The sequence below is a fragment of the Virgibacillus halodenitrificans JCM 12304 genome, from assembly GCF_001310895.1.
Lineage (GTDB): Bacteria > Bacillota > Bacilli > Bacillales > Amphibacillaceae > Virgibacillus_Q > Virgibacillus_Q halodenitrificans.
Genome location: NZ_BAZS01000018.1, coordinates 1 through 57,671 on the forward strand (window position 1 = coordinate 1; position 57,671 = coordinate 57,671).

50 protein-coding genes, 1 tRNA gene, 1 other RNA gene, 3 pseudogenes and 2 riboswitches (1 of these 57 running past the window's edge) are annotated in these 57,671 nt (G+C 37.4%); of the genes and pseudogenes, 40 read left to right on the forward strand and 15 right to left on the reverse strand.

What is annotated here, in order from left to right; translation table 11 throughout:
• Positions 1–230 precede the first annotated feature (230 nt).
• The gene (locus tag JCM12304_RS10550) at positions 231–1,886 is read left to right on the forward strand and encodes a peptide ABC transporter substrate-binding protein (protein ID WP_060680269.1); all 1,656 of its coding nucleotides are present in this window, start codon (positions 231–233) and stop codon (positions 1,884–1,886) included.
• 317 nt (positions 1,887–2,203) lie between these two features.
• On the forward strand, positions 2,204–3,565 hold the full coding sequence (locus JCM12304_RS10555; protein WP_060680272.1) for an FAD-binding oxidoreductase: 1,362 nt from the start codon (positions 2,204–2,206) through the stop codon (positions 3,563–3,565).
• A gap of 66 nt (positions 3,566–3,631) precedes the next feature.
• On the opposite strand, the gene JCM12304_RS10560 is transcribed toward JCM12304_RS10555, so the two are convergent.
• The 3 genes and pseudogenes from JCM12304_RS10560 to JCM12304_RS10570 form a co-directional block, all read right to left on the reverse strand.
• The gene (locus tag JCM12304_RS10560; protein WP_060680274.1) at positions 3,632–4,231 is read right to left on the reverse strand and encodes a class I SAM-dependent methyltransferase; all 600 of its coding nucleotides are present in this window, start codon (positions 4,229–4,231) and stop codon (positions 3,632–3,634) included.
• A gap of 15 nt (positions 4,232–4,246) precedes the next feature.
• On the reverse strand, positions 4,247–5,014 hold the full coding sequence (locus JCM12304_RS10565; protein WP_060680276.1) for an NRDE family protein: 768 nt from the start codon (positions 5,012–5,014) through the stop codon (positions 4,247–4,249).
• Positions 5,015–5,183: 169 nt separating this feature from the next.
• Positions 5,184–6,280 (reverse strand): annotated as a pseudogene (locus JCM12304_RS10570) (branched-chain amino acid aminotransferase).
• A gap of 160 nt (positions 6,281–6,440) precedes the next feature.
• On the opposite strand from JCM12304_RS10570, the gene JCM12304_RS10575 reads away from it, so the two are divergent.
• On the forward strand, positions 6,441–7,217 hold the full coding sequence (locus JCM12304_RS10575) for an HAD family hydrolase (protein WP_060680278.1): 777 nt from the start codon (positions 6,441–6,443) through the stop codon (positions 7,215–7,217).
• Positions 7,218–7,349: 132 nt separating this feature from the next.
• Here JCM12304_RS10575 and serA read toward each other — a convergent pair whose 3' ends face one another.
• The 6 genes from serA to JCM12304_RS10605 form a co-directional block, all read right to left on the reverse strand.
• Entirely contained in the window at positions 7,350–8,936 is a 1,587-nt protein-coding gene (serA, locus tag JCM12304_RS10580; RefSeq protein WP_060680280.1) for a phosphoglycerate dehydrogenase, read from the reverse strand.
• A 20-nt stretch (positions 8,937–8,956) separates the two neighbouring features.
• Entirely contained in the window at positions 8,957–10,108 is a 1,152-nt protein-coding gene (locus JCM12304_RS10585) for a pyridoxal-phosphate-dependent aminotransferase family protein (protein ID WP_060680282.1), read from the reverse strand.
• 270 nt (positions 10,109–10,378) lie between these two features.
• The gene (locus tag JCM12304_RS10590; RefSeq protein ID WP_019377074.1) at positions 10,379–10,807 is read right to left on the reverse strand and encodes a general stress protein; all 429 of its coding nucleotides are present in this window, start codon (positions 10,805–10,807) and stop codon (positions 10,379–10,381) included.
• A 117-nt stretch (positions 10,808–10,924) separates the two neighbouring features.
• Positions 10,925–12,028, reverse strand: coding sequence for a 5-methyltetrahydropteroyltriglutamate--homocysteine S-methyltransferase (locus JCM12304_RS10595; RefSeq protein WP_019377075.1), 1,104 nt, complete (start codon positions 12,026–12,028; stop codon positions 10,925–10,927).
• 44 nt (positions 12,029–12,072) lie between these two features.
• The gene (locus JCM12304_RS10600) at positions 12,073–12,834 is read right to left on the reverse strand and encodes a cyclase family protein (RefSeq protein ID WP_060680284.1); all 762 of its coding nucleotides are present in this window, start codon (positions 12,832–12,834) and stop codon (positions 12,073–12,075) included.
• A 28-nt stretch (positions 12,835–12,862) separates the two neighbouring features.
• Positions 12,863–13,912 (reverse strand): homocysteine S-methyltransferase family protein, encoded by a 1,050-nt coding sequence (locus JCM12304_RS10605; RefSeq protein ID WP_060680286.1) that lies wholly within the window; start codon positions 13,910–13,912, stop codon positions 12,863–12,865.
• Positions 13,913–13,999: 87 nt separating this feature from the next.
• Positions 14,000–14,105, reverse strand: a riboswitch (SAM riboswitch).
• Positions 14,106–14,307: 202 nt separating this feature from the next.
• Between JCM12304_RS10605 and JCM12304_RS10610 the strand changes: the two genes are divergently transcribed.
• From JCM12304_RS10610 to JCM12304_RS10665, 13 genes are all read left to right on the forward strand, one after another.
• Positions 14,308–15,006 (forward strand): CBS domain-containing protein, encoded by a 699-nt coding sequence (locus JCM12304_RS10610; RefSeq protein WP_060680288.1) that lies wholly within the window; start codon positions 14,308–14,310, stop codon positions 15,004–15,006.
• Positions 15,007–15,087: 81 nt separating this feature from the next.
• Complete coding sequence (locus JCM12304_RS10615; protein ID WP_019377079.1) at positions 15,088–15,513, forward strand: RDD family protein; 426 nt, start codon at positions 15,088–15,090, stop codon at positions 15,511–15,513.
• Between the two features lie 44 nt (positions 15,514–15,557).
• A complete protein-coding gene (locus JCM12304_RS10620) occupies positions 15,558–16,169 on the forward strand; it encodes a 3'-5' exonuclease (protein ID WP_060680291.1) in 612 nt (203 codons plus the stop codon).
• A 14-nt stretch (positions 16,170–16,183) separates the two neighbouring features.
• On the forward strand, positions 16,184–17,179 hold the full coding sequence (sppA, locus tag JCM12304_RS10625; protein WP_060680293.1) for a signal peptide peptidase SppA: 996 nt from the start codon (positions 16,184–16,186) through the stop codon (positions 17,177–17,179).
• A gap of 15 nt (positions 17,180–17,194) precedes the next feature.
• Complete coding sequence (locus tag JCM12304_RS10630) at positions 17,195–17,650, forward strand: RDD family protein (protein WP_060680295.1); 456 nt, start codon at positions 17,195–17,197, stop codon at positions 17,648–17,650.
• A gap of 220 nt (positions 17,651–17,870) precedes the next feature.
• Complete coding sequence (locus JCM12304_RS10635) at positions 17,871–19,469, forward strand: acyl-CoA synthetase (protein ID WP_019377083.1); 1,599 nt, start codon at positions 17,871–17,873, stop codon at positions 19,467–19,469.
• A 128-nt stretch (positions 19,470–19,597) separates the two neighbouring features.
• Entirely contained in the window at positions 19,598–19,738 is a 141-nt protein-coding gene (gene sspL, locus JCM12304_RS19065; RefSeq protein WP_077357364.1) for a small, acid-soluble spore protein L, read from the forward strand.
• Positions 19,739–19,762: 24 nt separating this feature from the next.
• On the forward strand, positions 19,763–19,999 hold the full coding sequence (locus JCM12304_RS10640; RefSeq protein WP_202395756.1) for a sporulation protein: 237 nt from the start codon (positions 19,763–19,765) through the stop codon (positions 19,997–19,999).
• Between the two features lie 54 nt (positions 20,000–20,053).
• Positions 20,054–20,240: non-coding RNA, 6S RNA (gene ssrS / locus JCM12304_RS10645), on the forward strand.
• 276 nt (positions 20,241–20,516) lie between these two features.
• Entirely contained in the window at positions 20,517–20,900 is a 384-nt protein-coding gene (locus tag JCM12304_RS10650; RefSeq protein WP_060680297.1) for a VOC family protein, read from the forward strand.
• 64 nt (positions 20,901–20,964) lie between these two features.
• Positions 20,965–21,066, forward strand: a riboswitch (purine riboswitch).
• 233 nt (positions 21,067–21,299) lie between these two features.
• On the forward strand, positions 21,300–21,884 hold the full coding sequence (locus JCM12304_RS10655) for a xanthine phosphoribosyltransferase (protein WP_060680300.1): 585 nt from the start codon (positions 21,300–21,302) through the stop codon (positions 21,882–21,884).
• Positions 21,881–23,182, forward strand: coding sequence for a nucleobase:cation symporter-2 family protein (locus JCM12304_RS10660; protein WP_019377088.1), 1,302 nt, complete (start codon positions 21,881–21,883; stop codon positions 23,180–23,182). Before JCM12304_RS10655 ends, JCM12304_RS10660 begins: the two co-directional genes overlap by 4 nt.
• 516 nt (positions 23,183–23,698) lie before the next feature.
• Positions 23,699–25,135: a DHA2 family efflux MFS transporter permease subunit gene (locus tag JCM12304_RS10665; RefSeq protein ID WP_019377089.1), complete on the forward strand. Its 1,437-nt coding sequence runs from the start codon at positions 23,699–23,701 to the stop codon at positions 25,133–25,135.
• Between the two features lie 65 nt (positions 25,136–25,200).
• Here the strand turns inward: JCM12304_RS10665 and JCM12304_RS10670 are convergent.
• Positions 25,201–26,143 (reverse strand): annotated as a pseudogene (locus JCM12304_RS10670) (DMT family transporter).
• Between the two features lie 402 nt (positions 26,144–26,545).
• Here JCM12304_RS10670 and JCM12304_RS10675 point away from each other — a divergent pair.
• Together JCM12304_RS10675 and JCM12304_RS19070 are read left to right on the forward strand one after the other, a co-directional pair.
• Positions 26,546–26,905 (forward strand): hypothetical protein, encoded by a 360-nt coding sequence (locus tag JCM12304_RS10675; RefSeq protein ID WP_060680302.1) that lies wholly within the window; start codon positions 26,546–26,548, stop codon positions 26,903–26,905.
• Positions 26,906–26,996: 91 nt separating this feature from the next.
• Complete coding sequence (locus JCM12304_RS19070; RefSeq protein ID WP_019377092.1) at positions 26,997–27,137, forward strand: YpzI family protein; 141 nt, start codon at positions 26,997–26,999, stop codon at positions 27,135–27,137.
• Between the two features lie 39 nt (positions 27,138–27,176).
• Here JCM12304_RS19070 and JCM12304_RS10680 read toward each other — a convergent pair whose 3' ends face one another.
• A complete protein-coding gene (locus JCM12304_RS10680; RefSeq protein ID WP_019377093.1) occupies positions 27,177–28,112 on the reverse strand; it encodes an NADP-dependent oxidoreductase in 936 nt (311 codons plus the stop codon).
• 126 nt (positions 28,113–28,238) lie between these two features.
• On the opposite strand from JCM12304_RS10680, the gene JCM12304_RS10685 reads away from it, so the two are divergent.
• Entirely contained in the window at positions 28,239–28,748 is a 510-nt protein-coding gene (locus JCM12304_RS10685; RefSeq protein ID WP_060680349.1) for a DNA-deoxyinosine glycosylase, read from the forward strand.
• A 681-nt stretch (positions 28,749–29,429) separates the two neighbouring features.
• Here the strand turns inward: JCM12304_RS10685 and JCM12304_RS10690 are convergent.
• On the reverse strand, positions 29,430–30,530 hold the full coding sequence (locus tag JCM12304_RS10690; RefSeq protein ID WP_060680304.1) for an SDR family oxidoreductase: 1,101 nt from the start codon (positions 30,528–30,530) through the stop codon (positions 29,430–29,432).
• A gap of 193 nt (positions 30,531–30,723) precedes the next feature.
• On the opposite strand from JCM12304_RS10690, the gene JCM12304_RS10695 reads away from it, so the two are divergent.
• The 13 genes from JCM12304_RS10695 to carB all read left to right on the forward strand — a co-directional run bounded on the left by JCM12304_RS10695 (position 30,724) and on the right by carB (position 46,013).
• Positions 30,724–31,584: an SAM hydrolase/SAM-dependent halogenase family protein gene (locus JCM12304_RS10695; protein ID WP_060680306.1), complete on the forward strand. Its 861-nt coding sequence runs from the start codon at positions 30,724–30,726 to the stop codon at positions 31,582–31,584.
• Positions 31,581–32,879 carry a M20 family metallo-hydrolase gene (locus JCM12304_RS10700; RefSeq protein ID WP_060680308.1) on the forward strand — a complete coding sequence of 433 codons (1,299 nt, stop codon included), beginning with the start codon at positions 31,581–31,583 and terminating at the stop codon, positions 32,877–32,879. Before JCM12304_RS10695 ends, JCM12304_RS10700 begins: the two co-directional genes overlap by 4 nt.
• An 88-nt stretch (positions 32,880–32,967) precedes the next feature.
• Entirely contained in the window at positions 32,968–33,765 is a 798-nt protein-coding gene (locus tag JCM12304_RS10705; RefSeq protein WP_019377098.1) for a cytochrome c oxidase assembly protein, read from the forward strand.
• 127 nt (positions 33,766–33,892) lie between these two features.
• Entirely contained in the window at positions 33,893–34,861 is a 969-nt protein-coding gene (locus JCM12304_RS20345) for a YhgE/Pip domain-containing protein (RefSeq protein WP_369813156.1), read from the forward strand.
• A 212-nt stretch (positions 34,862–35,073) separates the two neighbouring features.
• Positions 35,074–36,114: a YhgE/Pip domain-containing protein gene (locus tag JCM12304_RS20350; protein WP_369813157.1), complete on the forward strand. Its 1,041-nt coding sequence runs from the start codon at positions 35,074–35,076 to the stop codon at positions 36,112–36,114.
• A 172-nt stretch (positions 36,115–36,286) separates the two neighbouring features.
• Positions 36,287–36,775, forward strand: coding sequence for a DinB family protein (locus JCM12304_RS10715; RefSeq protein ID WP_060680310.1), 489 nt, complete (start codon positions 36,287–36,289; stop codon positions 36,773–36,775).
• Between the two features lie 498 nt (positions 36,776–37,273).
• Positions 37,274–37,738 carry an alpha/beta hydrolase gene (locus JCM12304_RS20355; protein ID WP_369813158.1) on the forward strand — a complete coding sequence of 155 codons (465 nt, stop codon included), beginning with the start codon at positions 37,274–37,276 and terminating at the stop codon, positions 37,736–37,738.
• Between the two features lie 68 nt (positions 37,739–37,806).
• Positions 37,807–38,238, forward strand: coding sequence for an alpha/beta hydrolase (locus tag JCM12304_RS20360; RefSeq protein ID WP_369813159.1), 432 nt, complete (start codon positions 37,807–37,809; stop codon positions 38,236–38,238).
• Between the two features lie 229 nt (positions 38,239–38,467).
• Entirely contained in the window at positions 38,468–39,511 is a 1,044-nt protein-coding gene (gene argC / locus JCM12304_RS10725) for an N-acetyl-gamma-glutamyl-phosphate reductase (protein ID WP_082388030.1), read from the forward strand.
• Positions 39,512–39,526: 15 nt separating this feature from the next.
• Positions 39,527–40,753, forward strand: coding sequence for a bifunctional ornithine acetyltransferase/N-acetylglutamate synthase (gene argJ, locus JCM12304_RS10730; protein WP_060680311.1), 1,227 nt, complete (start codon positions 39,527–39,529; stop codon positions 40,751–40,753).
• A complete protein-coding gene (argB, locus tag JCM12304_RS10735; RefSeq protein ID WP_060680313.1) occupies positions 40,734–41,567 on the forward strand; it encodes an acetylglutamate kinase in 834 nt (277 codons plus the stop codon). The genes argJ and argB overlap by 20 nt, the downstream gene beginning before the upstream one ends.
• The gene (gene argD, locus JCM12304_RS10740) at positions 41,560–42,762 is read left to right on the forward strand and encodes an acetylornithine transaminase (protein ID WP_060680315.1); all 1,203 of its coding nucleotides are present in this window, start codon (positions 41,560–41,562) and stop codon (positions 42,760–42,762) included. The genes argB and argD overlap by 8 nt, the downstream gene beginning before the upstream one ends.
• Positions 42,759–46,013 carry a carbamoyl-phosphate synthase (glutamine-hydrolyzing) large subunit gene (carB, locus tag JCM12304_RS10745; protein ID WP_060680317.1) on the forward strand — a complete coding sequence of 1,085 codons (3,255 nt, stop codon included), beginning with the start codon at positions 42,759–42,761 and terminating at the stop codon, positions 46,011–46,013. The genes argD and carB overlap by 4 nt, the downstream gene beginning before the upstream one ends.
• A gap of 128 nt (positions 46,014–46,141) precedes the next feature.
• On the opposite strand, the pseudogene JCM12304_RS10750 reads toward carB, so the two are convergent.
• The 3 genes and pseudogenes from JCM12304_RS10750 to dat all read right to left on the reverse strand — a co-directional run bounded on the left by JCM12304_RS10750 (position 46,142) and on the right by dat (position 49,789).
• Positions 46,142–48,138, reverse strand: a pseudogene (locus tag JCM12304_RS10750) (S9 family peptidase).
• 124 nt (positions 48,139–48,262) lie between these two features.
• The gene (locus JCM12304_RS10755; protein WP_019377108.1) at positions 48,263–48,784 is read right to left on the reverse strand and encodes a DNA topology modulation protein; all 522 of its coding nucleotides are present in this window, start codon (positions 48,782–48,784) and stop codon (positions 48,263–48,265) included.
• Between the two features lie 126 nt (positions 48,785–48,910).
• Positions 48,911–49,789 carry a D-amino-acid transaminase gene (gene dat, locus JCM12304_RS10760; protein WP_019377109.1) on the reverse strand — a complete coding sequence of 293 codons (879 nt, stop codon included), beginning with the start codon at positions 49,787–49,789 and terminating at the stop codon, positions 48,911–48,913.
• A gap of 158 nt (positions 49,790–49,947) precedes the next feature.
• Here dat and JCM12304_RS10765 point away from each other — a divergent pair, with 158 nt between their 5' ends.
• The 8 genes from JCM12304_RS10765 to JCM12304_RS10800 all read left to right on the forward strand — a co-directional run.
• Positions 49,948–50,616: a Crp/Fnr family transcriptional regulator gene (locus tag JCM12304_RS10765; protein WP_256200816.1), complete on the forward strand. Its 669-nt coding sequence runs from the start codon at positions 49,948–49,950 to the stop codon at positions 50,614–50,616.
• A 164-nt stretch (positions 50,617–50,780) separates the two neighbouring features.
• Positions 50,781–50,853 (forward strand) — tRNA-Gly (locus JCM12304_RS10770).
• A 665-nt stretch (positions 50,854–51,518) separates the two neighbouring features.
• The gene (locus tag JCM12304_RS10775) at positions 51,519–53,216 is read left to right on the forward strand and encodes an ABC-ATPase domain-containing protein (protein ID WP_060680321.1); all 1,698 of its coding nucleotides are present in this window, start codon (positions 51,519–51,521) and stop codon (positions 53,214–53,216) included.
• 40 nt (positions 53,217–53,256) lie between these two features.
• Entirely contained in the window at positions 53,257–54,402 is a 1,146-nt protein-coding gene (queG, locus tag JCM12304_RS10780) for a tRNA epoxyqueuosine(34) reductase QueG (RefSeq protein ID WP_060680323.1), read from the forward strand.
• A 20-nt stretch (positions 54,403–54,422) separates the two neighbouring features.
• Positions 54,423–54,941 carry a methylated-DNA--[protein]-cysteine S-methyltransferase gene (locus JCM12304_RS10785; RefSeq protein WP_060680325.1) on the forward strand — a complete coding sequence of 173 codons (519 nt, stop codon included), beginning with the start codon at positions 54,423–54,425 and terminating at the stop codon, positions 54,939–54,941.
• Between the two features lie 56 nt (positions 54,942–54,997).
• Positions 54,998–55,846, forward strand: a complete 849-nt coding sequence (locus JCM12304_RS10790) for an amidase domain-containing protein (protein WP_019377114.1) — start codon at positions 54,998–55,000, stop codon at positions 55,844–55,846.
• Positions 55,847–55,890: 44 nt separating this feature from the next.
• Positions 55,891–56,361 carry a tRNA (cytidine(34)-2'-O)-methyltransferase gene (locus tag JCM12304_RS10795; protein ID WP_060680327.1) on the forward strand — a complete coding sequence of 157 codons (471 nt, stop codon included), beginning with the start codon at positions 55,891–55,893 and terminating at the stop codon, positions 56,359–56,361.
• A 515-nt stretch (positions 56,362–56,876) separates the two neighbouring features.
• A protein-coding gene (locus JCM12304_RS10800; RefSeq protein ID WP_060680329.1) for a 2-oxoglutarate dehydrogenase E1 component crosses the window boundary here: on the forward strand, positions 56,877–57,671 show its 5' portion. It continues 2,070 nt past the right edge of the window; only the first 795 of its 2,865 coding nucleotides appear in the window; its start codon is at positions 56,877–56,879; its stop codon lies off the right edge, out of view.

Sequence of the window (57,671 nt, forward strand, 5' to 3'; positions counted from 1 at the left end):
AATAAATGAAAATAGTCAGTTGACGAGGCTGGCTATTTTTTATGTCTTCAAAAAACATGTTCAAGCATTGTCTAAGAAATAAATAAGTCATTATCTATAAAAATAGTATGAATAATAAGTTACAGATTTCGACATATTTTTTGAAAACTAGTGCAAATTAATCAGGAAAAGAGTATAATGGTTTTTGTGACTTTTTCATCAGGGATTACATAAACAGGAGGGAATACAACATGAAATCATTCAGAAAATTATCACTGTTGTTAGTGGCAGCACTATTGCTTAGCATAATGGCTGCGTGTGGTGGCGATGATAATGAGGATAATGCAGGAGATTCTGCTGAAGGAAATAACGAGCAGGTCTTACACTTAACAAATGGAGATACAATTCCAACGATGGATGCATCGATGGCTACAGATGAGTATGCCTTTCAATTCTTAAGCAGTACCACAGATGGCTTATACCGTTTGGGGGAAAATGGAGAGATTAAAGAAGGAATTGCTACTAATCATGAAGTAAGTGAAGATGCGTTAACTTGGACATTTAATCTTCGTGAAGATGCTGTGTGGTCTAATGGTGACCCTGTTACAGCTAATGACTTTGTATATGCATGGCAACGTGCGGTTAACCCGGACACCGGTTCTGAATATGGACCATACATGATGAGTGGTGTAATTAAAAATGCTTCTGCGATAAGCAGTGGAGATAAAAAAGTAGATGATCTAGGTATTAAAGCACTAGATGACTATACTTTGGAAGTTACCTTGGAGAAACCTACGCCTTATTTTGAGTCTTTAACTACGTTTGGTACATTTTTACCTCTGAACCAGAAGTTTGTTGAAGAACAAGGGAAAGACTATGCAACTTCTACGGATACGTTATTATCAAATGGGCCATTTATCTTAAAAGATTGGGAAAGTACTGCTAATAAATGGAAGCTTGTAAAGAACCCTGATTATTGGGATGCAGATACAGTACAACTTGAGGAAATAACTTATGATGTAGTTAAGAACCCACAAACACTTGTTGATTTATATGAAAAAGGTGAAATTGATCGTGCAGATCTTTCTTCTGATCTTGTAGATCTTTATTCGACTAGAGACGATTTTAATACGATTACCGAATCTAGCATGACTTTTATTAAATTTAACCAGACTAAGTCAGAAGCACTTAAGAATGAGAATATCCGTAAAGCTTTGAGTCGTGCAGTTGACAAGCAAGCGTTAGTGGATGAAATTTTAAATAATGGCTCACTTGTCTCCAATGGAGCAGTGCCTCAGGATTTTGCTGCTCACCCTGAAACTGGAGAAGACTTCCGGGATATTAATGGTGATATGGTGACATTTAGCAAGGATGAAGCTAAGAAATATTGGGAAAAAGGTCTCGAAGAAATAGGTCAAGATAAAGTTGAGCTTGAATTTTTAAGTGGAGATAGTGAAACATCTAAAGTAATGAATGAATATATTGCAAACCAATTGCAAACGAATTTGCCAGGTCTCACTGTTACTTTAAAGCAAGTACCTTTCGAACAACGTCTTGATTTAACTACAAATATGGATTACGATATTGCGATTTCTGCATGGGGTGCAGATTATCTTGATCCTTACGGTTGGTTGAATCTATGGTTAACGGACGGCGGAAATAACGAAACTGGTTATTCAAGTGAAGAATATGACCAGCTCGTTCAGAGTACTGTAGGAGATTTAGCACAAAAACCAGTAGAACGATTTGAAGCTTCTCTTGAAGCTGAAAAGGTATTATTCGATGATGCAGTAATTGCACCATTATTCCAGAAAGCAAGAGCTCAATTAATTTCTCCTGAGCTGACGGGAGTAATTAATAATGCATTTGGAGCAAAGTATGAATATAAGTGGGCAAGCATGGAATAAATAGTATAAAGCAAGGTAAAAGATTATCAAAAGCAATGCTTTAGGGATAATCTTTTTTTTGTGAGAATGTGGTGGGGAGGATGACGGACATTGGGAGCAGGAAATCGAGAGTGAATGTCTATCATGGAGTAGATGACGGACATTGGGAGCAGGAAATCGAGAGTGAATGTCTATCATGGAGTAGATGACGTACATTGGGAGCGCGAAATCGAGAGTGAATGTCTATCATAGAGAAGTTGAGGTGTGCTCTTTCTTCAAAAATACGTAATTGTCTGATAAAATGACTTAGAGATTGCTTTTATGAAGGGGGAACGACAATGGAACTTCTTAATGCTTTAAAAGAATTTATACCAGCAGACAGAGTAACAATAAACGAGAACGTACTGGAACAGCATAGTTCCGATGAATCTTATCATACACCACAAACACCGGATGTCGTAGTATTTCCAAATAGTGCAGAGGAAGTAAGTAAGGTGATGCAAGTGGCTGCAGAGCTCAACATTCCAGTTGTACCTTATGGACTCGGTACAAGTTTAGAAGGAAATGTGATTCCGTATGAACGAGGAATAACAATAGATTTTTCATTAATGAATAAAATTTTAGAAGTAAGAGCAGATGATTTCTTAGTAAAAGTGCAACCAGGAGTTACACGGACACAGCTTGAAAAAGAACTAAAGAAATATGGCTTGTTTTTCACTGTTGACCCAGGAGCAGACGCAACTCTGGGAGGAATGGCTGCCACGAATGCGAGTGGAACGACCTCAGTAAAATATGGTATTATGCGTGATCAAGTTCGAGATTTAGAAGTTGTTCTAGCTGACGGAATGGTAATACATACTGGAAATATGGCTGCTAAGTCTTCTTCAGGCTATCATTTGAATAGCTTGTTTGTAGGTTCTGAAGGTACATTAGGATGTATAACAGAATTAACATTAAAAGTTCACGGAATTCCAGAAGAAATTATGGCTGGAAGAGCATCCTTTAAAACAGTTGCAGATGCAGTTAATGCTGTAATTGGAATTTTACAAGCTGGTGTACCAGTAGCCAGAGTAGAGTTAGTAGATGAGCAATCTATGAAACAAATTAATTCTTTTAGTGATACGAATTATAAAGAAGTACCAACACTTTTTCTTGAGTTTCATGGAAATGAGGCAGGCTTAAACCAAGATGTCTCGTTTACCAAAGAGATACTTACTGATTTCAACTGTGAAGAGATGGCTTTTGAAGCAGATACCGCAGCCAGAAATCAATTATGGGAAGCAAGACATAATGCCGCTTATGCATATTTGCACGGGAATCCAGGTAAAAAGCAAATGGTGACAGATGTCTGTTTACCAATTTCTGAACTTGCTGGAGCGGTAAAGGATGCAAGACAAGCAGTTGAAGCGTCCGGACTTATTGGCGGAATCGTTGGTCATGTTGGCGATGGAAATTATCATATCCTCCTCATGGTAGATGTAAATAACCCAAAGGATATAGAGAAGGCAAATCAGGTTAATGAACATATCGTTTCCTATGCACTTGCAAGGGGAGGAACATGTACAGGTGAACACGGCGTTGGAGTTGGTAAGCAAAAGTATCAGGAAAAGGAACATGGAGATGCATTATTAGTTATGCGTAAAATTAAAGCTGCCCTTGATCCGGAAAATATATTAAATCCAGGTAAGGTATTAGGTTAAAGTATATAAAAGAGTCTGTCTCAAAAAACAATTTTAGTGACAGACTCTTTTTTGAATATACATTTTTTACTTTTGAACAATTCCTTGAATAACATGGCATAATCCCGTATGTTTACTTCCTTCGTTTCTAACTGCTTCTCCGTAGTAGAAATGTAAACATTTATATTCCTTTATCCAATTTAAAATAGAGGCCGGATCATAAAGGTTTTCAATTGTTGGTGGCCCGCCAGTCTTATATTGGAATTGATCTTCTGAATAAACCTCAAACAAAATATAACCACCAGGTTTAACAGAATTAAATATATTAGTGAAAAAGTTCTCTTGGCCATTTTTTGGTACATGTCCAAAAACAAGAATGGCTGCATCATATTGGTTTTGAGCTACTTTTTCCTGTACCAAGTCTATTGCTTTTGTTTCTATAGTGACATTATTTCTATCGGCAAGCCGTCTCGCTTTATTTAATCCTTCTTCTGCCTGGTCGTATACAGTGACTTCGTGTCCTAACCCGGCAAGGTATACTGCATTCCTTCCCTCGCCCTCCGCAAAACACCCAATGCTAGAATGAGAGGGGATTCGATTGCTGTTTTCTTTTATGAACGCATTTGGATCTTCACCATAAATATAATAAGCCTCTGAAAATTGATCATTCCAATGTTTCTTTGACATTTTTTCTTCCCCTCTTTATGAGTTGATTTTGAAATGGTAACTTACTTCGTTTTTTGCTATTCCACCTTCATACGTACGCTCCGTAAAATGTACCATTTTATTTATATCTATTGTTAATATTGTAGAAGCTCGAGTACCGTAGCCATCGGCCTTAATAAATAAAGGCGATAAGTAACGTTCTAATTTAAGTCCTACACCAGTATCAGGCAATGCATGATCTTCTGCCATTTCGGCATCTGCCACAAGCTGAAGCAGGTCATCGTGAATCATTTCTGGATGTGTTTGTACATATTCTTTTAATTTACCTCTGCCTTTCGTAACTTTTGGCCATGGGCTATTGAGCAAATGATTACTCAAACTATGTGTGCCATCATTTATGGGTCTGATTTTATTTTCTTGGTTGCTATAGTAATAGAGAGAATCACTACTGCCTAGAATGACATTAAATCCAGCAAAGTTATCTTTGTCTTTTTGTAAGGAAGAAAGATATTCTATTGGTTTGACATTACCAGATAGAAAATTTGTAACAATGCTTCCACGGGATCGTTTTCCGGTTTCAGCTTGACTTGGATCTCGGTAATTGGTTAATGCGGCAAAACGTCCATTTTTTGTAATTCCCATCCAGGTCCCCATTTGTCGAAGATCCCTTCCTGCCAATATAAAAGGTTTGTCATCCCAAAAATGTGCTTGTTTTGTCGGTCTGTCATAAAATTCATCTCTGTTTGCAGCTACGATTAATTTATAATTTGCGTGTTGCTGAAAGTGCAAATTAATTAGGCACATAGAGGCCCACCTCTACTTACAGTATATTTCTTCATGGTATGCCCCAGGAAGTTTGCTTAGTAAAAGTATATCATCAAACAAATTACAATGAGAAAGTTTTTGCTCTAATCTATTTGTTCTTATAAACACAAAAGGACGATCGCAAAATACGATCGTCCTATATAACAAACTATTTCACTGGTATTGTTTCTGTTTCAGTAACTTTTTCGATCCAGTTAAATGGATCCTTTTCTTTTCCATATTGAATGCCGGTTAATGTTTCATAAAGGGCCTTAGCTACTTTGCCTGTTTTACCGTTGTTAATATGCAAATCCTTACCTTCCCAGCTTAATTGTCCAATAGGAGAGATAACAGCTGCCGTACCTGTGCCGAATGCTTCCTCTAAAGTACCATCCATGTGAGCTTGATATAATTCTTCCATGGAGATTCTTTTTTCCGTTACAGGTAATTGCCAATGCTTTAATAGTTGGATGACAGAATTTCGTGTAACACCTTCCAATATACTTCCGTTTAACGAAGGGGTTACAATCTCGCCATCGATTTTAAAGAAAACGTTCATACTGCCAACTTCTTCAATATATTTTTTTTCTACTCCATCCAACCATAAAACCTGGGTGAAGCCCTGTTTTGCACATAATTCTTGAGCTTTTAAGCTGGAGGCGTAATTCCCACCGGTCTTTGCTTCTCCGGTGCCCCCTTTAACTGCGCGGACAAAGGTGTTTTCGACTGCAATTTTTACAGGATTTATTCCTTCCTTGTAGTAGGCGCCTACAGGTGATAAGATGACGATTAGTTTATAATGGTGTGCCGGTGCTACGCCAATAAAAGGTTCTGTTGATATAATGAATGGACGAATGTAAAGAGAAGTTCCTTCAGCAGTTGGTACCCAGTCTTTTTCCATATGAACAAGCTGCTTAATTGCTTTCAACACGTGCGACTCATCAATTTGTGGAATACAAAGACGATCATTCGAACGATTCATACGTTCCAGGTTTTTTTCCGGGCGAAATAATTGGATATCGCCATCCGGTGTATAATAAGCTTTTAAACCTTCAAATACCGACTGGCATAGTGAAATACCATGGCAGATGGATCGATGGTCAATGGCTGATAAGGTATAATGCGGGCATCATGCCATCCTACCGGTTCCGTGTAATCGATCACTAGCATATGATCTGTGAAAATCCTCCCAAACTCCAATTCCTCGGTTTTCGGCTTTTCTTTTGGTGATTTACAATGCTCTACTTCTACTGTCCATTCTTCCATGTCACTGTCCCCTTGTTGTTAAAAATTTTAATACTAATAATAAGCTATATTCAATATAAACGCAACCCTAAATTTTCAGTTTTTTAGAATTAATTAAAATGTCTACTGAATTGTAGTATAATTTGACGTAATTATGAATTGAAAAGGGGGAATACAGATAATGAAAAAAGCTATTATATTTGATTTGGATGACACTCTATTGTGGGATGCAAAGAGTGTAAAAGAAGCATTTAAAGCTACCTGTGAGGTGGTTCGTGAAAGATATGGTGTTGACCCTGAGCTGTTAGAGGAAAAAGTGAGGGAGCGAGCCAGACAATTATATGCAGGTTATGACACGTATGCATTTACTAAAGAGATAGGAATTAACCCATTTGAAGGACTTTGGGGGAATTTTAATGATGAAGGCAAGGACTTCAAAAGATTAAGAGAAATAGTGCCTCAATATAAAAAGGATGCTTGGACGTTGGGTCTAAAGGACATCGGTGTAAATGATGTTGCATTTGGTAAAGAACTGGCTAACACATTCCCCGAAATGAGAAAAAGACATCCGTATGTTTATGAGGAAACGTTTGAAGTGCTTGATGAGTTAAAAAATAATTATCCTCTTGTATTACTAACCAACGGTTCTCCAGAACTACAATTTACAAAATTGGATATTACACCTGAACTGCAATCGTATTTTGAACATATTGTTATTTCTGGTGCTTTTGGAAGGGGGAAACCAGATGTAAGTATATTTAATCACGTACTGGACCTTCTCAAGTTAAGTAAGGAGGAAGTCATGATGGTTGGAGATAATTTACATACAGATATATTAGGGGCATCAAAGGCCGGGATCGACTCTGTATGGGTTAATCGTAATGGGAAGGAAAAGAATAATGAGATTGTTCCTACATATGAAATAAGTAGCTTACGGGAAATTCATAAGTTGCTATAGAACCCCACTAAGATTCAAAGTCTAAAAGTTATTGAATAAAGTAAAAGCCGGACGCACTCGAAAGATAGTACTAATTTTCGGGTTCGTCCGGCTTTATTGTTTGCAACACTGAAATCCAGCAGTCCTTCGTATCTATAAATCTACTGCCATTACTTCCTTTATTTCTTCAAGGTTTTTTAGGGCATTGATCTCTGCATCCTCCAAATGTTTATCAACCGTTAACATCATAATGGCATCGCCACCCATATCAGAACGATCCACTTGCATTGTAGCGATATTAATCTGATGTTCTGCCAACAAGCTTCCCATTCTACCAATAACGCCTGGTTGATCTTGGTGATGAATTACGACAATATGGCCCTGTGGAGTGACATCAACACTATAATTATCAACCTTAACAATACGTGGCCCTAAGCCGTTTAATAGTGTGCCAGAAACCCTTCGTACTCCTGACTTCGTTTTCACTTCTAAAGTCAGAAGGTTAGCAAAGCCTCTCGCTTTTGATGTTTTACTTTCATTTACATTAATTCCTTTTTTATCAGCAAGGAACATTGCATTTACATCATTTACATGGTCACCAAGGTGGCGTTTTAGTATTCCTTTAATTGCATTTCTTGTGATTGGAGCTATTTCTCCTGCTGACACTTCCCCGGAATAGGTAACATTAATTTCCTCAGGCACTTCATCAGTTAAATAGATAAGGAAGGTGCCAAGCTTTTCCGCCAGCTCAAAATAAGGCCTGATTTTACTTAATATGTCGCTTGGGACGGATGGAAGATTTACAGGATTGTTTACAGCGCCAGATACAAGAAAATGCATGACATCTGCACATACATCAATGGCAACATTCTCCTGTGCCTCTACCGTGCTCGCACCAAGGTGTGGTGTAGCAATAACTTCTGGTAAATCGAGAAGTTTGTTATCATAAAAAGGCTCTTCTTCAAAAACATCTAGTGCTGCGCCTGCCACTTTTCCTGAAAGAACTGCATCATACAAGGCTTCCTCATCTATAATCCCACCACGAGCACAATTCACGATTTGAACACCATCTTTCATTATTTCGAAAGCTTCTTTATTAAGTAAATGCCTGGTTTCTTTTAACAATGGTGTGTGAATAGTAATGAAATCTGCAGCTTTAAGAACATCTTGAACAGATCCATAGTCCAGCCCCATAGCTTCTGCTTTCTCCTCTGTTAAAAATGGATCATATGCCATTACATTCATTCGCTGGCCTTTGGCTCGATAAGCAACCTCAGCGCCAATTCTACCTAGACCAATGACACCTAACGTTTTATTTTTTAATTCGGTCCCAACATACTTTTTACGATCCCATTGTTGGTTTTTGAGAGATAAATAGGCTTGTGGAATATTTCTCGCCAATGCCATCAGCATCGCCATTGTATGCTCAGCAGCCGAATTCGTATTACCATTTGGTGCATTTACTACGATTATCCCATTTTCCGTAGCTGCCTCCAGATCAATATTGTCAACGCCGACTCCAGCACGCCCAATGATTTTTAAATTTACTGCTTTCTCAATTAAATCGCGAGTGACCTGTGTTTGGCTCCTTACCAATAATGCATCATAACCAGTAATTCGGATTTTCAACTCTTCAGGTGTCAGGTCTGTAGCAATGTCTGCTGTAAAATCCTCTGACTGGAGGAGTGGATGGATACCTTCTTCGCTAAGTGGATCGGTGATCAAGACTTTATGTGCCATTTATAAATAACCTCCTGAATTTATAGTTGTTGAATGTACACTTCTTGTGCGGCCTGAATTCCTCGACCTAATGTAATATCTTTTCCTATCTTTTTAATGCCGATTTCTATTAAACTAATGGATTGAAGCACGTCTGCAGGTGAGCAGTAACCCATATGACCAACGCGAAAAATTTCTCCTTTTAGATGCTGCTGGCCACCGGCTACAGTCATTTTGAAATCCTGCTTAATTATATTTCTAAGATCCTCTGGATTGAAATCCTCTGGTTTTATGGCCGTAACTGTAGGGGAGGCGGCTGGGTCGCTTGTTAAAAGCGGAATATTCATTGCTTTAAATGCTGCTCTTGTCATATTCATCATTACTTGATGTCTCTGATATACCTTTTCTAACGTTTCACTCTCCAATAGTTGCAGCACTTGCTCTAAACCGAATAATAGAGACACTGCTGGAGTAAATGGTGTAGAATTATTCTCTAGATTATCCCGGTATTTTTGCAGGTTAAAATAAAAACGGGGTTGTTTATTCTTTTCTATTACTTTCCACGCCCTGTTACTTGCAGCAATAAATGTAAGCCCGGGTGGCAGCATCATTGCTTTTTGAGATCCTGTTACGAGAACGTCAATGCCCCATTCGTCCATTTTGGTTTCCACTGCACCAACACATGATACACCATCCACAATAAACAACGCATCTGAATTAGTATGTACTGTTTCGGCTATATCTTTAACCGGATTTAATACTCCCGTGGAGGTTTCACAATATGTTGCGAACACTGCTTTGATGGAAGGATGTTTTTTTAGTAATTCAGAAACTGCTTGAGCTTCTGCCGCATTACCCCAACGGACATCGTGTAGATGAGTAGTAATATTATACTCTTGACAGATTTTGGCAAACCTCTCCCCAAATGCTCCAGTAATAATAACTAATACCTCATCCCCGGGCTGTACGGTATTTACTACAGCTGTTTCTAAACCTGCAGTTCCACTTCCTGCAAGTACCATTATTTCTTGCTTCGTACCAAATATTGGCTTTAATCTATGCTTGATGCTTTCTAAGAGAGATTTGGTTTCCTGATCCCTGTGCCCAATCATTGGTTGGTTCATTGCCCGATTCACAGAGGGGGGAATAGGTGTGGGTCCTGGTATTCTTAAAATTGTTTGTTCTGCAAGCATACTTATTATCGACTCCTTTTTGAAATCCGAACATTATTAGACTTTTAACCTTAAAAAGTTTGTTAATCATTATGTTGTGTAAATATTTAAAATCATAGCAGAAATAAATATAATGTCAATAAAATATATGAAATTTAGAATTTGTTTTTAAGATAGGGAGATTTTTAAAAGCTGTAGGAAAGGCAAATCAGTAGTAGGAGAAGGGGTTTTACACTTTAAGTACTTTTTTGAACAATAAAAAAGGTGAACAATTTTATGTTCACCATTTCATTAATAGTCTCTTTTAATAGCAGATTCACTCATATTTGTATTATTTACCATTGGTTCATTCGTGGCATCATGCCCCATTTTTAAATCATTATTTGCAATTACAAGTACGCCACCATCTTCAATTGCATCCACATATTCCTTGGCTTGTTTATCTGTTACAGCCGAATTTAACAGGCGGTCGTGTAAGTGCGGATGTGTTCCCGCATCATTTGAGAAGACACGTTTTACTTTGTCCATGAAAGTAGGTTCTTCCTCATCAGTCACACTACTTTCAACAGATACATCTGTTCTTTTGTCTAGCTCTTCGAAGTCATCAGAGTTGGCGAATACAGTAATGTTTTCAGATTTATAGCCTTTTAATTCTAAGTTGCTTACAAGTCTGATTACTTCATCATTTGCTTGGAAAGGACCAAAGACTTCCTTACCCATATGCAACCTCCTTTTATAAGAAAAACTACCTATATAAGTAACTTCCCAGCACTAAGAGGTTTAAAACATGGGAGATCATAAAAATAGAATCTATTTTTGGAAAAGAATAAAAATTTACTAGTTCCAAATTTCTTTAGCAACCTCAACGATAAGTTTTAATTTTTCCCATTGCTGTTCTTCCGTTAGTTTATTACCGTGATGGGTGGAAGCAAATCCACATTGTGGACTTAAGCAAATCTGTTCTAAGGGAACGTATTTAGCAGCATCCGTTATTCTTGCCTTGATTGCTTCTTTTTCCTCTAGATTTCCAAACTTGGAGGTGACTGCACCAATTACAACCTGTGCTCCCCCATTGGGAATATGTGCTAATGGCTGAAAGTTGCCAGATCGATCATCATCGTATTCAAGAAAGAAGCCATTTACTTCTTCTTTTGCAAATAAAGTAGGAGCTATCTGTGCATAACTACCTTCAAATGCCCATGTCGATTTATAGTTACCCCGACAAAGGTGGGTGGTAATGGCAAGATCAGCAGGTTTTGCTTCCAATACACTATTGACAACGCGTAGTGCCAATTCTATTAATTGTTCTCTTGAATAATCTGGCTCATATGCGAAGAGGTCATCCACGTTTAGTCCAGCAATATAAACATCATCGAATTGAAGATACCGTACTCCAGCTTTATAGAATGCTGCCACGGCATCTTGATATGCTTTAATAATGTCATCAGCATATGTTTCTACATCAGGATAAACCTCAGGGTTACGAATACCAGCGTGGAATAGTTGGTTTGGACTTGGAATGGTCTGTTTTGCTGTCGCACGCCCGTCTACAATGTTGTTAAATTCAATAAAATCCTGAATAAACGGATGATCTGGGTTGAAAGCTATTTTGCCTGTATTTCGTATATTGTATCGTTCTGTTTCTTCCCCCTGAAAATGGTAGCCTGACTCCGGTACAAATCCTTCTATTCCATCTAAATGCTCCAAGAAATCCAAGTGCCACCAGGAACGTCTGAATTCTCCATCCGTTACTACTTCAAGACCTATTTCAATCTGTTTATCTACTATTCTTTTAATTTCAGCTGTTTCTATTTCTCGGAGCTGACTAGCGGTAATAGTACTTTCTTTGAAATCATTTCTTGCTTTGTGCAATGTATCTGGCCGCAATAAACTTCCAACATGGTCGGCTTTAAATGGTGCTTTCGTCAATGTAACAGTCATCATCTAATCCTTCTTTCTTCATTTGTCTTTTTTGTAACCTATTTCTAAGGCAGAATCGCAAAAGATCGTACTGGGAATCCAGAAGCTCCTTCTACTTTCGGTACAAAATTTAAAATTGCTGCTCCAGTGGGAGGGAGTTGGTCGAGATTCGTTAATAATTCTACTTGGAACGTGTCTTGATCAAGTACGTAATATTCACCAGCCAGTTTTCCTCGTTTTTTAAAATCGATAGCAGAATCAGTATCGAATGTCTCATGTCCAATGGCTTTTATCTTTCTTTCCGTAAATAAAAATTTTAGAGCATCTAGTCCCCATCCAGGTGTGCGGTTATTACCATCTTCTCCTTTATTGTCAAAAGCTAGTTGATCTGGCCAACGTTTACTCCAATCTGTTCGTAAAGCTACAAATACATCGGATTCTATTTCCCCATGCTCCGCTTCAAAGTCGAGAATATCTTGAACACATAAAGTGAAATTAGGATCTAGTTGGGCTTCTTTTGATTTATTAATTACGATTAATGGTAGGACAAGTTCCTTTAAATCCAATTCATCAACATAACGCGAATTAGGTACGAAGTGGATTGGAGCATCTATATGTGTTCCATACTGACCTGCAAAGCTAAATTGTTGAGCAAAAAATCCGTCGCTGTGATCAAATAATGTTTTAAATTCCGCACCATCAAACCCAGCGAAATGAGGGGAATTCGGTCCGAAAGTGTGAGTTAAGTCTATCCATTGCTTTTGTTTCAATAAATCAATTGCTTGCAATAATTCGTTTTTTTCTTGGTGTACTAACTCATTTGTCATTACAATCACCTCTTTAATTGAAAGTTTATTAAGCTTTTAAACGATAACTTAAATTATGCTGCTTTAATGTTTTGTCTTTGCCAAACAAAAAGTGCTTTTCCATATCAGGTGAGTATTTGGAGTTAATGGTTTCAACACCGACTGCTTCTGCAACAGCTCGAAGCATTGCCGGAGATGCACCACAACATAAGCCAATATAATTAACGCCCAGATCGTTTGCTTCCTTCGCCCATTCTGCCAACTCATAACGGTTATGATAAAGTGGATCTAAAGCTGTTGGGAATGTGGTCTCTAAAGGCAAATGACAGCTACAGCCCCCATCTGGCAAGTTAAAAAAGGTTGGATGTTCTTCTGAAGTACGGTATGGAATTGGCAATGCTCCAACATAGCCATCTACATTTTTTCTGATATCAACTATATATGGTTGCATAGTGTGTGGCCCACGGAAACAGTTCATTCCTACAACCAATGCCCCTTTTTCGGAAAGAAGTCGGCATGCTTCTTCTACGGTATACCCATCACGGAGAATGTTTTCGCCCATTAAACCGAATGTAATAACAGCAGGCAAGCCTTGCTTTTTAATTTCCTCTAAAGCAATCAGAGCTTCTTCATAATAGTAGAAAGTTTCCCCGTTAACGAAATCTACACCTTCTTCTTTGCACCATTGAACCATTTCTGCAAATATTTCCCGAACCTTTTCTTTTGATTCAAGGTCATTCTGGTCAAATAAGTTTGTATTGGAGATATTTCCTCCTACCAGCGCTTCTTCGATTGGATGCTCCTTGGCTACTTCTTTAGCAAGACGGATTGCATTTCTGTTTAATGGTTCCAGTAAATCTTCCTTACCGATAATTCGCATCTTTTCTCGGTGGGCATTGTATGTAAATGCCAAGACAATGTCAGAACCTGCATTCATATAGTCGCGATAAGCCTGTTTTAAAGCTTCTGGGTGGTCCAAGGCGACTTCCGGAACAAAAGAGCCAGCCTGTAAATACCCTCTTCTTTCCAGTTCAAATAAGTAACCTTCACCAGCAATGACTGTCCCATCTTGTAGACGTTGTTCTAAACTTCTTTTCATTTTGTTTCCTCCTCTTTTTATTATGTGAACAGAAAAAGCCCCTTCTAAAAATAAGAAGAGGCTGTTGTCACCAAAATATTGTTTCTCCTCTTATCTTCAAGCATGTAATATGCTTCTGGAATTGGCACAGTACTTTGCTAAGTCTGTTGCCGAGGCTTCAAAGGGCCAGTCCCTCCACCTCTCTGGATAAGAATTCTAACTATTCAATTTGATATTAAGTAATAACATACAGGAGCAAGAATGGATTGTCAAGTGGATAATTGAAAATTCATATCTTTCACTAAACGATATTCAATTAACAAAAATCTATTATATATAGTAGTTTCTTTCATGCACCCGCATAATAGTTTAAAATAATACTAGGAATACTAAATTAATAAGCAGGAGATTATCGAATGTTCAAAAACTCAGAGAAATTTTTAACAGCATTTAATCGAATTGAAAAAGAGTTAAGGTCCATGATGATTAACAAAAAAGATTTAGGATTTTCTAAAATGGTTAAAATACTGAGGAATTCCAATTCTTTGGTAAAACGTTACAGCGAGGACCTATTGGAATTTGCTGAACTGCGAAACGCAATTGTACATAATAAAGTGGAGCTTACCCATGCAATAGCAGAACCACATGATTCGATCGTTGATAAAATAGAAACAATCCAAGAAGAGCTTGCACATCCAAAAAAAGTTATTCCCTTATTCAACAAGAAAGTACATTATTTTGATGAACAGGATTCTTTAGCAGATATGCTACACATCATTCATGAGAAAGGGCATACCAAATTTCCAGTATACGCTAATCAAACGTTTATGGGTTTACTTACACAGAAAGGAATTACAAATTGGCTTGCAGAAAATAATGGAGAGGGTAGTTTCTCTTTCAACGATATTTTATTGAAGGATGTGCTCCCATTCGAAGAAAAAGATAATGTGCTATTTATTTCAGCTTCAACCTCCATCTATGCAGCAGTTGAACTCTACAAGGAATATGCATCAAAGGGAAAACGGCTTGAAGCTTTGTTAATAACTAGAAATGGATCGCAGGAAGAAAAACTAGCAGGGATTATCACTACCTCTGATATTCTTGAAATTCCATAAATCTGAAGTGGAAGAAAAATGGAAACCTTTTTCTTCTCTTATCGTATAGAAAAGTAAATGAAAAATGCAAGGAGGCACAACATGGACAATTATAAACCAGCAGGATTTTGGATACGGTTTTTAGCAAATTTTGTTGATGGAATTATTATTTCCTTAATGGCACTAATTATCGCGGTCATTATAGGTGATCAGACATTCTTCCAAGGAGGAAGCTCGGAGGACTCCATATCGGAAGGGATATCAAGTCTATTATACTCCGTAGTATTCATTATAATATTTACGGCAAGCAAGTTTCGTGGTTCTCCTGGAAAGATGGTTTGTAAAATACAAGTCTTAAATAAAGATATGACACAAATTAGTATATTGAAATCTGTTGGAAGATATTTTTCTTATATTCTCTCGGCTATTCCGTTTATGCTTGGCTTTATTGTTGCAGGTTTTACGGAAAATAAAAAAGCTCTACATGATGTCATTTGTGGCACGAGGGTAGTGTACAGAAATAAATAATTCAGATACCAGTGTAAATATTTATAATGGGGGACAGCTATTATATGAATTTCGTATCCATAGATTTTGAAACAGCTAATGAGAAGCGACACAGTCCTTGCGCAGTAGGTCTAGTAGTTGCTAATGAACACAAAATAATTGATGAATTTTATAGTTTGATTAATCCTATGATGTCTTTTAGCGGATTTAATATTGGTATTCATGGGATAACTGAAAATGATGTTCAAGAAGCACCGACATTTGCTGAATTGTGGCCACAATTAAATAATTACTTATCCAACAATTTGGTTATTGCACATAATGCAAGTTTTGATATGAGTGTAATTCGAAATACATTAGATTATTTTCAACTGCCATATCCAGAAATGGAATACCTTTGTACAGTGAATATTTCTAAAAAAATCTGGCCACACTTACAAAATCATAAACTGAATACACTAGCTAGCCATCATAAGATTAACTTTGAACATCACCACGCACTAGAAGACGCTCGTGTAGCTGCCAAAGTTTTTATGAAGGCACTTGATGAACGAAAAGCTGATTCGTTTGATAGTTTCTTAAAAATATGCCAAATGAGAAAAGGGAAGATTTACGAAAGAGGATATGTTGCACCTAAATCTATTTCATCAAAGAAAAAAAGAAGGCTATATTTATAAAAGGAGGTTTATAAATGAATAACAAAAGATGGTTTGCACTTGTTATTGCGATAGGATTGTTTGTTATATCCATTGTCGTGCAGTTATCTACAAGTGTTGCGACAGCCAATTTTGATCAAATGTTTAATTTTGAAGATAATCAACTATCTGAAACAGTAATAGAAGAAGGAGCAGTAGATAAGAAAATAGCTGTCCTGCATTTAGAAGGTGTGATTCAGGATGCTTCCGGAGGTTCTCTAATAAATGCGAACGTATATAATCACAAGCGCTTTCTGGATACGCTAGACCAAGCAGGAGAGGATTCGTCCGTAAAAGGAATCATTATCCGGGTTAATTCCCCTGGCGGTGGTGTTGTAGAAAGTGCTGAAATCCACGATAAAATCGTAGATATTCAAAATACATATCAAAAGCCTGTGTATGTATCAATGGGAAATACAGCTGCTTCTGGGGGCTATTATATCTCGGCTCCTGCTGATAAGATTGTCGCTCATCCTGCTACATTAACCGGTTCTATCGGTGTTATTATGGAAAGTTTTAACTTTGCTGAATTTGCGGAAGAACATGGGATTAATTTCAATACAATTAAAAGTGGGAAATACAAGGACATCATGTCTTCCAGTAGAAAAATGACAGACGATGAGCGTGACATTCTTCAAACTATGATCGATGACTTATATGGTGACTTTGTTGACGTTATAGTGGAAGGTAGAGAAATGAAAGAACAGAGGGTAAGGGAAATTGGAGACGGTCGTGTTTATACAGGATCCCAAGCGAAAGAGATTAATCTCGTGGATGATTTGGGGACATTGGACGACACGATTGCTTTGATGAAAAAAGACAATCAACTTGGTAAAGCGTCTGTTATTGAATATGAAAAAGGTTTACCTTTTAACCAACTCTTAAGTGGAACAATGCAAAATATGCTTGGTACAGAAAAAGATCTTTTCGGAATACAGGAATTCCTAAGACAATCCAATGGGCCAAGAGCAATGTATTTATATTCGGAATAAGGAGGTGCAGTCGTAATGGAAGAGGCAAACGAATTCTCTTTGACTGATCAACCAGTTGTTAGATATGCTGGTTTTTGGATGCGTTTCTGGGCATATCTGGCAGATCTTCTCATTATTTTTAGTGTGACTGGCATCCTGCTTAGTCCATTCAAGTTTTTTGAAGGAGCTCCCTTTGATATTGGATTTTGGACAGTGACAGGTATTTTAGGTTCGCTGATTTTTTATCTTTATTTCTTGTTGATGACCAAATTTTATAACCAAACATTGGGAAAAATGATCTTTGGTCTCAAAGTCGTACGAGAGGATCAAAAACAGCTCTTATGGAGTGATCTTTTATTTAGAGAGGTAGTCGGAAGGTTTCTGCATCGTGTATTCTTTTTCACGTTTTTGCTTTATATTGTCGTAGCATTTTCTCCTGAAAAGCAGGGAGTGCATGACAGAATTGGAAATACAAGAGTAATTATTGAATAATAAATAAGACCAAATAAAGGTAGTCTGCGAAGACTGCCTTTTGTTTTGAATATTAACAATAATATATGGGCGCCTGAGACAAATCGAGTTTTATATTTTTGTGTTAACTTTCATTTGTAGAAATTTGTATAGATACTTGATTTTATCTAATAACTGAAATATTATAAAAATTAGAATATTGCGCCTGTGTGAGCATCAAAAATAATGAGGAGTGGATGTATTGAAGAATACAACGATTCACAATGAACTTGATCAGCTGCTGCAACGGGTTAGAAGGAACACGTTAGGGGATCTGCTTGCAAGGACAAGAGAACGTACTCCAGATAAATTTGCAATCGCTTACAACAATCTCCGATTAACATATAAAGATTTAGATAACCGTGTTAATCAAACGGCAAGAGCTTTTATAGAAGCAGGAATGAAAAAAGGGGACATGATTACGGTTATGTCCAGAAATAGTCTTGATTTTGTAATTAGTATTTTTGCTTTAGCAAGAATTGGTGCTGTAATGATACCTATTAATTACATGCTGACAAAAGAAGATATTACGTACATTCTCGAACATGCAGAGGTTACAGGATTAATTGCTTCGGAAGAGTATGCTTCAGTACTTGATCAATCTGCAGAAGGGCTGAATATAGCCCATCGTTATTTGATGGATATGAAGGAACCGGATAATAATAATTTATCTGCATGGACACCGTTATCTGTAATAAGTACTCAACAGTCTTCAGACTTTGTAGATGTTGTGATTGAGGATGATGATTTAGCGCAGGTTCTTTACACAAGTGGAACAGAGTCTCGGCCTAAGGGAGTTATGCTTACTCATAAAAGTATAATAAGCGAATATGTAAGTTGTATTTTTGATGGAAAGATGGAGGCGAGGGATATCGCAATCCATGCACTACCCTTATATCATAGTGCCCAGCTTCATGTGTTTTTAGGGCCGAGCGTTTATATTGGCTCAAGTGGAATAATTCTAGGCGCGGCAACGCCAGAAGTTATTTTAAAAACTATTGAAGAAGAGGGAGCTACACAGCTGTTTTGTCCGCCAACTGTATGGATTGCTTTGCTGCGACATCCCGATTTTGATAAAAGGAATCTATCTACATTGGAAAAATGTTATTATGGTGCAGCTATAATGCCGAGAGAGATTTTGAAGGAGCTTGCAGAAAGACTTCCAAACGCAAAATTTTGGAATTTTTATGGGCAGACAGAAGTAGCCCCTCTTGCTACTGCATTGCAACCAGAAGACCAGCTTCGTAAACTCGGTTCAGCGGGTGTGGCGACGTTACATGTGCAAACCAAAATTGTGGATGAAAAGGGAATAGAAGTTGCTAGAGGAGATGTAGGAGAAATTGTGCATCGTACACCTCACGCCATGAAGGGCTACTTACATGACCCTGAAAAAACAGCTGAAGCGTTTCGTAACGGATGGTTTCATAGTGGTGACCTTGGAACAATGGATGAAGAAGGGTATATTACCATCGTTGACCGTAAAAAAGATATGATTAACACAGGTGGAGTCAATGTTTCGAGCAGAGAAGTCGAGGAAACGATATATCAATTGGAGGGTGTTTCTGAGGTTGCGGTCATCAGTATACCTGACGCATATTGGGTTGAAGCGGTGACGGCAATTATTGTACCTAAAAAAGATGCGAAGCTAACGAAGCAAGCAGTTATTACATTTTGTCGTGAGAAATTATCGTCATTTAAAGTTCCTAAAAATGTAGAATTCGCTGATGAATTACCAAAAAACCCAAGTGGAAAAGTATTGAAAAGATCGTTAAGAGATCGATACGAAAACTCGGGAAATTAATTTATTTAACTGGGAGTATTTCTAATAAAATTCACTGTTCAAGGTCTACTAATCAAAATTTTGAGCCACCCCATTTGCTTGAATAGTTTCTTGGGAATTTTCAAAGACTATTGATGGAGGTGGTTTGATTGAGTAAGAAAAGAAATAATTATAGTAATAAGCAGGTGCAATCCAGTGTTAACCCACAGGGCCTAACAGAAGATGATGCAGATCAACGGCCAAAATCTCAACTGGAACAGCGAGCAAAAAAGAAAAATACAAAGATTTAAGAGGTGGGAATAATCGACTACACATTGAACTATTTAAGAGAATCTTTGGCAAATTACTCAGAAAATGAAATGTGTCAACAGATCTTCCAAAAACTCGATGAAAAGATTTATTCCAATGAAGTAATGTTTGTAAAAGCACTGGATGAAGAAGAAATGACTTACCTAAATGATGTCCTTGAGAATGAACTTTATTACGCAAAAAGCGTTGAACATGATCAGCGTGTAAAAGAATTAACTGAAGTGTATGAGTTACTTTTTTAGTAGCAAGTATATAATTTCCATTGAATTTTTTTGTGTATAGGTGTATTATAAATTTACAAGCTGCAATGTACGTATTCAATTAAGTTTTAACCTCTAATTAGATAATAGGGAGTTTTACATTGAAGCACTAATGTCGCGCCGTCATTATGTAACGGAAGACAGGAAGGTTTCTGCAAACACCCACTTGGTGAAGTGGTGGTTTAAAACTTTTTATTTAAGATACGGCAATAGTGGCTTGTATACTTATACAAATAATCAAAGCCAGTTTCCTTATTGGGAGCTGGCTTTTTCATATTTTGGAAATTGTTTTTTTGTGAAAGTGATACTGAAATAAATATGGCACCCATTGATTAGAAAATAATATAAAATCCCGACCTAATTTGATGAAACTTATAAAAGGATTAGTTACAAATATCAACTTCCTGATTTAAATAAGTAAATATTTATAAAATTGATTTGTTTTCAGTATTAGATTTTCCTCACAAGTCACGATATATTTAAGGGAGGGGGGATGGTAATGGATTTTCAGTACAATAAAATTGACCATGTTCAATTAGCTGCTCCAAAGGGTGGAGAAGAAAAAGCAAAGGAATTTTATATTAAAAAACTAGGGTTTACCGAGCTTGAAAAGCCACCGTTATTAAAGAAAAATGGGGGTGTTTGGTTTCAAGCAGGTGATGTTCATATCCACATTGGAATTGAGGACCCATTTAGACCAGCAACAAAAGCTCATCCTGCTATTCAAGTGCATCAATTAGAAAGTTTGAAAAAACATTTAACTGATCAAGGCATAGAAGTTATTACTGATGATCGTTTGCCTGGAGCTTCGCGTTTCTATGTAAATGACCCCTTTGGGAACAGAATTGAGTTTTTGGAATGGGTAAGTAGTGAACAAGGATAAAAGTTAGAAAATTATTAAATTTTTATGAGGGGTTGTAACTGACACCTCACATGCTATACTAGTTACATTAATTGAATATTAACATCATATAATCGCGGGGATATGGCCTGCAAGTTTCTACCGGTTTACCGTAAATGAACCGACTATGAGAAATAATCCAGTGTTGGTATATACTATATTTAGTATATTCCTTCATTTCTTTCAGCATTTTTTATAAAGCTTGAAGGATATTGTTCTGCTCATAGTTGGAATGCAGTCAGTATCTCTTCAAGCTTTTTTTGTTTTGAAGGAAAATATTGGTGTCAATTTTTCTAAGCTTCATGATTTTGCTACCACTATAATTCACTAAACAGCATTTCGAATATAAACACTTTATCTGTAATCTTGGAGGAAAATAAAATGGAACTTTTAAAGCAAAAGATAGTAAACGAAGGTAAGGCGTTATCAGATACCGTCTTAAAGGTGGACCGATTTTTAAATCATCAGATTGATCCTCAATTAATGCAAGAAATTGGTAAAGAGTTTGCAACGCTATTTCAAGATGCTGGTATTACTAAAATATTAACACTTGAATCTTCTGGTATAGCACCTTCAGTTATGACAGGATTACAATTGGATGTGCCAGTGATATTTGCGAGAAAACGAAAATCGCTTACCCTAGTTGAAAACCTCTATTCCGCGAGCGTTTACTCATTTACAAAACAGGAAACAAGTGAAATCTCTATCTCATCAGATTTTATTACAAGTGAGGATATCGTACTGGTTATTGACGATTTTCTTGCAAATGGACAAGCTGCGCTCGGCTTAATTGATTTAGTAAAGCAAGCAGGCGCAAAAATTGCGGGAGTAGGCATCGTTATTGAAAAAGCTTTTCAAGAAGGTGGCAGTCTTATAGAAGAGCAAGGAATTCGTCTGGAATCTTTAGCAAAAATTGCTTCATTAAGCAAAGGTAATGTTACTTTTGAGGAGGAAGAAACAATATGAAAACCACAGCATTAGGATTACAACATGTACTCGCAATGTACGCAGGAGCTATTTTAGTTCCCCTGATCGTTGGGGGAGGAATTGGCTTAAATCCTGAGCAACTAACATATTTAGTTGCTGTAGATATTTTAATGTGTGGTGTTGCTACATTACTTCAAGTAATTAAGAATCGCTTTTTTGGTATAGGCCTCCCCGTCGTTCTCGGTTGTACCTTTACAGCAGTTGGACCGATGATTGCAATCGGTGGTGAATACGGAATATCAGCAATCTATGGCTCCATTTTAGTTTCAGGACTATTTGTTGTTTTAATCAGCAAATATTTTGGCAAACTTGTACGTTTCTTCCCTCCGGTTGTTACTGGTTCAGTTGTCACTATAATTGGAATCACTCTTATCCCTGTAGCAATTAATAATATGGGAGGAGGGCAAGGAGCAAGTGATTTTGGTTCTCTCTCCAATATTGCTTTGTCATTTGGGACATTACTATTTATTATTCTTATGTATCGTTTTTCTACAGGATTTATCCGTTCTATTTCTATTTTAATTGGTTTGCTTGCAGGTACCATTATTGCTGCTGTTATGGGTAAAGTTGATTTTCAAGCAGTAACAGACGCATCTTATTTCCATATGGTCCAACCATTTTACTTTGGAATGCCTACGTTTGAATGGTCGGCCATTATTACCATGTGTCTTGTAGCAATGGTTTCCCTAGTTGAATCTACTGGTGTCTATTTTGCACTCAGTGATATTACAGAAAAAAAACTAACGGAAAAAGATCTGTCTAATGGATACCGTGCAGAAGGTTTAGCAATTTTGCTTGGTGGTATATTTAATGCATTTCAATATACAGCTTTCTCGCAAAACGTGGGGTTAATTCAGCTAACTGGTGTAAAATCCCGTAAAGTAGTAGGTGTAGCTGGGGTAATTCTAATTCTTCTTGGTTTTATTCCTAAAATCGCTGCATTTACCACGATCATACCTACTGCGGTTCTCGGTGGTGCTATGATTGCTATGTTCGGTATGGTAGTCTCTCAAGGAATTAAAATGCTAAGCAGTGTCATTGCAAACTCATCAGAGAATTCTATGATAATTGCCTGTTCGGTGGGAATGGGTCTTGGTGTAACTGTAGTTCCTGAGTTATTCTCTCACTTTCCAAATAGTGTTCAAATACTGACAAGCAATGGAATTGTTGCAGGAAGTGTTACAGCCATTACTTTAAATATATTATTTAATATGAAACCAAAGAAAAAAGAAGCAAACAAAACTGTACCACAAGCATTAACAGAACAAGAAGCATAATTAAGTGAAAAAATACAGTGCGATCACTGTATTTTTTTGCGTATAAAGATGAAAAACAATCCGTAGTTCAGATAAAATGCGAGGTAACTTGATAGTACTGTAAACGGCCGTTACGGAAAATAACTTATGGTGAACACACTATAACTAGTTTGGGAATGTCTCCGGCGGATATTTTTGCTCTGCAGCCGATTAATTCGCTCTTCGGCGGATAGTTTCGCTCTGCAGCCGATTAATTTTCTCTCCGGCGGATTATCTCGCTCTGCAGCTGATTAATTTTCTCTCCGGCGGATTATCTCGCTCTACTGCTGATTAATTTGCTTTCCGGCGGATTATCTAGCTCTGCTGCTGATTAATTCGCTCTGCAGCTGATTTTTCCTATTCCATTGCTTTGTGCAATCTATAAAGCTATAGTATGATAGGTGAATAGCGAAAAAAATTTAGAAGAATCGGTTGTGACGTGTGCTGGTTGTCTTTTATTGAAGATGCTAGCGCGGTTTAAACTTAGGGGTTGATAGATTGAGAAATGAAGAAGTAACAGATATTCAAAATATAAACAAACTGCCAATTGTTGCAGTTCTAATAACAGGTGCTTTTCTTGCCATTCTAAATCAGACTTTGCTGGCAACAGCGATACCACATATTATGGATGATTTACATTTAACAGAAAATACGGCCCAGTGGGTCACTACTATTTTCATGCTAGTTAACGGTATCATGATACCAATAACAGCTTTTTTGATAGAAACCTTTACTACTAGAAGGCTATTTTTAACCGCAATGTCTATTTTTGCATTTGGAACACTTATTTGTGCTGTGTCTCCAAATTTTGGAATACTTATGACTGGTAGAATTGTTCAAGCAGCTGGAGCAGGAATTATGATGCCATTAATGATGACTATCTTTTTATTAATTTTTCCTGTTGAAAAAAGAGGCTCTGCGATGGGGACAGTTGGTTTGGTTATCTCCTTTGCACCAGCTCTAGGACCAGTGATTTCTGGCTGGCTTGTTGAACATTACCCTTGGAGATCTTTATTTCTAATTGTTCTTCCGCTTGCAATTATCGATGTTATTGTAGCATTTTTTATTATGAAGAATATTACTACCCGTACTTTCCCAAAGGTAGATTATATTTCCATCGTATTATCGACACTTGGATTTGGCGGACTTCTCTATGGGTTTAGTAGTGCAGGAAATAGTGGGTGGTCTAATACGATTGTTCTCCTGTCATTAGCTATAGGTGCTATTTGTTTAACTATCTTTATCCTCAGGCAATTTAAGCTTGCGCAACCTATATTAGAATTTCGTGTATTTAAAAATAAAATTTTCACAATAACAACAGTAATTGGGATGATTGCGTTTATTGGGTTGATTGCTGCAGAAACGATTTTGCCTATTTACATGCAGAATATGGCAGGCTATTCCGCATTGGATTCCGGCATGATGATTTTGCCAGGGGCGTTGATTATGGGAATCATGTCACCAATTAATGGACGAATCTTTGATAGATTTGGCGCTAGATACCTTGTGATTGTTGGGTTGCTGATTTTAACAATAACATCATTTTTATATACAAATCTCACCCCTGATACGTCATTATCTTATATCACGGTGGTGTTTGCTGTAAGGATGTTTGGCATTTCCATGATTATGATGCCTTCAACTACTGCGGGGTTAAATCAGCTTTCAAATAAATTAATCCCACATGGTTCGGCCATGGTGAATACAATGCGACAGGTAGCAGCTTCAATTGGTACAGCTCTCCTCATCACAATTATGACAGCTACAGCATTGAATACAGGTAAAAACGCCACTCCGAGTGAGCTGATTCATGGCGTGAATGTGGCGTTCTATGTTGCGACAGGTCTCTCGTTTGTTGGACTTATCTTAGCTCTTTACATTAAAGGAACGACACCACATGAAGATCGTGCTAGAGTAGAACAAGAAGAAGGTTAGAGACAATAACGCAGAACGGTAGAAGAAAGTTCATTTTCTTCTACCGTTTTTTCTTGAAAATTAATCTAAATGCTTTGCTGTTTTTTTATAATCAGCCGTTTCTTTCGATTTCCAAGAACAGAAACAACACTATGTAAAAGCATTCCAAAAATTACTAGTCCTATTCCGATAAATGATAAAGCACTTGGTAATGGTGCACTTAACAACAGTAGCTCGCCAAATAACGCGAAAATAACCTCTCCGGATTGAGTAGCCTCCACGCCGGCAAGCTTATGATTATCATCTTGCACAAGCTCTGCAGCATAAAAAAATAAAGCAGTAGCGATAATGCCTGAGGACACTGCAACAATAAATGTTTGCCCCACCTGGGCTCCGGAAGGTAAACCATCTACGAAGATTCCGTACACAGCCAAAACGATCCAAAAAGGCATGGAGGCAATTGTCATACCAAGGAGACGTTGAAAAGTGGTTAGCTCACCTTGAACTAAAAGCATCATTTTGCGATTTCCAAGTGGGTAAGCAAACGCAGAAATAACGAGTGGAATAACACATAGTAATACATTCGTCATTGGAACTGTGGTAGCATGTTCCATTTGCATAATGAATATTCCTGCAAGGATAATCAGTGAAATGAAAACACTTTGAATGGGGATGCGTTGTTTCACTTTTTGACTTAAAAAAGGAACAAGTAAAGACCCTGCAATAATGGTTAATTGAAATGTAGCAGCGACTAGCCAGCCAGGCCCATATATTGTCGCGAAAGTAAGTGGAGCATAACTCTATTGTACTCCATAAGAACCAGGGTATAGGGTGCCTCTTTATATGGTTAATTACTGGTTTTATTTTCCGGGTTGTTCCCAAGATAATTCCCAAAATAGGTAACATAAACATAAAGCGCAGGGAAGCACTCCAAACCCAGTGTCCACCTTCCAATTCCATTAAGCGATTTAATACAAATGTTACCGAAAAAAATAATGCTGCCAAAAGGCCAATTAAGATTGCTTTCATGATGTATTCACCTCAATAAAAATAGATGAGCAGGGGGAGATTAATCCCGCCTGCTCTACCTTATAAAACTAAACATACTTTGCTTCTGTGAAACTGAAACATCAAATCCGTTAGTTTAAAATTTTGTGCAATAAATACAATATATCGAATATTAATAAATTGGTCAATAGAAAATAATAAATTTTCAGTTATTTTACAGGGCGCAAATGTAAATAGCATAGAGATGCTGTTTAATTCATACTATGTTAGCATATCGCTATTTAAAGGGAGAATAAAATTGTAAAATAACGAATGCTTATTCAATGGTTTTTTTAAGAGAAGCAGGATGATGGAAATATGTGGCGAATTATATAAATAGGATACGATGAGCAGCGTTACAACAACGAAGAAGGAAGTGATCTTGTGGAAACTTTGCCGATATGGTTCTGGATTGTTTATTCTACCTTTATCCTGCTCACTCTAGGGACTGCTATATTTAGTAATTTCAAAGAGGATAGAATACCACTTGCTTATATAACCATTATTCTCTCTTTTGCTTTACCTTTGGTGAGTTTTTTATTCAGCATTGGTAGAGGGGATAATGACAACGAATTTTCTTATATGATGAAAGAGGTGGCAGATGGCAGCCTGACTGCTATTATGCTTATTTTAGGGTATATTTATTTAACAACTTGGTTGGTGCTTTTTATAAAGGATAACTTTGGACAATACATTTCTAAATTATCTGGGTGGATAACCACAAAAATTAAAAATTCACCATAACTGCACAGAAAACAGGACGGTGCATAAAACATTAAATCCTATGAATAAAACCCCTTCACAATACTCAAATTAAAGTGAGGAGGTGCTATGAATGGGAAGAGATCGACAAGAAAAAAAGTTAAAACAAAGCGGCCGTGTAGAATCTGATCGTGATGTAGGATTACGTTATAAGGGTGCTACAAAAATGTCTGGCCCAGAGGAAGCTAGAAGGTTGAATGACGGTAATAAGTAAAAAATGGAAAAAAGCGATCATAATTGATCGCTTTTTATTCTATTTAATTTTAATAATGATTTTCCCCTTAGCATGATGGGTTTCACTAAGCTCGTGTGCTTTTCTTAAGCCTTCTTCACTCAATGGAAATGTATTCCCAATCACTGGCTTAATTACTCCTTTTTCCATTAACTCAGCAATTTCACTTAATTGCTTACCATTTTCTTTTAACCAAATTGAGTCTGCTTTAATATCTTTTTCAGTAGCTAATTCTTTATTTGGTGCTTGTACAATGGAGACTAGCTTACCACCATTTTTTAAAACCTTAAAGCTTTTCTCCTGGATTTCTCCACCCATTGTATCTACTACAATATCATAATCAGATAGCTTGTCTGAAAAATCTTCTTCTTTATAATTAATAAATTCATCTACACCTAGTTCTTTTAATAAAGCTTTATTTTTTTCGCTTGCTGTAGAAGCAACATATGCGCCGAAGTGTTTGGCAATTTGAATAGCAAAACTTCCAACACCGCCTGCTCCCGCATGTATTAATACTTTGTCACCTTCTTTCACTTCGGAGAAATCGACAAGGCACTGCCATGCAGTGAGACCAGCTAGTGGAACTGCAGCAGCTTCATCGAATGTAATATTTTCAGGGAGCTTTGCAAGTAAATCCTCTTCTACAGGAACGTATTCGGCATAGGTACCGTTGGCGGTCGTAGCAGGACGTGCAAAGACTCGGTCTCCAACAGTAAATTCAGTTACATTACTACCAATCTCCTTTATTATGCCTGCTGCATCCCAGCCAAGGATGATAGGGAATTCAAAAGGAATATTATCCTTTAAATAACCTGCTCTGATCTTCCAATCAATAGGGTTAATTGATGTCGCGTGCAATTCAACTAAAACTTGATTATCCTTTATAGTAGGTACTGCTACATTGCTTTCAGTTAATTTGTCAGCAGGACCATATTCATCTATAATAATTGCTTTCATTCTAAAACCTTCTCTCCTATGAATTACAGTAGTTTGGCAACTTTTTCTGCTTATTTGCCAAAACATATGTTTAATATAGTAGTTTCCCGGATATGAGAAAAATTAATCATGAAAGAAGGGATGAATATGAGTGAAAAAATATATTCCTTTGCTCCAGTTTTACCAGAGCGACCAAAGGTTCTAATACTCGGATCAATGCCTGGGGGGATGTCTTTAAAGAAGCAACAATATTATGGGAACCCCAGAAATCATTTTTGGCCTATTATGTTTGAATTATTCCATCAAGAGACCTTAGAAGACTATGAAGCAAAGTTAGCCTTTATAAAAAAACAAGGGATTGCACTTTGGGATACCATCGGCAGTTGTTATCGAGAGGGTAGCTTGGACACGAATATAGTAAATGAGGAACCGAATGCTATTACAGAATTGGTGAGTAAATATCCATCTCTAGGTTTGATTGTTTGTAATGGAGGGAAGTCGTATCAAACATTTAAAAAGCATTTTTCCAAAGAATTATTTGGCAAAGTAGATGTTCGAAAGCTACCTTCTACAAGCCCAATACCTGGTAGATATACAAAAACTTTTGCTGGTAAAGTAGAGGAATGGAAAGTCATTTTGGATCACCTGGATAATTAGAAATTGTTTTAGAAGGCAAATAAAAAGGGTAGTGAAAGATAAGTTAGTTTAATTGTCGAAAAAATGGTACAATGGAAGCAGAAGAGGTTATTTATGAGTAATCTTAATAAATAGTAAGTATTTTGAACTATATTTCCTATTTGCTGAAATGATGAATAAATTGCTCAGCGAATTAATAAACTTACATTGGTTGTAAAAAATCGCTCCATAAACGAGTCGCAAGCGGCATCTTGCGACTCGGACTGCTATCCACAAGGTGTGGCGACTGGTTCAGGGGTTAAATCAATCCAGATTCTCCTGTTCCTGTCGGCAGGGCGCTTACTTTTTTTCTCGGCTGTTTACGATCAGTAATACCAATGTGGCAAACATGAACATCAACTGAAGAGTTGTGTCAAACGGTATCATATTTGTCCCCCCTTTCTTAGGGTTTTTTCGCCAAGTAAAAGATATGCTTAACTGAAACCGAAGCCTCACCCTGCATAGCATGTCATTATCATTATACTACAAACAAGTCAATAATAGGTTTAATTTACAGAAAATGGTACATTATTCACAAATTCAGAAAATATAGGTAGTTTTACCTTGATGCTATGAAGTGTACATAATCAATTAACAAGCCACGAAGGATATAATCCATCCTTCGTGGCTTGTTAATTATTTAGGTTAGCAGGTTTGCTTTTATTATTTAATATTTATATGCTTTTCCGCATCATCTTTATATTTTCTATAATAGGTAATCATAGATTCGAGTGACATTTTGAAATCAGGGCAACGAATAGGAGTCGATGTTAGATCCGCAAGTATTTGTGAACAATCATATGAGGAATAAGTTGTGAAGTAGTCCATTGCTTCTTTTTCAACTTGTAGCCATTTGCGTATCATCGTAAATGAAAGGCCAAATCTTGCTAGCTGTAGTGGTAGTACACCACGTGGAATCTTTGTCAGGTAAGTCTCTGATAACATTTTTTGTAGTTCTCTCATTGTATACGGTTTTGGATCAGTAAGATGATAGGTTTTACCTGTTCCTACAGTGGCTAAAGAAAGGTAGCTTGTAGCTTTTAATACATAATCAACTGGAACAAAGTTGCCTTCCGCATTTCCATGGCCAATGTAGGGTATTGTTGGCGAAAAACGAAGGTGATCGAGTAAGTTCAACATGAAGTAAATTCCATCAAATTTAGTTGTTTTCCCTGTTTCTGAATGCCCTCGAACAATTCCAGGTCGGATAATGGTTATAGGGAGTACTTCTTTTTCATTTTCTACCACTACTTCTGCTTCGTATTTTGTTTGTTCATAATAATTTTTAAAAGCTTGACCTTTCATTAACTCTTTCTCATAAATCCTACCCTCTCTCTTACCGGAAACATAGGCAGTACTAAAGTAAACATATCGCTGTAATGCTTTAATAGTATGAGCCCATTTGGTTACATTTTCGGTTCCTTTTACATTTACTTGGAAGGCAAGGTCTTTTTCCACCGCAAGGTCATAAATAGCTGCTAAATGGAAAATATGGGTTATTTTCCACTGTAGCTCATTGTTTTTGTCGAAGTTGATACCGAGGTCTTCCTTTGTAATATCTCCCACAATAACTTCGAAGAGACTCTCCTCTATTCGGTTTTCTAAACAAAAATAACTTATTTCCTGTAGTGCTTTTTTCTCTTGGTTAGGTAAAACTAGCAAAGAAATCTTGTCAATACTTGGTTTATAATCTTTAATAAGTTGGTTAATAAGATTTCCGGCGATAAAGCCTGGGAATCCTGTCACAAAAAAATGGTAATTCATATCAGGCCGCCTCCTTGGTTATGTATCTAAGCTAATTATAGTATACCATGAACCTTGAATATTCTAATTTTTTATAACCTTTCATTGCATTGCATAGCTAACTTCCGTATACTATTTTTAATTAAAAATTTTTAAATGGGCTCATCATTTTCAATGTGTGCTTCATTAGTAAAATATAGTTGGGGGGAATTATGTGAATAACAGCTTGGTATTACAAACTGATTTCGGATTAAGTGATGGAGCTGTCAGTGCTATGTATGGTGTGGCCATATCTGTACAGCGAGATCTATCTATTTTTGATTTAACTCATGATATACCTCAGTTTAATATTTGGGAAGCTTCTTATAGGTTATATCAGACAATCAGTTATTGGCCTGAAGGTACTATATTTGTCTCTGTGGTTGACCCGGGAGTCGGAACAGAGAGGCTCAGTGTGGTAGCTAGAACAAAAAGTAATCATTATATCGTAACACCTGATAATGGTACATTAACCCACATTGATCATCATATAGGTATTGTAGAAGCGCGTGTCATTGATGAAGAAGTTAACCGGCTGCCAAAGTCAGGTGAATCATACACGTTTCATGGGCGAGATGTATATGTGTATACTGGTGCTAGGCTTGCATCTGCTAAAATTCCTTATGAAAATGTAGGACCAATGGTTAAAGTAGATGAATTGGTTAGACTTTCAATTCATGATGCAATAATGGAAAACCAACAAATTAATGGAACGATTGATATATTGGATGTTCGCTTTGGAAATTTATGGACAAATATTCATAAGCAGCTTCTTCGGGATACAGGTATCCAATACGGTGATCAATTGGAAGTAGCTATTACTCATAATGGTAATCAGGTATATAGAAATAATATGTCTTTTGGTCGTTCATTTGCAGATAGCAGATTAGGGGAACCGCTTGTCTATGTAAACTCTGTTGATAATTTGGCAATTGCGCTTAATCAGGGTTCATTTGCTCAAGCATATAATATTCGTACAGGATCTAATTGGAAAATTCACCTTATACATAGTCAACAGGAGGAGGGTGAGAAGTGAAGGAAAACTTTCTCAAAGAAGCGTTATGCAGGAGCTATGATAAAAAATATGATTATAACGGGGTGTCAGGTGAAAGGGTAGCAAGTAGGTTAGGACAGCTTGCAATGATTGGCCTTACAGAAGATAGAGGTTCAAACCGCCCAGGATATTCCCGAGCAGAAAAGGAAGCCAAGGATTTAGTTTCGGATTGGATGCATAAGGCTGGTTTAGATGTTTATATGGATGGTGCGGGGAATGTTTTCGGAAGATGCAAAGGGAATAAGGTGACACAACCTGCAATCCTGTGCGGCTCACATCTCGATAGTGTTCCAAATGGTGGCCATTTTGACGGCCCGCTTGGGGTGATAGCTGCTTTAGAGGTTGTGGAAGCATGGAAGGAAACAGGGTATAAGCCTGAGAAGCCTTTTGAAATAGCTGTTTTTAGTGACGAGGAGGGTGCTCGTTTTAATGGAGGGCTTAATGGCAGTGAAGCAATTGTCGGAAAAGGCAGCTTAGCAGAAAAGGTGGAGCTTGTAGACGGAGAAGGTAGAAGCTTTTCAGAAGTTTTGCAGGATGTTGGATTATCTTTAGACAGCTATGCTGGGGCTAAAAGAGATATGGAGGAAATAGAATTATTTGTTGAAGTACATATTGAACAAGGGAAGCGGCTGGAAAAAGAAAATCTCCCATGTGGGATTGTAACTGGTATTGCAGGACCATGTTGGCTAGAGGTTACCTTTCATGGAGAGGCAGGTCATGCTGGAAACACACCTATGGAAGACCGTAAAGATGCTTTGGTGGCAGCAGCAGCCTTCATTCAAACAGTTCATACCTTACCACAGCAAGTGAGTGATTCTGCAGTTGCTACAATAGGTAAAATGAAGGTCAAGCCCAACGGAGTAAATGTAATTCCTGGGGAAGTTTCTTTATATGTGGATATACGTGATATTACACAAGAGCGAAGAGATAGTTTAGTCACACGAGTGTTGGCAACGGCAAATAAAATTGCTGCTGATTATAAAGTAACTGTAGAACATGATGAAAAAATGCGTGTAGCCCCTGTCCCAATTGATGAAGGTAAGCAAGCGTTATTAGTTGAAACAATGGAAGAAGAGCTTATTCGGCCTTATCATTTACCAAGTGGTGCAGGTCATGATGCAATGATTCTTGGAAGTGAAATTCCTGTAGCAATGCTATTTACCAGAAGTAAAGAAGGGGTCAGTCATAATCCTGCTGAGTGGTCTGATTTAAATGATTGTGTTCAAACCATTCATGTTCTAAAAAAATTCATCGAAAAGTTAAATAGTGAAAATTAAACTGTCATGTATTTGTGATATATATTACAGATAGCTAGAGTTTTTATCTATTATAATATTAGTGAAGCTTATGAAGTAGGTGTTCCTATTGATTGATATTATTTTGGATGAATTTCACTTTTCTACGTTATGGAATGGTGGAATATTATTATTTATTTTATTTGGCCTGATTATTTACTTTTTTCTTTTACCTAATGACGGGCAGGCTTCTCGTGGAAAAGCCGTCTTGTTTATTGCAAGTATGGTCATATTGTTTCTTGCGATAGCTAGTCCGTTAAACGTTATAGCTAGAATTAAATTCAGTAGTCATGTGATTCAATTGGTGTTATTGCTACTGGTAGTTCCACCACTTTTTATTGCAGGCTTTAAGCCTAAAATTATTAAATTGGTAAGAGAATATAGATTATTGGATAAAATTATTTCCATCTCGACAAATCCCGTAGTAGCCTTTCTATTGTTTTATAGCCTATTTTATCTCTACCATATACCAGTAATCTTCAATTATGTGCGTATTGACTTATTTTTGAATTATGTCTATTTACTTATATTATTTAATGCTGCTCTGTTGTTATGGATTTCTATATTGTATGGAAAAATAAAGCGAATCGGCTTATACATCTTGACCAATATACTTGCATTCCTACCTTTTATAATTGTATTAATGGTAGCAAAAAACAGTTTGTATTCTGTTTACACAGACATAAATCTTTTTATGAGTGCTCTAGCTCTTTGCTTACCTGATTGGGATACGATACCAGAAGACTTCTTTGTTTCTTTATTACCCTTTGATCCAGTGGTTGAACAAATAAAAGGTGGAGGTATCTTTTTGATCAGTCAGCTAGCTGTCTTTATAGGCAGTATATTATATAAGAAAAAGGTAAAATGAAAACTCTCTCGGACGGGAGAGTTTTTCATTAGGAAATTTTAATATAAGGTATATAATTGGAAATGCATATTATTTTATTATGGATAAACGCTAGGTTTAAGGATATTTAGGAATAGAGGTAGAATTTATGAAAAATAGTTGGAAAATATATAGTAGAGACATGAGAAATATTAGTAAAAACTGGGTGGCAGCAATTTTAATCGGTGGATTAATTGTGCTTCCATCTTTGTATGCATGGTTCAATATTAAAGCATCGTGGGATCCTTATGGGCAGACCGACCAAATCCCTATCGGAATAGTAAATGAAGATATAGGTGCTGAAGTGGAGGGTGAAAATATTGACGTAGGTAAGGAACTCGTCAAAACACTCAAAAAAAATAAATCCATGGACTGGCAATTTACGACGAGAGATAAAGCTATGGATAAAGTGGAATATGGAGATTATTATGCGGTAATTGTAATACCAAAAGACTTTTCCGAAAAGTTGACTTCAGTCGTGTCTGGAAAGCCAAGAAAGTCTGAAATGGAATATTATGTGAATGAAAAGATAAACGCCATCGCCCCTAAAATTACCGATAAGGGAGCAAGCGTTATTGTTAATGAAATAAGCAGTAAGTTTATTTCCACTGTCAATGGAGTTATTTTTGAAATGTTTAATGATTTGGGAGTCGAATTAGAGAAGGATTTGCCAGATATTCAAAAGTTTGAGAACTACATATTTGAAATGGAAAAACAATTGCCAAAATCCTACGAGCTTATTCAGGATTCTCTAGGTGATGCAAAAAAGGCGCAAACTGTTATAGACAATGCACAAAATAAACTTCCACAGGCAAAGGACGTTACGAACCAAGGTCTCCAAACTATTGATGATACTACTGCTATTCTCTCAGAAGGAGAGAAAAAGCTCAATGAGATGGCACCCAAAATAAAGCAAGATTTAAAGAAGGCTCAACAAGTCGCAAGTGACGTTAATAATTTTCTTTCAGATGTGAATAACGTGGAGGTTGATTTCTCTAAACAAGAAGAATTAAATAAACTGTTGGATGAACGTGTAGACGAGGCGATAGGCAGCCTGGGAACAGTGAAGAAGCGCTAAAACAACTGAAACAATTAAATAATGATGAACAAAATAATGGTAATCAAGAGGAAGAACAACCTTCTGAAGCCGAGAACCCTAGCGGAAAAGAAGAGCAACAGGAAATAATCGATAGAGCAATAACCAATGTAAGTACATTAAAGGACGCTCTTAAAGAAGTACAGGGCAATGCTCAAGAAATTTCCAATTTTGCAAATGAAAAAAAAGATCAAGTGAATAGCATTTTTAAAGATTTACAGGAGTTATCTGCAAATACAAATAACCGAATTGGAGACTTTCTGACGGAATATGAGGAAGAAATAGAACCTACAGTTCGGAAACAAATTAGCTCTGCTAAAGAAACATTAAAAAATGGTCGAGCAATACTTGTAGATATTAAGAAGACAATTCCGGAAGTTGAAAGAATTTTAAACAGCACAGAAGCAAATCTTTCTGACGGAAAAGATATGTTGGAATACATGGAAGGCCAATATCCTTATGTAAATGAAAAAATAAATGAACTGGCAGATAAAATTCGTAATATACAAGGAGAAACAGATATTAACGAAATAATACAGTTACTGCAAAACGATCCGGAAGCCGAGAAAGGATTTTTTGCTGAGCCAGTAAAATTAAATAAAAATGAGTTATTCCCCATTCCAAACTATGGATCAGGTATGACTCCTTTCTATACGGTGCTTGCTATTTGGGTGGGAGCATTACTGCTAATTTCTTTATTAGCCACAGATGTACATGATATAAATTCCTATACAGCAAGAGAAAGATATTATGGTAAATTATTCACTTTCTTCTCAATTGGTATATTGCAAACTCTGATTGTTACAAGTGGAGATATTTTGCTATTGGATGCATATGTAGCTGAACCGGGCTGGTTTATTCTTTTCGGTATAATCATTAGCCTGGTATTTATGTCGATTGTATATACAGTAGTTACTGTGTTTGGTGATGTTGGAAAAGCGATGGCGATTATAATGCTGGTACTACAAATTGCTGGTGCAGGCGGGACTTATCCTGTGGTATTACTACCGAGCTTCTTTCAGAAAATTAATCCTTTTCTTCCTTTCACTTATGCTATTGACTTAATGAGAGAGGCAGTTGGTGGTATTGTCTGGGATCGAGCAATACATGACTTGTTATTTCTTCTCCTGTTTGGTTTGGCGTTCTTGATTTTAGGTACACTTTTTAAAGAAAGAATTAACAGGCAAACACATAAGTTAATGGAGAAATCAAAAAAAGCAGGTTTGTTTCATTAAAGATCTATCTAAAGGGAAACTAACGAAGATTAACTTTTGAGCTTCCCTTTAGTTAGTGGTTTATATAATTAAAGAAATTAGTTAAAGTAAGTCACAGAGGGTATACCTTTTTTGCCAGAGTATTAAGATAAATTATGGTAAAATAGGGTATAGGTAATGAAGGAGTGATACTTTGCAAATTAATGAGCAGGCTAGAAATGAATTACTTTCAGAAGTGAATGGACTGACAGCAGAGCATTTGAATCAGAAACCTTCGAAAAATGAATGGTCTATTAAGGAAATACTCGAACATCTTTATTTAATGGAAGGCGCCATTACTGAATCAATTCAGAAACAGTTGGCCTCCCCAGAAATAAATGTGGTGAAGGAAAAACCAATAGAGCTTACGGTTAATCGTGATACAAAGGTGGATGCTCCATCATTTGCTGTACCAAGCGAGGATTACGCTACTCTTGACGAATTGAAAGAAAAGCTTGCTTATACACATGGGAATTTGGAAAAACTAGTTGAAAATGAAGATAAAATGGCAATGAAAAATAAAGCATTCCCCCATCCTGTTTTTGGAGATATGAGTTTGGACCAGTGGATCCCCTTTATCGCATATCATGAAATGCGACATACCGATCAAATAAAAGAAGTGAAAAAGAAGCTAGGCATATAACTACAAAAAAGAGGCTGAGACATAACTAAATAACGCTATTTCAAAGACGAACATTCTAAAGTGTGGGACCCCGCTCCGGAAAAACGCTTCGCTTTCCGTGGGCGCTGCTAAGCCTCCTCGTGCTACGCACTCCGGGGTCTTAGCTAGGCTTTTCCTCCCACAGGAGTCTGCGCGTTTTTCCTCCGCTAATTTGTTGCAAAAAGAAATCCGAACCATGATTCTTTAATAGTCGAATCGGTTCGGATTTTCAATGTATAAAATTTCTTTTGTCTCAGCCCCTTTTTGTTAGCTCTGAAATATTTGTTCGAGACATATAATAATTCATCATGTATATATAAATTGAATTAACTCGGTTGTATATCAATATCAAAACGAATTATTGATACAGTTCAACAAATTACAGTTCATAGTGTTGTTAACATCTACCAATGGAACGTTCTTTTATCCCGACTTATTTTCTGTATAATAGATATATAGGATCATAGAGGAGGTGTCGCATTGACTAAAAAGAAAAAACGTTGGTTACAAGTAGGGATCAGTTTAATTACTATCCTATTAATTATAGATATAATTGCTGGGGTTTATTTTTATAACTTGGCAATTGAGCGTAATGTAAAAGATTTTCTAGTTGGCAATTCGGACCTTGAAGTGTCTGCAGAGGCAATGGATGTCTTTACTGAAGGAGATTGGAGAGACTGGGTAAGAGATCAGGAATTTGAACAAATGGAAATGACCTCTTATGATGGTTTGAAGCTAAAAGGATATTTTTTGAAAGCTAAAAAGCCTACAGATAAAACAATTGTTTTAGCACACGGTTACTTAGGTCGGGCCACAGATATGGGGTTATATGGCCAATATTATTATGAAAACTTAGGATACAACATTTTTATGCCTGATTTCCGTGGTCACGGTCAAAGTGAAGGCGATTATATTGGTTTTGGTTGGCATGATCGCTTGATTTAATAGATTGGATTCATATACTATCTACTAAACTTGGACCAGACTCAGAGTATGTTTTACATGGTGTATCCATGGGCGCAGCATCCGTTTTAATGGCAAGTGGAGAAGAAGAATTACCGAAAAGTGTAAAAGCAATTGTTGCTGATAGCCCTTATACAAGTGTATATGATATGTTTAAGTACCAATTAGGTCGAATGTATCACGTACCGGCATTTCCTGTGTTACCAACAACGAGTATAGTTACAAAAATAAAAGCCGGATATTCCTTGAAAGAGGCATCCGCGTTAAAACAAGTACAAAAAGCAGAAGTTCCGATTCTGTATATCCATGGCAATGCTGATACATTTGTACCTACTTCGATGGCTGAAAAGCTGTACAAAAATACTAGCAGTGAAAAAGATTTCATATCATTTGATAATGCCGGGCACGGCGAAGCCTTTGTAACAAAAAAAGATAAATATGTAGATAAACTGAACAGCTTTTTGGAGAAATATATAAACTAATAATTTTTCTATATGTAATAAATTCCTTATTTAAAGATCATCTGCCTTGTGTAGTTGATCTTTTTTTATCTGATGTTATATACAATAAAATGCATATTAATAAGATTTAAAAGCATAAAACTACGTTTATATTGTATATTTATAAATAAATATTAATATTTATACTTGATTAATTTCTTCAATAAAACTATAATAATGAATAATTCGAAAATATGGAGAGAGGGAAATTGTGGTGAAACGTGCAGCGATTATTGGAGGAACAGGGTATGGAGCGGCAGAGCTGATACGCTTAATTCATCTCCACAAATATTTAGAAGTAAGTAAAATTATTTCACATTCTCATTATGGAGAATATATTGCAACACACTATCCTCACATGCATACTTATATGGATTTAAAGATGGAGGCACTGGATGTCAGGGTGTTAGCGAATGAAGTCGATATTATTTTTTTTGCTACTCCTGCAGGCATAGCCAAAGAATTAATTCCACAGCTAGAGGGTAACCATGTTCAATGTATTGATTTATCAGGGGATTTACGCTTGCCCAATCGCGACTTATATCAAAAGTGGTATGGTCAGTTGGGAGCTCCACAAGAGATGTTAGATAAAGCGGTTTATGGTTTAACAGAGGTATTTCCTAATCAAATTAAAGATGCCGAAGTAGTATCTAATCCAGGCTGCTTTCCCACCGCTAGTTTACTAGGATTAACGCCAAGTATAAAAGAAAAAATTATAGACACACAATCTATCATTATAGACGGAAAAACGGGGGTTTCTGGTGCAGGTGGGTCGCCTTCTAAAATGACTCATTTCTCAGAGACAAATGAAAATATTCAGCCTTATAAAATAGGGAAACATCAGCACATTCCCGAAATAGAGCATTACCTTTCCATCACAGCTGGTGAATCAATTAACGCCACATTCACTACACATCTGATACCAATGACACGCGGATTGCTGTGCACTATTTATGGAAGGCTTACTAAAAATATAACTACGAAAGAAATAATACATTTATATCAGGACTTCTACGCAAATCATCCATTTATACGTGTATTGGAAGAAGACCAAACACCAACTACGAAAAATGTATATGGAAGTAATTTTTGCGATATTAGTATTCATGTTGATGAAAGGACGAATCAGCTAGTTATTGTTTCGGCAATAGACAACTTAGTTAAGGGAGCAGCTGGTCAAGCAATCCAAAATGCAAATTTGATGAATGACTGGAAAGAGGAAGAAGGTTTAGCTCAATTACCAATCTATCCATAGGAAAGGGGCATGGAAATGATCACTACCAAGATAAATCAGATAAAGGTATTGGAAAACGGAAATATAGCCAGCCCAAAAGGGTATACCGCAGGCGGAGTACATTGTGGGATACGTAAAACAAAGCTGGATTTTGGTTGGATACACTCTAACATTCCAGCAGTTGCAGCAGGAGTGTACACCTTAAATGCTTTTCAGGCAGCTCCACTTAAATTAACAAAAAGTAGTATCGAAAAGGAAAAGCGGATTCAAACAGTTGTTGTTAATTCCGGAATAGCTAATGCGTGTACAGGAAACCAGGGATATCTGGATGCATTGGAAACCCAAAGGTTGGCCGCAGATAAAATGGGAATACATAAAGATTATGTGGCAGTAGCTTCCACCGGTTTGATCGGTAAAACATTACCAATGGAGAAAATTAAAGTTGGTATTGCAGAAATAGGTGAAGCAAACAATTCATCAGCAGAAAATTTTGAAAAGGCTATTTTAACAACTGATACGGTTACGAAGCATATTGGTGTTCAAGTAGAAGTGGAAGGAAAAACAGTCACTATCGGCGGAGCGGCGAAAGGTTCTGGAATGATATGCCCCAATATGGCTACAATGCTTGCTTTTATTACTACAGATGCAGCTATTGAGGAGAATGCTCTTCAACAGGCGCTAAAATCTATGACGGACTGTTCTTTTAACAGGATTACTGTAGATGGGGATTGCAGTACAAATGATATGGTGTTGGCTTTGGCAAATGGCCAGCAAGGTAATACCCCTTTAAATGAAGATCATCCTGACTGGTCCATATTTTTGGAGGCATTCAAGTTCGTTTGTGAGGCTTTAGCCAAGCAGATTGCAAGAGATGGAGAAGGAGCAACCAAGTTGATAGAAATACATGTAGAGGGAGCGCCAACGGAGCGTGCTGCAGGACAGGTAGCAAAGGCAGTAATATCTTCTAATCTTGTAAAGACAGCGATTTTTGGTTCTGATCCGAATTGGGGAAGAATTGTTTGTGCAGTCGGCTACAGTGAACAACCACTCGATCCGGAAAAAGTAAATGTAAGTTTAGGTAACATAAATGTAGTTAAGAATGGAGTCCCACTCGAATTTGATGAGGTAAAGGCAACGAGCTATTTGCAAAATGAAGAGGTACAACTATTTGTGGATTTACAAAATGGTAAAGAAAAGGCTCTGGCATGGGGCTGTGATTTAACCTATGACTACGTAAAAATAAATGCATCCTATCGGACGTGAGGTGAGAGAACTGAGTAATATTGTATTCAAATTAGGCGGAAGTATTATTGCAGAGCTTCCCAATTCCTTTTATGACATGCTTGTACATTTAAAAAGGTCGGGCAAATGTAATCCGATTATCGTGCATGGTGGTGGACCGGCGATTAATAAGTTACTGGATCACTTGAAAATAGAACATGAATTTGTAAAAGGGCTTCGAAAAACATCCAAAGATGTTTTAGAAATTGCTGAAATGGTGATGAGTGGATCAATTAATAAACACATTGTTACCTCTATTCAAACAATAGATGGCAAGGCAATTGGTTTAAGTGGCGTAGATGCGGCGATTTTACAGTCGAAACCTCTGGGAATACAAGAAGAAATCGGGTATGTAGGTGAAGTGGAAAATGTAGATACGGAATGGCTCCACCTTATCATTCAGCATGGTGCCATTCCGGTGATATCACCCATAGGGCTAGGTTCAGATGGGCAGCATTATAATATCAATGGAGATATGGCCGCTGCAGCGGTGGCTGAGGCGATGAATGCCAAGCTTGCCTTTATTAGTGATATACCAGGCGTGAAAGAAGAACGTGCTGGGCGTACAATTATTCATCCGAGTTTAACAAAGGAACAGACCGAAACGATGATCAAAACGGGAATTATTCACGGAGGAATGATACCAAAGGTGCAATCCGCTATAAAAGCATTAAGTGGTGGGGTAACTGAAACAGTTATTTTAAATGGATGGGAATCCAAAGATATAGAAGCTTATTTGGATGGAAAACAAGCGGGCACAAAGCTAATTATAGAAAAGGAGGCCAATCATGTCTGAAACTGTAACTGAACAAGCTTCATCTGCCTTAATGAATGTTTATAACAGATTTCCGCTCACACTTGTAAAAGGAAAGGGTAGTTATGTATGGGATGATGAAGGAGCTAACTACCTTGATTTTACTTCTGGGATAGCAACATGCAATCTTGGTCATATACCTGATAGTGTAGAAGAAGCAGTAAAGGAGCAATTGGAGCAACTTTGGCATTGTTCTAATCTATACCATATCCCGGCTCAGAAAAAGCTTGCTGAACAGCTAGTAAAATATAGCTGCCTTGATCAGGTATTTTTTTGTAATAGTGGTGCAGAAGCAAACGAGGCCGCGATTAAATTGGCAAAGAAATATGCAAAGGATAAGGGGTGGGAAGACAGGACAGAGATTGTAACATTTACTCAATCCTTCCATGGCCGTACAGGTTCCACCATGGCAGCAACCGCACAAGAAAAAATTCATCAAGGATTCACTCCGTTGACGCCTGGATTTCGCTATCTTCCTTACAACAATATCGAAGCCTTGAAGCAAGTGCACAACGGTAAAACAACAGCAGTTCTATTGGAATTGATTCAAGGAGAAGGGGGAGTTAATCCTGCAAATATAGAATGGTTAACTAACCTTCGTGATCTATGCCATGAGCATGATATCCTTTTTATGGTAGATGAAATACAGACAGGAATGGGTAGAACCGGGGAGTTGTTTGCTTATGAGCAGTTCGGTGTTGATCCAGATGTCATTACATTAGCAAAAGGGCTTGGTTCAGGTTTTCCTGTAGGTGCACTTCTTGCAAAGAAAACGGTAGCGGAGTCATTTCAGCCTGGAACGCATGGTAGTACTTTTGGAGGGAACCCCTTAGCGATGGCTGCCGGCCTGGCAACAATAGAAACAATTATGAACAATAGCATATTAAATGAAGTGGAAAATAAAAGTAGATGGATGGCTGAACAATTAGCAACCCTAAAGCAACAATTCTCTTCTATTGAAGAAGTGAAAATGAGGGGCTTATTAATTGGTGTACAAATGAAAGAAGAGGCTGCTCCTTTGGTTACCGCATTTAGAGAAAAAGGAATTCTGGTGCTTCTTGCAGGGTCTCATGTGCTGCGAATCCTGCCACCTTTAATTGTATCACAGGAAGAATTGACAACATTTATTACTGTTTTTAAAGAAATTTTACAGGCTAAAGGGGCGAACCAGCTATGACAAAAATTAATCAATTAAAGAAAGTAATGGTCATTGGTTCAGGTCCCATAGTTATTGGTCAGGCTGCTGAGTTTGATTACGCGGGAACACAAGCATGCATAGCGCTAAAAGAAGAAGGAATAGAAGTTATACTTGTAAATAATAATCCTGCCACTATGATGACAGATAAACAAATAGCAGATCATGTCTATATGGAGCCATTGACTATTGAATCAATTGAAAGCATTATATCCATAGAAAAACCAGATGGTCTAATTGGCACATTGGGAGGTCAAACAGGCTTAAACTTAACCGTTGAGCTTCATGAACAAGGAATCTTAGAAAAATATCAAGTTAAATTGTTAGGTTCATCTGTCCCTTCCATACAGCAAGGCGAGGACAGAGAAAAATTCCGTGAGCTGATGCTTGAAATAAATGAGCCTGTTTGCGAATCAACAATTATTCAGTCAGTGGAAGAAGGGGAATCATTTATCCAATCTACTGGATACCCAGTCATTTTGCGTCCTGCCTACACCCTTGGAGGAGAAGGTGGCGGTTTTGCAGAAAATGAAGATGAATACAAAGAACTCCTGGAGAATGGGTTAAACCTGAGTCCCATTGATCAGGTGCTGGTGGAAAAAAGTATAAAAGGATGGAAAGAAATTGAATTTGAAGTAATTCGTGATGCTGCGGATAATTGTGTGGTTGTGTGTGACATGGAGAACGTAGACCCAGTTGGTGTGCATACAGGTGATTCCATTGTCGTAGCGCCCTCGCAAACGATCACGACGGAACAAAAGGAATTACTAGAGCGTGCTTCGGTGAAAATTATTCGGGCTTTGCATGTCATTGGCGGGTGTAATATTCAATTTGCTTTGCATCCAGAGACGAATGCGTATTATATTATTGAAGTCAATCCCCGGGTCAGCCGTTCCTCTGCACTAGCTTCTAAAGCGACAGCATATCCAATTGCCTTAGTGGCTACTAAATGTGCAATTGGCTACACATTAGATGAAATAGTCAATCCGGTTGCTGGCAACGCATACGCAAGCGAAGCACCAGTATTGAATTATGTAGTAGTAAAAGCACCACGATTTCCTTTCGATAAATTTACAGAAGCAGATCGTAGATTAGGTACGCAAATGAAAGCAACAGGTGAAGTAATGGCTATAGACCGTACCTTTATCGGAGCCTTGAATAAGGCTGTGCGTTCACTTGAACTTCATATGAATAGCTTAAATTGGAAGGAAATGTCCGTTCTCTCTAAAGAAGACTTAATGGAGTCCATAGCAATACCAAATGATCTCCGACTTTTCGCCATTGCGGAGGCTTTAACGAGGGGGATAGAGGTAAATGAAATACAAGAAATAACACAAATTAATTCCTGGTTCATTGAAGAAATTAATAAAGTAATTACTTGCGAACAGAAGGTGGAAAGGTACAGTCTGTCTAACGTTTCATCAGAATTGCTTAAGGAAGCAAAGTTGCTAAATATTAGTGATGAACGAATTGCAGAATTACTGGAAACAACGGGGAAGAAAGTTAGAAGCTTGTATAAAAGCATGGATTTCCATTTGTCTTATCACTTAATGAAAACCTCCCAATCCAGCATGCAACCAATAGCTTCGTGCTATTACTCCTCCTGGGGGAACGATCACGAGGCGCCAGCGTATGAAACTGAAACGGAAAAAATACTTGTCCTGGGCTCTGGTCCGATACGTATTGGGCAAGGGGTAGAATTTGATTATTGTTCTGTACATGCTGCTCTTGCGGTAAAGAAAATGGGATATGAAGCAATTGTAATTAATAACAATCCAGAAACAGTAAGTACCGATTACACAATTGCGGATCGACTGTATTTTGAACCATTGGCCCTGGAAGATGTGTTAGCAGTAATTGAAAAGGAGAAACCCGCTGGCGTTCTTATTCAATTTGGCGGCCAAACGGCTGTTAACTTAGCAAACTCTCTTCAGGAGGAAGGCGTCCATATTTTTGGAACTGCGCCAAAACATATTGATCAAATGGAAGACAGGGAGCAATTTTATGAAGTGTTGAATAAATTAAACATCAATCATGTGCCTGGTTTTGTTGTAAACGAACATGAGAACATTGCGACAACCGCAAATGACTTGGGTTTCCCGGTACTTATTCGCCCATCCTATGTTATAGGCGGACAATCGATGTTTATTTGCAATAACGAAATAGAATTGCAAGCATATGTCAAACGGATTCAGCAGGATACAAAGGATCGTTGTTGGCCACTACTTATTGATTCATATATTCCGGGAGTAGAGTGCGAAATCGATGTAATCAGTGACGGGCAGCAAATCATTGTGCCTGGAATTGTTGAACATATAGAGAGGGCAGGTGTCCATTCCGGAGACAGTATGAATATCTTTCCAGCCATTTCCCTTACTGATAAAATGAAGGAAAGAATAATCAACATTGCGCGTATTATTAGTCAACAAGTACCTATTATTGGGATGATGAATATTCAATTTGTCATCGATGGAGATACGATTTATGTATTGGAAGTCAACCCACGTTCCTCCAGAACTGTACCTATGCTCAGTAAAATAATGGATATACCGATGGTTGAGTGGGGAGTAAGGGCGCAGTTAGGTGAAGCGCTGGATGATATCAGCTCGGAGTTGAATCTAGCTAATGAACCTGAATATTATATGGTAAAAGCTCCTGTGTTTTCAGCAGGGAAGCTAAAAGGAGTAGATCATGTACTTGGGCCTGAAATGAAATCGACCGGAGAAGCTATTGGTATAGGAGAAACAAAAGAAGTAGCCTTAGCTAATGCTTTGCCTGAAAATGTTCAGAAGATGTTTAAGAGTAAAAAACCGTTAAACGTGATTGTATCCATTTCGGAAAGGGAGAAGCCAAATTGTATAAATTTACTTAAAAAGCTTATAGTGGAAGGTGCTGTAATCACCGCTACAAAGGGGACAACAGCCTATTTAGAGGAAATGGGTATTCCGGTATATAATACGGTTTATACAAAGGAAGAAATACATGGCCTTTGGCGTTCAAATACGCCTGATCTAGTGCTGAATATACCGAGCCAAGGCAGGAAAAAAGAAAAGACAGGATTTTATCTTCGTGAGCTTGCTGTCCGGTATCAGACCCCTTATTTTACTAGCCTTGATACACTACAAGTGCTTTATAGCTGGCTTCGTAATGCAGAGCAAGTTATCAAACCGAAATCTTTGCAAGAGTATTTGCATCAATTAAATAAAGATAAAATCTTACATGCCGGAAAGTAAACGTAAAAGGAGTAACCATGGAAATAAATATATACGTATAAACCATTGTTTACGGAAGCATAACTAACGAATTAGCAGCAGCACAAAATGTAGTGCTGCTGCATTAACATAAACAGATATGCGTTTTTCTATAATTTCTCAAACCAACGGCAAATGTGGTTTAATCTCTCTATTCTCATCTCTGGTTTACCACTTCTGCTTAATTCATGATTGGCATCAGGAAAGCGGACGAATTCAACTTCTTTTCGAAGATGCTTTAGCGTTATAAATAACTGTTCACCTTGTTCCACTGGGCAACGAAAGTCTTTTTCCCCATGCAAAATCAGCAAAGGAGTTTCTACATTTTTAGCATGTTTTAGAGGAGAGATATCCCATAGCTTTTTTGGGTCATCTAATAGGTTTAAACCGTGTTCCCACTCATTAAAAAAGAAACCAATATCACTAACGCCATAAAAGCTTAGCCAATTAGAAATAGAACGTTGGGTAACCGCAGCCTTAAAGCGGTTTGTATGTCCTACAATCCAATTTGTCATGAATCCTCCATAACTCCCACCAGTCACCCCAAGTCTATCTTTATCAATAAAATCGAAGTTTGTCAGTACATAATCCACTACCTCCATCAGTCTGTATAATCTCCGTTACCGTAATCAGTACGACAAGCATTAACAAATTCCTGGCCATAACCATGACTTCCACGTGGATTTGCATACACTAAAACATATCCTTTTGCTGCTAACAGTTGTAATTCATGAAAATAAGTTTGACCATACATAGCATGTGGCCCGCCATGAATCTCCAAAATCATTGGATACTTTTCCCCATCCTGATATCCTGATGGGTGCAATAGCCATCCTTGAATTTCTTCGCCATCCATAGTTGGAACAGTAATTGTTTCCGGTTCAGCTAAAGTTAGCTTGGATAAAAGAGCCGAATTAAAATCTGTTAATCTATTGAACTCTCCATTTTTCTTCAAATGATAAAAATTACAAGGGTTTGTTGGTGTACTAATCCCAAGAATAAATGAGTCGGAGTGGCCATTATAACTGAAACTGAACACATGATGGCTCCCCTTGTACAGTACATCCAATTCCCCAGTTAAGTTTACCTGGTAAAGCCCGGTCACCCCATGATCTGTTGCAAGAAAAAAGATATTTTTTCCATCCTTTGCCCAAATTGGTCCACTTTCAGATTTGCCTAAGCGAGTATCTCCAATCATGGCATCACCAAGTTGGATATCCCATTCAGCACTCAAGTTGCTTTTTTCATAGCTTCCTGTATTGAAAATGTATAAGTCAGTAAGTGTCGCACCGGCATAAGTAAAGTTATGACCGAATGCAGCAATTTTATTGCCGTCTGGGGAATAGACTGCGCGCTGATATGTACATTTACTATCTGTAAGTTTTTTGATTTTCTTGGAGGAGCGTTCTAAAACGAAGAGATCATCAACTTGTTCATAATCTTCTTCTTCTCTAAGGTTGGCAATAAATAAAATTTCATTACCGTTTGATGATACATCTTGCAGTAGATGGTCAGCAGGTGCATTTGTTAACTGCTCCAAGTTACCTGTTCTTATATCTAAAACAAATAACTGGCTGCGTTTCCGATCATGAAAACCGTTAGAGTCAGATTTATATTTGAGCCGATTTACGACAAGTGGTCGCTTAGCCAATTCTTTCTGTTCTTTGTCTTTTTCCTCTGTCGATATTTCGGTGAGATTGTTAATATCTTCTTCCGGCTCTATGGGTGCGTTAAAAACGAGGGTATTACTGTCAGGACCCCAAACCGGGTTGCTAGCCCCATGTTTAAGCTTGGTAAGCTGCTGTGCCTCTCCTCCTTGCAAAGGCAGGAGCCACAACTGCTGTGTTCCACTTCTGTCGGACTGGAAAACAGCCTTTTTTCCATCAGGTGAGATTAATATGTTGTTATTTTTATTTTCACTGAATGTCCATTGTTGGCTATGATTGGAGTCCAAGTTTTGGAAAAATAGATGTGACTCGTATTCTTTCTTTTTGTTAATAGTTGTAGATACATAGGTGTAGGCATTTCCACTTGGGGTGAAATTAGGTTCACTTACAATTTCATATTCCAGCAAGTCTTCTGCTTGAAGTGGTCTTTTTTTATTCATTATTTTAGCCCCTTTAATTAACGTTTTATACTTTTTAATAAAATCAAATGTGTATAAATCTCATTTATGTTAGTAGCTTCTGAATAAATTAATTTCCTTGAGCCTAAATATAATTATGTTCATTTCAGTTAGTAGAAGAGGTACGCTTCAGATTTTGTAAAAAAAGGTTTAAATCTTTTCGGTTCTTAAAAACAAGGATATCCTTACCTTCTAATTTAGAGAGTTTTTCATAAATGACAGGTGCTTTTGTTTTATTAAAGTTGTGTACCCATTGGAAAAACTCCCAATCCAGCTTTTCCTTACAATTTTCACCCATATCAGGCCTGGTCTTATTGTGGAACTGAATTCTGCGTTTTACAATTCCGTACAGACATACAGTGGTTCTATAATGAAGAAAGATGATCGTGTCAGCATGTTGAAGACGCATATCCATTGTGGAGCCATAGTTCCCATCGATAATCCAAGCATCCTTTTCAACAATTGATTGATTCGCTTTTATAAGTGCTTCTCGTTCAATTGGTTTCCATCCAGGCTTCCAGAAAATAGCATCAAGATGAAAAACAGGAAGGTTCAGTATAATTCCTAGTTTTCCTGCTAATGTAGATTTTCCGGATCCTCCACTTCCAATAATTGCAATTTTCCTCATAGCATCACCTATCACATATATTATTTGGATAAATTAACTTAGCATAATTTTTAGAAAATTACAATCTAAAAACAACTGCCAAGTTAATCTTTACCTTGGCAGCTGTGTGCTTTCCTATGAAGCTGATTAAACAGAAGGTTTTAAGGCATCTTCACTAGTGATATTAGCATCTGCTATGTATGCATCTTGTAGCTTTCTTGTAATTGTACCAGGTTTTCCATCATTAATTGCTTTGTTATCAACTTTAATTACAGGCATAACCTCAGATGTACTGCTGGATAAAAAGATCTCATCAGCCATAGCAATATCCTCAACAGAAAATCCTTCTTCTATAAAAGGAATGTTTAAGTCATTAGCAAATTTTTCTACACGCATTCGAACACATCCATGCAAAATATTATTCGTTGCAGGATGGGTGTGAATTTTACCGTCTTTTACTAAATATGCATTTGAGGAACTACATTCTGTTACCAATCCATCTCTATGAAGAATAGCTTCATAACACCCCTGTTCCTTTGCTTCTTGCTTAGCCAATACGTTTGGAAGAAGATTTAAGCTCTTAATATAGCAATTTTCCCAGCGGACATCACGCTGAGTAATTGTGCATACGCCATTTTCCAAGTTTTCCAGATTACGCGGTAGATCCTGTAGATACGCATACATATTTGCAGGAACATTTAAAGGGAAAACATGGTCCCTAGGCGCAGAGCCTCGTGATACCTGCAAATAAACTTTTCCATCTGCTGTCATCTTATTTTTTGTTAGTAGTTCTAATAGAAGCTTCTTGAGTTCATCTTTCGTTAATGATAAGTTAATCTTAATAGCTTCTGCAGAACGGAAGAGGCGATCAACGTGCTCATTCAGTAAATAGTAGTCACCGTTATAGATGCGGATTACTTCATAAACACCATCACCAAACTGCAGGCCTCTTTCTTCATACGGATAATTTAATTCATCTCGATGTGTAAATTTGTCTTGCGCTAAAATAATTGGATAAACAGACATGAAATTTTCCCTCCTAAAGTTATGACTATTCTAATACTTCTCACGCTACTTGTAAATGTATATTAAAGTGAGAAATCTCACAGAACCATTCACGGTTGTCCGTGTATAATTTTAGATACGTAGAGAGGTGTGAGATCATGGAACCTTTGTTAAATAGATTGGATAAAACTACTTATGAAAAATTGATGATGAATAGCTTTCGCAAAGAATACATGAAAAATACTATTGTATTTAGTGAAGGAACACCGGCAGAAGCACTTTACTTTATTAAGAGTGGCACAGTTCGAATTTATAAGGGCATGGGTGCTGACAAGGAAATTACGATTTTTACCAGAAAAGAAAATGATTGTTTTGGTGAAATAGGTATATTTAGTGGAACGAAATATTCAAATACCGCAATAGTTACTCAAGATGCAATTCTTTATCGTATTACAAAAGCCAAGGCAGAGGAGCTTATTAAACAGGACGGATCACTTGGTTTACATTTTACGCGGTGGGTAGCGGAATCATTAGAGGCAAGTAAAGCTAAGATTCGGGATTATATTGCATTTGGCTCAGAAGCTGCAATAGCTTCTGTATTTATTCGGTATTCTAATATGTATGGAATTGTTACCAAAAAAGGTATCCGGATAACAGAACCGATTCGAGTTAGAGATATTAGTAAGCATATAGGTATTTCAAGAGAAACAGTAAGTCGTGTTGTTAATAAGTGGAAAGAGCAAGGAATAATCATCAATGACAACAAATTTTACCTGATTAAAGATATTCAATATTTTAGGAAGTTGCTTCTATGTGAAAATTGTGGCGTCGAAAACTGTGTTTTATAGGAGCTATTTTTATTTATGATAGCTCCTATAAAAATTCTGTCGAAAAAAGAAATTTTTTATTGATTTTTTAAAATGTGCTTGTTATAATTAAAAATGCGTTCGAAAAACACGTATTTTATTAACATAAATAATTTGAACGTAGACAATTTAATAATTAGTAATGTGCGGGTGTAGTTTAGTGGTAAAACCTCAGCCTTCCAAGCTGATGATGAGGTTCGATTCCCTTCACCCGCTCCATACATATGTCATAACGCAGTGTTTCGTAAAGTTTTTACGAAGTGTTGCGTTTTTTACTTTTATTATATGTGTAAACTACGCTAGCATTCCTAGTAAGAAACTTAAAGTAGATTGGTGGTTTCGTACGGAACTTCCTGTTCTACAGTAAAGTTCTAACTAATTCACAAAATAGATAAAGTGCGAAGTAACTTGTTTGTTTGCAAATGACCGTTTCGGAAAGTAATGTATAGTGCACAAATTATAGCTAGTTTGCGAATGTCTCCGGCGGATTATTTCAGTCTGCTGTCGATTACTTTGCTCTCCGGCGGATTACTTCAGTCTGCTGCTGATTAGTATGCTCTCCGGCGGATTACTTTCAGTCTGCTGCCGATTAATTTGTTCTCCGGCGGATTACTTCAGTCTGCTGCTGATTAATTTGTTCTCCGGCGGATTACTTCAGTCTGCTGCTGATTACTTCGCTCTCCTGCTGGTGCTCCACCCTCTACTTCGCAGTTCCCTCCTACTCTGTAATAAGGTTTATCGTTATTAATTTAGTACACTTGATTTCAAAATAGAACTAAACATACTTCATTTTTCAGTATTCTTCTTTTACCACTTCACTTGAAAACCGCTTTTCCTGCATAGTATTCTTAAACCAATAACTTTTTAAGAGCGAGGGATATTCGATGAAACGATTAATGAACGAGCTTAAAAGAATTGATAATAAAGGGTATAAGGCTTACAAAGACATTCAGGGGAAATATAGCTACACGAAGTTTGATTTATTCATAGATTATGTACAGGGTGATCCATTTGCCACCCCATCTAAAATTAGGATAGTTATTCCAGCTAAACAGCGACCAATCAAAGAGGAGTGGCTTTCCTCTTATGAGAGAAAAATAGCAGCAGAAGATAAAATGGCAAGAGTTGTAGCAAGCGCGATTCACAAGCAAAAGACCTTTATAAAAGGATCAGGAAAAAGTGGACTAATTTTATTCGATCAGCCCGGACAGGAAGTTATTGAACGAAGTGCTGTCCAATTAGACTCACAGGCTATTACTGTTTGCATATCTGTTGGATTGCCTGCAAACGGTCGGCGGATTAATGGTAAAGAGGCAGAGAAGCTATTTGGAGAGGCTATCCCTACTATAATAGAAAACTCCATATTTACAATAAAAGACGTGGAGGTAGAAGCACCCGTTCAACTGGCCGATCAACAGGTTGCCATTCGGGAGGCTATGCAAAAAAATGGATGGATTGCATTTATTAACAATGGTGCTATACTACCTCGAGAAAGTGGTGTAAGTAACCGTCCATTAAAAAATGCGGTTCCTTTTCAAAGTCCAAAGGGAGACGAAGTAGAAATAACTATACCACATCAGAAAGAACCAATCCGTGGAATGGCTATTTCTAAAGGGATTACCCTAATTGTTGGTGGAGGTTATCATGGGAAAAGCACTATTCTAGAAGCGATTGAAAAAGGAGTATATGCTCATACAGACGGGGATGGTAGAGAATATGTGCTTACAGATCCTGATGCAGTTAAGATTCGTGCTGAAGATGGCCGACAAGTTACAGGTGTCGATATTTCACCTTTTATTTCCAATTTGCCACATAAAAAAGATACAAGTTTTTTTATGACGGAAAATGCAAGTGGAAGTACATCACAGGCGGCTAATGTGATGGAAGCTTTGGAAGCAGGAGCCTCGACCTTACTTATTGATGAAGATACAAGTGCGACTAATTTCATGATCAGAGACCATCGAATGCAGCAACTAGTCCAAAAGGAGAAGGAACCTATTACGCCATTTATTGATAAAATAAGTCAGCTATATAGCCAATTAGGAATTTCTACAATTATTGTAATGGGTGGCTCAGGTGATTACTTTGCTGTTGCAGATACAGTAATTATGATGGAATCCTATCTGCCACATAATGTAACAAAAAAGGCAAAGCAAATTATGGAGAATAACCCATTGGAAAGAGACATGTCTAAAGACGACATGTTTGGAAAAGTAAGAGATCGTTATTTTCAGCAATCCACCCTACAAACAAAAAAAGGGAAAAGAGCCAAAACACAGGCTAAAGGATTATCAACGATACTAATGGGTAGAACAGATATTACTTTTCATCATACGGAACAACTTGTTGACTCTTCACAAACAAGGATGATTGCTGAAATTATCAGTTATTTGGATCGTAGTAACAGACTCGAAAACAAGTCGCTCCATACTATATTGAATGAACTGGAGAAAAAGATGGATACAGAAGGACTTGCTTCCTTTACAATATTTAAAGACCAGCATCCTGGCGATATCGCACGACCACGCAGATACGAGATTGCTGCAGTGTTGAACCGAATGCGTACGGCTATGGTAAAATAAGAATAAGACTAAACACTTTTATTATAAGGAGGGTTAGCCGATGGATATCAACAAACTTAAGCAGGAAGTTATAGAATACAGCAAAGAAATAGGTATTGATAAAATTGGCTTTGCCTCCGCGGATGTCTTCTCCGAATTGAAGGAAAGATTGAAAAGGCAGCAAACACTAGGTTATCAGTCTGGATTTGAGAAAGGAAGTGTGGACGAACGAACGGAGCCAACCCGTTTGTTGCCAGAAGCTCAATCCATAATTTCCATTGCCCTTGCCTATCCTTCTCGGATGAAGGATGCCCCAAAAAGTACAAAGGAAGAACGTAGAGGAATTTTTGCACGTGCTTCATGGGGAATAGATTACCATGTTGTTATGCGTGAAAAATTGGATAAGCTTGCTGATTTTCTTAAAGAAAAGGTGCTTGATGTAAGCAATAGGGTGATGGTAGATACAGGTGAGTTATCTGATCGTGCTGTTGCTGAACGTGCAGGCATCGGGTTCAGTGGGAAAAACACAGCGATTATTACACCTGAATTTGGATCCTTTGTCTATTTGGGAGAGTTAATTACGAATATTCCATTTCTCCCTGATAGTCCTGTGGAAGATAGCTGCGGTGATTGCACAAAATGCTTGGATGCGTGTCCAACAGGTGCTTTGGTACAAGGCGGGCAATTGAATGCACAGCGATGTATTGCTTTTCTCACTCAAACAAAAGATTTCTTGCCCGATGAGTTTCGAACAAAAATAGGTAATAGAGTTTATGGTTGTGATACATGTCAGGTAGTTTGTCCAAAAAACAAAAAAGTAGATTTTCATCACCATCCTGAATTTGAACCGGACCATGAAATCGCTAAGCCAAAGCTCAAACCAATGTTACGGATTTCCAATCGTGAATTTAAAAATACATTTGGCTCCATCGCTGGTTCTTGGCGAGGGAAGAAGCCACTACAGCGAAATGCCTTAATTGCCTTGGGCCACTATAAAGACATAACAGCAGTTGAAGAAGTTATTGAGGTGATGCAGACTGATCCTCGGCCGGTAATACGTGGAACAGCTGCATGGTCGCTTGGCAAAATCGGAACGGAGAGAGCCTATAATGCCATACATGAGGCGATGAAGAAAGAAAAAGATGAGCAAGTTATTTATGAAATGGAAAAGGGTCTTGCCTTTGAAAAAGAAGCCAGCAGAAGTTAATTAGGTGGGAGCGACTTATTATGAAGAAAATCACATTGTTTTATGACGAAATGGAGTCACCGATAGGAACGTTGCTGTTGCTAAGTGATGGAGAAGCAATAGTTCGAATCGAGTACGGAAGACTTGCTGACTTAGAAGAAAAGTTAACAACCTGGGCTAAAAGATTTATTGGGGAACCCTATTTTGTTTATCAACCTGAATTGATTGCTTCTGCTAAAGAGGAGCTGGAGGCTTATTTTAAACATCAGAAGCAGACGTTCTCTATTCCTTTTAAGTTTTATGGGACCAGCTTTCAACAAAAGGTTTGGCAAGCACTCTATGACTGTATTGCATACAAGGAGACCAAAACCTATAAAGAGATTGCAGAAATAATCGGTAACCCGAAAGCAGTGAGAGCGGTGGGAGGGGCTGTTAATAAGAATCCATTTTCTATTGTAGTCCCTTGTCATCGCGTAATTGGAGCAAACGGAAAACTAGTTGGTTATAATGGCGGTTTGGATAAAAAGGAATTTCTTTTGAAACATGAAGCAACAGATTGAAATTAAGGCAATCTGACAAGCATCCTCTCCATATATATTTAATGGAGGGGATTTTTATGGAAAAAATTAAAAAGGTATGGCTGGATTATTTCTTATCTGAAAAACAAACAACCGGTTGGTGGCAAAAAAAACGCAGCTTGTGTAAAGAAAGAAATGCTGAAATTGTTCGTCTTCATGGGGATGGTCGGCTATACAGAGAGTTTTCCTCTGATAACCAACGTATATACCACTATCTTATCCATTTATCATACCTCATTAAGCAAGATGAGTTTTTTTATCTGGAGGAGGAATTAATCCCGTATGAATTTCGGTATGATGGCGGAGCGGTAACTAATCATTATCCAATACAATATGAACAGCCTGACAAACCAAGTATTTTGCCTGAGGAAATTCGTGGAGATGATGCTTTATTAGAAAGGTTTTCCTATGATCGTAACGAAGCTGTCCGCTATGCAGAGAGATGGTGGAATAGTTATAATCCTGCATATAAAAAATTTGATGTCGATTGTACAAATTATGTTTCTCAATGCTTATATGCTGGGGGAGCCCCAATGAGAGGGGCGCCTTCTAGAGAAAAAGGATGGTGGTATCAAAACGATAATTGGAGTTTTAGTTGGGCAGTAGCCCATTCATTACGCTGGTATTTAAGTGGTTCCACCCAAGGACTACAAGGCACGGAATTAGATAATGCCTCAGAACTGCTCCCGGGTGATATTATTTGTTATGACTTCGAAGGGGATGGGAGTTGGAACCATAACACGATTGTTGTGACTAAAGATGCTTATGGAATGCCGTTGGTTAATGCACATACAAATAATAGCCGGAACCGCTATTGGTCTTATGAGGATTCAGCAGCATGGACACCTGATATTAAGTATAAATTTTTCCGCATTGGTGACAAGTAAGTGATATACTAGAACAGTACAAACAACGTAAGGAGATTAGAAAAGTGAGTTTACATGTCGTTCTATTTCAACCAGAAATACCAGCGAACACTGGAAATATTGCCAGAACTTGTTTAGCAACAGATACAACACTTCATTTAGTTCATCCGCTAGGGTTTTCAACAGATGATAAAATGCTTCGTCGAGCTGGATTGGACTATTGGAAGAATGTGGATATCAAGGAATATAAGAACATAACGGAGCTTTACAACACATATCCTGAAGGTGAATATTATTATATAGAAAACTTTGGAACCAAACATTATACAGACTATGATTTTTCTAACAAAGAGGAAGATTTGTTTTTTGTTTTCGGCCGGGAACAGATGGATCCACTTCAATTATTAGAGGGAAAAGAAGAGCAATGCCTCCGTATTCATATGAACGATAAAGTACGGTCTTTAAATCTATCGAATACGGCGGCTATTATTATATATGAGGTACTGCGTCAGCAAGGTTTTCCAGATTTGTCTTAGTAAAAATGACCTGCACCGACTATTATAATTCTTAGGGAGGCTCCTGTTTGGAAAAAATGTAATCTGATAAACTATTTCAATAACATGAAAAGCCGTGATGCAACTATACATCACGGCTTTTGGAATTAGATAAACATTATTGATTTTTCTTTGGGACTGCCGGCTTTGCTTCATATCCGGAAGTGAAGGTTGAGATAATAAAAGTTAAAACGACTCCCATTAGTAATGCTAATTTCATGCGAAACTCCTCCTTTGTATGTAAAAGAACGATTAGATGTAATTATGTCCTTATTATACCTAAATATTCGCTTTATGTGAACCAGAGAAATCCATTATTTTTCCCTACAGGTAGTTTGAAAAAACTTACAATAAAAATACTGGTAACATTATATTGTTTAAGGTAATAAAATAGGGTATATTAGTTGATGAAGTCATTCGTCAGTTCTATAATGTAGATGGATGTGAATAACCGTTACATAACGGATAACGCTAACTTCTAATGGGGGTATAAAAACGTGGCACAGAATGTAGAATCTAATGAAAGATTCTGGGCAGAATTTCATGGTCCTAACATGGGGTATGTTGAGGAACAATATGAGCTTTACAAAGAGGATCCAAATCTTGTCGATCAATCTATTAAGCAAATGTTCGATCGGCACGGGGCTCCTGAATGGTTAACACAACCTAATAGCAGTGTGCAAGAAGAGCAACAAGGGACCTCAATTAAGGATATTAAGAAGCTTACCTCAGCAATGAAACTTGTTGAGGCTATTCGTCGTTTTGGTCATCTAGAGGCGGATATTTATCCAGTTGGTCCACAGGAAGACAGAAAATCACCCTTGGTTGAACCGCATTCATATGGGTTAAGTGAGGATGATTTGGCAAACATGCCAGCAGCTTGGCTATGGGAGAAAGCGCCAAGTAGTGTTAAGAACGGGCTGGATGTTATTAAAGAATTAAAGAAATATTATTCAGGAACAATTACTTTTGAGTATGACCACATGAATAATGATGAGGAGCGTAAGTGGCTTCTTGATTTGATTGAAGCAGGGCATGCACGTCTTGATCTATCAGATGAGGAGAAGAAGCAACTACTTGAACGACTTTCACATGTAGAAGGTTTTGAAAGCTTTCTTCAAAAAACTTTCGTTGGTCAGAAACGTTTTTCAATTGAAGGATTGGAATCAATGGTTCCGATGCTTGATCAGATTGTAAAATATGCTACGGAAGATAAAATTGAAAATATAATGATGGGAATGGCGCATCGCGGACGTTTGTCTGTACTTGCACATGTTTTGGGAAAACCGTAT

Coding starts and splice junctions, on each gene's coding strand:
- JCM12304_RS10550 (WP_060680269.1), top strand. CDS start 231: ATGAAATCATTCAGAAAATTATCACTGTTGTTAGTGGCAGCACTATTG.
- JCM12304_RS10555 (WP_060680272.1), top strand. CDS start 2,204: ATGGAACTTCTTAATGCTTTAAAAGAATTTATACCAGCAGACAGAGTA.
- JCM12304_RS10560 (WP_060680274.1), bottom strand. CDS start 4,231: ATGTCAAAGAAACATTGGAATGATCAATTTTCAGAGGCTTATTATATT.
- JCM12304_RS10565 (WP_060680276.1), bottom strand. CDS start 5,014: ATGTGCCTAATTAATTTGCACTTTCAGCAACACGCAAATTATAAATTA.
- JCM12304_RS10575 (WP_060680278.1), top strand. CDS start 6,441: ATGAAAAAAGCTATTATATTTGATTTGGATGACACTCTATTGTGGGAT.
- serA (WP_060680280.1), bottom strand. CDS start 8,936: ATGGCACATAAAGTCTTGATCACCGATCCACTTAGCGAAGAAGGTATC.
- JCM12304_RS10585 (WP_060680282.1), bottom strand. CDS start 10,108: ATGCTTGCAGAACAAACAATTTTAAGAATACCAGGACCCACACCTATT.
- JCM12304_RS10590 (WP_019377074.1), bottom strand. CDS start 10,807: ATGGGTAAGGAAGTCTTTGGTCCTTTCCAAGCAAATGATGAAGTAATC.
- JCM12304_RS10595 (WP_019377075.1), bottom strand. CDS start 12,028: ATGACTGTTACATTGACGAAAGCACCATTTAAAGCCGACCATGTTGGA.
- JCM12304_RS10600 (WP_060680284.1), bottom strand. CDS start 12,834: ATGACAAATGAGTTAGTACACCAAGAAAAAAACGAATTATTGCAAGCA.
- JCM12304_RS10605 (WP_060680286.1), bottom strand. CDS start 13,912: ATGAAAAGAAGTTTAGAACAACGTCTACAAGATGGGACAGTCATTGCT.
- JCM12304_RS10610 (WP_060680288.1), top strand. CDS start 14,308: ATGTTCAAAAACTCAGAGAAATTTTTAACAGCATTTAATCGAATTGAA.
- JCM12304_RS10615 (WP_019377079.1), top strand. CDS start 15,088: ATGGACAATTATAAACCAGCAGGATTTTGGATACGGTTTTTAGCAAAT.
- JCM12304_RS10620 (WP_060680291.1), top strand. CDS start 15,558: ATGAATTTCGTATCCATAGATTTTGAAACAGCTAATGAGAAGCGACAC.
- sppA (WP_060680293.1), top strand. CDS start 16,184: ATGAATAACAAAAGATGGTTTGCACTTGTTATTGCGATAGGATTGTTT.
- JCM12304_RS10630 (WP_060680295.1), top strand. CDS start 17,195: ATGGAAGAGGCAAACGAATTCTCTTTGACTGATCAACCAGTTGTTAGA.
- JCM12304_RS10650 (WP_060680297.1), top strand. CDS start 20,517: ATGGATTTTCAGTACAATAAAATTGACCATGTTCAATTAGCTGCTCCA.
- JCM12304_RS10655 (WP_060680300.1), top strand. CDS start 21,300: ATGGAACTTTTAAAGCAAAAGATAGTAAACGAAGGTAAGGCGTTATCA.
- JCM12304_RS10660 (WP_019377088.1), top strand. CDS start 21,881: ATGAAAACCACAGCATTAGGATTACAACATGTACTCGCAATGTACGCA.
- JCM12304_RS19070 (WP_019377092.1), top strand. CDS start 26,997: ATGGGAAGAGATCGACAAGAAAAAAAGTTAAAACAAAGCGGCCGTGTA.
- JCM12304_RS10680 (WP_019377093.1), bottom strand. CDS start 28,112: ATGAAAGCAATTATTATAGATGAATATGGTCCTGCTGACAAATTAACT.
- JCM12304_RS10685 (WP_060680349.1), top strand. CDS start 28,239: ATGAGTGAAAAAATATATTCCTTTGCTCCAGTTTTACCAGAGCGACCA.
- JCM12304_RS10690 (WP_060680304.1), bottom strand. CDS start 30,530: ATGAATTACCATTTTTTTGTGACAGGATTCCCAGGCTTTATCGCCGGA.
- JCM12304_RS20345 (WP_369813156.1), top strand. CDS start 33,893: ATGAAAAATAGTTGGAAAATATATAGTAGAGACATGAGAAATATTAGT.
- JCM12304_RS20360 (WP_369813159.1), top strand. CDS start 37,807: ATGGGCGCAGCATCCGTTTTAATGGCAAGTGGAGAAGAAGAATTACCG.
- argJ (WP_060680311.1), top strand. CDS start 39,527: ATGATCACTACCAAGATAAATCAGATAAAGGTATTGGAAAACGGAAAT.
- argB (WP_060680313.1), top strand. CDS start 40,734: ATGCATCCTATCGGACGTGAGGTGAGAGAACTGAGTAATATTGTATTC.
- argD (WP_060680315.1), top strand. CDS start 41,560: ATGTCTGAAACTGTAACTGAACAAGCTTCATCTGCCTTAATGAATGTT.
- carB (WP_060680317.1), top strand. CDS start 42,759: ATGACAAAAATTAATCAATTAAAGAAAGTAATGGTCATTGGTTCAGGT.
- JCM12304_RS10755 (WP_019377108.1), bottom strand. CDS start 48,784: ATGAGGAAAATTGCAATTATTGGAAGTGGAGGATCCGGAAAATCTACA.
- dat (WP_019377109.1), bottom strand. CDS start 49,789: ATGTCTGTTTATCCAATTATTTTAGCGCAAGACAAATTTACACATCGA.
- JCM12304_RS10775 (WP_060680321.1), top strand. CDS start 51,519: ATGAAACGATTAATGAACGAGCTTAAAAGAATTGATAATAAAGGGTAT.
- queG (WP_060680323.1), top strand. CDS start 53,257: ATGGATATCAACAAACTTAAGCAGGAAGTTATAGAATACAGCAAAGAA.
- JCM12304_RS10785 (WP_060680325.1), top strand. CDS start 54,423: ATGAAGAAAATCACATTGTTTTATGACGAAATGGAGTCACCGATAGGA.
- JCM12304_RS10790 (WP_019377114.1), top strand. CDS start 54,998: ATGGAAAAAATTAAAAAGGTATGGCTGGATTATTTCTTATCTGAAAAA.